The 55,399-nt window shown below is 67.3% G+C and carries 49 protein-coding genes and 1 pseudogene (1 of these 50 cut by a window edge); 31 read left to right on the forward strand and 19 right to left on the reverse strand.

From position 1 onward, the window contains the following. Nucleotides 1–2 precede the first annotated feature (2 nt). From ACSX1D_RS00005 to ACSX1D_RS00020, 4 genes and pseudogenes are all read right to left on the reverse strand, one after another. Nucleotides 3–710, reverse strand: a pseudogene (locus ACSX1D_RS00005) (type VI secretion system ImpA family N-terminal domain-containing protein); the annotation flags it as partial. A 471-nt stretch (nucleotides 711–1,181) separates the two neighbouring features. Beyond that, complete coding sequence (locus tag ACSX1D_RS00010; protein WP_439860445.1) at nucleotides 1,182–2,087, reverse strand: D-hexose-6-phosphate mutarotase; 906 nt, start codon at nucleotides 2,085–2,087, stop codon at nucleotides 1,182–1,184. Between the two features lie 119 nt (nucleotides 2,088–2,206). Next, nucleotides 2,207–3,583 (reverse strand): TRAP transporter large permease, encoded by a 1,377-nt coding sequence (locus ACSX1D_RS00015; protein ID WP_208707785.1) that lies wholly within the window; start codon nucleotides 3,581–3,583, stop codon nucleotides 2,207–2,209. Beyond that, complete coding sequence (locus ACSX1D_RS00020) at nucleotides 3,576–4,121, reverse strand: TRAP transporter small permease subunit (RefSeq protein WP_439860446.1); 546 nt, start codon at nucleotides 4,119–4,121, stop codon at nucleotides 3,576–3,578. The genes ACSX1D_RS00015 and ACSX1D_RS00020 overlap by 8 nt, the downstream gene beginning before the upstream one ends. A 194-nt stretch (nucleotides 4,122–4,315) precedes the next feature. Here ACSX1D_RS00020 and ACSX1D_RS00025 point away from each other — a divergent pair, with 194 nt between their 5' ends. Further along, nucleotides 4,316–5,416, forward strand: coding sequence for a TRAP transporter substrate-binding protein (locus tag ACSX1D_RS00025; RefSeq protein WP_439860447.1), 1,101 nt, complete (start codon nucleotides 4,316–4,318; stop codon nucleotides 5,414–5,416). Between the two features lie 72 nt (nucleotides 5,417–5,488). On the opposite strand, the gene ACSX1D_RS00030 is transcribed toward ACSX1D_RS00025, so the two are convergent. Beyond that, nucleotides 5,489–5,890: an acyl-CoA thioesterase gene (locus tag ACSX1D_RS00030; protein ID WP_208707788.1), complete on the reverse strand. Its 402-nt coding sequence runs from the start codon at nucleotides 5,888–5,890 to the stop codon at nucleotides 5,489–5,491. Between the two features lie 256 nt (nucleotides 5,891–6,146). On the opposite strand from ACSX1D_RS00030, the gene ACSX1D_RS00035 reads away from it, so the two are divergent. The 7 genes from ACSX1D_RS00035 to ACSX1D_RS00065 all read left to right on the forward strand — a co-directional run bounded on the left by ACSX1D_RS00035 (nucleotide 6,147) and on the right by ACSX1D_RS00065 (nucleotide 15,046). Then, nucleotides 6,147–7,115, forward strand: a complete 969-nt coding sequence (locus ACSX1D_RS00035) for a PstS family phosphate ABC transporter substrate-binding protein (protein ID WP_439860448.1) — start codon at nucleotides 6,147–6,149, stop codon at nucleotides 7,113–7,115. A gap of 181 nt (nucleotides 7,116–7,296) precedes the next feature. After that, nucleotides 7,297–9,582, forward strand: coding sequence for an ABC transporter permease subunit (locus tag ACSX1D_RS00040; RefSeq protein WP_439860449.1), 2,286 nt, complete (start codon nucleotides 7,297–7,299; stop codon nucleotides 9,580–9,582). Nucleotides 9,583–9,663: 81 nt separating this feature from the next. Next, the gene (pstA, locus tag ACSX1D_RS00045; RefSeq protein ID WP_439862379.1) at nucleotides 9,664–11,280 is read left to right on the forward strand and encodes a phosphate ABC transporter permease PstA; all 1,617 of its coding nucleotides are present in this window, start codon (nucleotides 9,664–9,666) and stop codon (nucleotides 11,278–11,280) included. Nucleotides 11,281–11,350: 70 nt separating this feature from the next. After that, on the forward strand, nucleotides 11,351–12,184 hold the full coding sequence (gene pstB, locus ACSX1D_RS00050; protein ID WP_439860450.1) for a phosphate ABC transporter ATP-binding protein PstB: 834 nt from the start codon (nucleotides 11,351–11,353) through the stop codon (nucleotides 12,182–12,184). A gap of 85 nt (nucleotides 12,185–12,269) precedes the next feature. Beyond that, nucleotides 12,270–13,001, forward strand: a complete 732-nt coding sequence (phoU, locus tag ACSX1D_RS00055) for a phosphate signaling complex protein PhoU (RefSeq protein ID WP_439860451.1) — start codon at nucleotides 12,270–12,272, stop codon at nucleotides 12,999–13,001. A 112-nt stretch (nucleotides 13,002–13,113) separates the two neighbouring features. After that, the gene (locus ACSX1D_RS00060; RefSeq protein WP_439860452.1) at nucleotides 13,114–14,013 is read left to right on the forward strand and encodes a response regulator; all 900 of its coding nucleotides are present in this window, start codon (nucleotides 13,114–13,116) and stop codon (nucleotides 14,011–14,013) included. A gap of 136 nt (nucleotides 14,014–14,149) precedes the next feature. Beyond that, nucleotides 14,150–15,046 (forward strand): peptidoglycan DD-metalloendopeptidase family protein, encoded by an 897-nt coding sequence (locus ACSX1D_RS00065; protein WP_439860453.1) that lies wholly within the window; start codon nucleotides 14,150–14,152, stop codon nucleotides 15,044–15,046. Nucleotides 15,047–15,116: 70 nt separating this feature from the next. On the opposite strand, the gene ACSX1D_RS00070 is transcribed toward ACSX1D_RS00065, so the two are convergent. The 3 genes from ACSX1D_RS00070 to ACSX1D_RS00080 all read right to left on the reverse strand — a co-directional run bounded on the left by ACSX1D_RS00070 (nucleotide 15,117) and on the right by ACSX1D_RS00080 (nucleotide 18,511). Beyond that, on the reverse strand, nucleotides 15,117–16,394 hold the full coding sequence (locus ACSX1D_RS00070) for a TRAP transporter large permease (RefSeq protein WP_208710072.1): 1,278 nt from the start codon (nucleotides 16,392–16,394) through the stop codon (nucleotides 15,117–15,119). Between the two features lie 17 nt (nucleotides 16,395–16,411). After that, a complete protein-coding gene (locus ACSX1D_RS00075; protein ID WP_439860454.1) occupies nucleotides 16,412–16,948 on the reverse strand; it encodes a TRAP transporter small permease in 537 nt (178 codons plus the stop codon). Nucleotides 16,949–17,110: 162 nt separating this feature from the next. Next, on the reverse strand, nucleotides 17,111–18,511 hold the full coding sequence (locus ACSX1D_RS00080; protein WP_208707797.1) for a PLP-dependent aminotransferase family protein: 1,401 nt from the start codon (nucleotides 18,509–18,511) through the stop codon (nucleotides 17,111–17,113). Between the two features lie 272 nt (nucleotides 18,512–18,783). On the opposite strand from ACSX1D_RS00080, the gene doeA reads away from it, so the two are divergent. The 4 genes from doeA (at nucleotide 18,784) to ACSX1D_RS00100 (ending at nucleotide 22,710) form a co-directional block, all read left to right on the forward strand. Then, nucleotides 18,784–19,971 carry an ectoine hydrolase DoeA gene (doeA, locus tag ACSX1D_RS00085; protein WP_208707798.1) on the forward strand — a complete coding sequence of 396 codons (1,188 nt, stop codon included), beginning with the start codon at nucleotides 18,784–18,786 and terminating at the stop codon, nucleotides 19,969–19,971. Between the two features lie 16 nt (nucleotides 19,972–19,987). Beyond that, nucleotides 19,988–21,046 (forward strand): N(2)-acetyl-L-2,4-diaminobutanoate deacetylase DoeB, encoded by a 1,059-nt coding sequence (doeB, locus tag ACSX1D_RS00090; protein ID WP_439860455.1) that lies wholly within the window; start codon nucleotides 19,988–19,990, stop codon nucleotides 21,044–21,046. A 53-nt stretch (nucleotides 21,047–21,099) separates the two neighbouring features. Then, nucleotides 21,100–22,140: a TRAP transporter substrate-binding protein gene (locus tag ACSX1D_RS00095; RefSeq protein ID WP_439860456.1), complete on the forward strand. Its 1,041-nt coding sequence runs from the start codon at nucleotides 21,100–21,102 to the stop codon at nucleotides 22,138–22,140. A 90-nt stretch (nucleotides 22,141–22,230) separates the two neighbouring features. Further along, nucleotides 22,231–22,710: an Lrp/AsnC family transcriptional regulator gene (locus ACSX1D_RS00100; protein WP_208707801.1), complete on the forward strand. Its 480-nt coding sequence runs from the start codon at nucleotides 22,231–22,233 to the stop codon at nucleotides 22,708–22,710. Nucleotides 22,711–22,746: 36 nt separating this feature from the next. Here the strand turns inward: ACSX1D_RS00100 and ACSX1D_RS00105 are convergent, their stop codons facing one another. Beyond that, the gene (locus tag ACSX1D_RS00105) at nucleotides 22,747–23,889 is read right to left on the reverse strand and encodes a BCCT family transporter (RefSeq protein ID WP_439860457.1); all 1,143 of its coding nucleotides are present in this window, start codon (nucleotides 23,887–23,889) and stop codon (nucleotides 22,747–22,749) included. Nucleotides 23,890–24,306: 417 nt separating this feature from the next. Between ACSX1D_RS00105 and ACSX1D_RS00110 the strand changes: the two genes are divergently transcribed. From ACSX1D_RS00110 to ACSX1D_RS00135, 6 genes are all read left to right on the forward strand, one after another. Beyond that, nucleotides 24,307–25,779, forward strand: a complete 1,473-nt coding sequence (locus tag ACSX1D_RS00110; RefSeq protein ID WP_439860458.1) for an NAD-dependent succinate-semialdehyde dehydrogenase — start codon at nucleotides 24,307–24,309, stop codon at nucleotides 25,777–25,779. Nucleotides 25,780–25,833: 54 nt separating this feature from the next. Next, entirely contained in the window at nucleotides 25,834–27,240 is a 1,407-nt protein-coding gene (locus tag ACSX1D_RS00115; protein WP_439860459.1) for an aspartate aminotransferase family protein, read from the forward strand. 69 nt (nucleotides 27,241–27,309) lie between these two features. Further along, nucleotides 27,310–28,305, forward strand: a complete 996-nt coding sequence (gene eutB, locus ACSX1D_RS00120) for a hydroxyectoine utilization dehydratase EutB (protein ID WP_208707805.1) — start codon at nucleotides 27,310–27,312, stop codon at nucleotides 28,303–28,305. Then, complete coding sequence (locus ACSX1D_RS00125; protein WP_439860460.1) at nucleotides 28,292–29,236, forward strand: cyclodeaminase; 945 nt, start codon at nucleotides 28,292–28,294, stop codon at nucleotides 29,234–29,236. Before eutB ends, ACSX1D_RS00125 begins: the two co-directional genes overlap by 14 nt. 1 nt (nucleotide 29,237) lies before the next feature. Next, on the forward strand, nucleotides 29,238–30,026 hold the full coding sequence (locus tag ACSX1D_RS00130; RefSeq protein WP_439860461.1) for a maleate cis-trans isomerase family protein: 789 nt from the start codon (nucleotides 29,238–29,240) through the stop codon (nucleotides 30,024–30,026). Nucleotides 30,027–30,074: 48 nt separating this feature from the next. Continuing rightward, nucleotides 30,075–30,944, forward strand: a complete 870-nt coding sequence (locus ACSX1D_RS00135; protein ID WP_439860462.1) for a DMT family transporter — start codon at nucleotides 30,075–30,077, stop codon at nucleotides 30,942–30,944. Nucleotides 30,945–30,949: 5 nt separating this feature from the next. On the opposite strand, the gene ACSX1D_RS00140 is transcribed toward ACSX1D_RS00135, so the two are convergent. The 6 genes from ACSX1D_RS00140 to glcC form a co-directional block, all read right to left on the reverse strand. After that, a complete protein-coding gene (locus ACSX1D_RS00140) occupies nucleotides 30,950–32,290 on the reverse strand; it encodes a hemolysin family protein (protein ID WP_208707808.1) in 1,341 nt (446 codons plus the stop codon). A gap of 67 nt (nucleotides 32,291–32,357) precedes the next feature. Further along, a complete protein-coding gene (gene phoR / locus ACSX1D_RS00145; RefSeq protein ID WP_439860463.1) occupies nucleotides 32,358–33,665 on the reverse strand; it encodes a phosphate regulon sensor histidine kinase PhoR in 1,308 nt (435 codons plus the stop codon). A 78-nt stretch (nucleotides 33,666–33,743) separates the two neighbouring features. After that, on the reverse strand, nucleotides 33,744–34,433 hold the full coding sequence (gene phoB / locus ACSX1D_RS00150) for a phosphate regulon transcriptional regulator PhoB (protein ID WP_208707810.1): 690 nt from the start codon (nucleotides 34,431–34,433) through the stop codon (nucleotides 33,744–33,746). A 133-nt stretch (nucleotides 34,434–34,566) separates the two neighbouring features. Continuing rightward, on the reverse strand, nucleotides 34,567–35,457 hold the full coding sequence (ubiA, locus tag ACSX1D_RS00155) for a 4-hydroxybenzoate octaprenyltransferase (RefSeq protein WP_439860464.1): 891 nt from the start codon (nucleotides 35,455–35,457) through the stop codon (nucleotides 34,567–34,569). Nucleotides 35,458–35,618: 161 nt separating this feature from the next. After that, on the reverse strand, nucleotides 35,619–36,170 hold the full coding sequence (locus ACSX1D_RS00160; protein WP_439860465.1) for a chorismate--pyruvate lyase family protein: 552 nt from the start codon (nucleotides 36,168–36,170) through the stop codon (nucleotides 35,619–35,621). Between the two features lie 101 nt (nucleotides 36,171–36,271). After that, nucleotides 36,272–37,045: a transcriptional regulator GlcC gene (glcC, locus tag ACSX1D_RS00165; protein WP_439860466.1), complete on the reverse strand. Its 774-nt coding sequence runs from the start codon at nucleotides 37,043–37,045 to the stop codon at nucleotides 36,272–36,274. A 253-nt stretch (nucleotides 37,046–37,298) separates the two neighbouring features. Here glcC and glcD point away from each other — a divergent pair, with 253 nt between their 5' ends. From glcD to ACSX1D_RS00225, 12 genes are all read left to right on the forward strand, one after another. Further along, nucleotides 37,299–38,798, forward strand: a complete 1,500-nt coding sequence (gene glcD, locus ACSX1D_RS00170; RefSeq protein WP_439860467.1) for a glycolate oxidase subunit GlcD — start codon at nucleotides 37,299–37,301, stop codon at nucleotides 38,796–38,798. Between the two features lie 5 nt (nucleotides 38,799–38,803). After that, nucleotides 38,804–39,862, forward strand: a complete 1,059-nt coding sequence (gene glcE / locus ACSX1D_RS00175; protein ID WP_439862380.1) for a glycolate oxidase subunit GlcE — start codon at nucleotides 38,804–38,806, stop codon at nucleotides 39,860–39,862. A 265-nt stretch (nucleotides 39,863–40,127) separates the two neighbouring features. Beyond that, on the forward strand, nucleotides 40,128–41,345 hold the full coding sequence (gene glcF / locus ACSX1D_RS00180) for a glycolate oxidase subunit GlcF (RefSeq protein ID WP_439860468.1): 1,218 nt from the start codon (nucleotides 40,128–40,130) through the stop codon (nucleotides 41,343–41,345). Nucleotides 41,346–41,461: 116 nt separating this feature from the next. After that, nucleotides 41,462–41,863 (forward strand): heme-binding protein, encoded by a 402-nt coding sequence (locus ACSX1D_RS00185; RefSeq protein WP_208707816.1) that lies wholly within the window; start codon nucleotides 41,462–41,464, stop codon nucleotides 41,861–41,863. 79 nt (nucleotides 41,864–41,942) lie between these two features. After that, on the forward strand, nucleotides 41,943–44,120 hold the full coding sequence (locus ACSX1D_RS00190) for a malate synthase G (protein WP_439860469.1): 2,178 nt from the start codon (nucleotides 41,943–41,945) through the stop codon (nucleotides 44,118–44,120). 188 nt (nucleotides 44,121–44,308) lie between these two features. Further along, nucleotides 44,309–46,009: an L-lactate permease gene (locus ACSX1D_RS00195; protein WP_208707818.1), complete on the forward strand. Its 1,701-nt coding sequence runs from the start codon at nucleotides 44,309–44,311 to the stop codon at nucleotides 46,007–46,009. Between the two features lie 151 nt (nucleotides 46,010–46,160). Further along, nucleotides 46,161–46,328 (forward strand): rubredoxin, encoded by a 168-nt coding sequence (locus ACSX1D_RS00200; protein ID WP_208707819.1) that lies wholly within the window; start codon nucleotides 46,161–46,163, stop codon nucleotides 46,326–46,328. A 114-nt stretch (nucleotides 46,329–46,442) separates the two neighbouring features. Further along, the gene (locus tag ACSX1D_RS00205) at nucleotides 46,443–46,610 is read left to right on the forward strand and encodes a rubredoxin (RefSeq protein ID WP_439860470.1); all 168 of its coding nucleotides are present in this window, start codon (nucleotides 46,443–46,445) and stop codon (nucleotides 46,608–46,610) included. 70 nt (nucleotides 46,611–46,680) lie between these two features. Next, nucleotides 46,681–47,829, forward strand: a complete 1,149-nt coding sequence (locus ACSX1D_RS00210) for an NAD(P)/FAD-dependent oxidoreductase (protein ID WP_439860471.1) — start codon at nucleotides 46,681–46,683, stop codon at nucleotides 47,827–47,829. Between the two features lie 186 nt (nucleotides 47,830–48,015). Beyond that, the gene (locus tag ACSX1D_RS00215; RefSeq protein WP_208707821.1) at nucleotides 48,016–48,288 is read left to right on the forward strand and encodes an HU family DNA-binding protein; all 273 of its coding nucleotides are present in this window, start codon (nucleotides 48,016–48,018) and stop codon (nucleotides 48,286–48,288) included. A gap of 145 nt (nucleotides 48,289–48,433) precedes the next feature. Beyond that, nucleotides 48,434–48,823, forward strand: coding sequence for a helicase (locus tag ACSX1D_RS00220; RefSeq protein WP_439860472.1), 390 nt, complete (start codon nucleotides 48,434–48,436; stop codon nucleotides 48,821–48,823). A 66-nt stretch (nucleotides 48,824–48,889) separates the two neighbouring features. Further along, nucleotides 48,890–49,624: a hypothetical protein gene (locus tag ACSX1D_RS00225; protein WP_439860473.1), complete on the forward strand. Its 735-nt coding sequence runs from the start codon at nucleotides 48,890–48,892 to the stop codon at nucleotides 49,622–49,624. A 31-nt stretch (nucleotides 49,625–49,655) separates the two neighbouring features. Here the strand turns inward: ACSX1D_RS00225 and ACSX1D_RS00230 are convergent, their stop codons facing one another. The 3 genes from ACSX1D_RS00230 to ACSX1D_RS00240 all read right to left on the reverse strand — a co-directional run bounded on the left by ACSX1D_RS00230 (nucleotide 49,656) and on the right by ACSX1D_RS00240 (nucleotide 54,167). Next, the gene (locus tag ACSX1D_RS00230) at nucleotides 49,656–51,062 is read right to left on the reverse strand and encodes an HDOD domain-containing protein (protein WP_439860474.1); all 1,407 of its coding nucleotides are present in this window, start codon (nucleotides 51,060–51,062) and stop codon (nucleotides 49,656–49,658) included. A gap of 93 nt (nucleotides 51,063–51,155) precedes the next feature. Further along, on the reverse strand, nucleotides 51,156–53,231 hold the full coding sequence (recG, locus tag ACSX1D_RS00235; protein WP_439860475.1) for an ATP-dependent DNA helicase RecG: 2,076 nt from the start codon (nucleotides 53,229–53,231) through the stop codon (nucleotides 51,156–51,158). A gap of 9 nt (nucleotides 53,232–53,240) precedes the next feature. Beyond that, a complete protein-coding gene (locus ACSX1D_RS00240; protein WP_439860476.1) occupies nucleotides 53,241–54,167 on the reverse strand; it encodes a hydrogen peroxide-inducible genes activator in 927 nt (308 codons plus the stop codon). 95 nt (nucleotides 54,168–54,262) lie between these two features. Between ACSX1D_RS00240 and ACSX1D_RS00245 the strand changes: the two genes are divergently transcribed. Beyond that, nucleotides 54,263–55,132: an NAD-dependent epimerase/dehydratase family protein gene (locus ACSX1D_RS00245; RefSeq protein ID WP_439860477.1), complete on the forward strand. Its 870-nt coding sequence runs from the start codon at nucleotides 54,263–54,265 to the stop codon at nucleotides 55,130–55,132. Between the two features lie 23 nt (nucleotides 55,133–55,155). On the opposite strand, the gene ACSX1D_RS00250 is transcribed toward ACSX1D_RS00245, so the two are convergent. Next, nucleotides 55,156–55,399, reverse strand: the final stretch of a protein-coding gene (locus ACSX1D_RS00250; protein WP_439860478.1) for a hypothetical protein. It continues 491 nt past the right edge of the window; 244 of the gene's 735 nt are visible here — the last part of the coding sequence; its start codon lies off the right edge, out of view — the gene reads right to left on this strand; the stop codon is at nucleotides 55,156–55,158.

Raw genomic sequence — 55,399 nt, forward strand, 5'->3', positions numbered from 1 at the left:
AGAGGGCGGGCCTGGTCCTGCAGGCTGCGCAGGCTCTTGTGCGCATCCTTCTCGCTGTCCACCGGTGCGCCGGGGGTGAGTATCTGGGAGGCGGCCTGCTTGACCTGGGCCAGTGCCGCGCCGACGCTGCCGGGCTCCGGTTGGCCCTGGCTGGCGCGGCTCACCAGCTCGTCCAGGCGCCGGCACAACGGCAGCAGCAGCGGGGCGTGCTCGCCGAGGTGCCCGGACAGGCAGACTTCGAGGGCGCGCAATTGTTCGGCGAGGCTGCGGAACAGCGCCAGTTGCTCGCCGATCGGCACATGTTCGGCCAGTGCCTGCTCCAGGCGCGGCAGCAGCCAGCCGATGGCGGCGGCACGGGTGCGTGGCTTGCGCGGGTGCAGGTCCGCCCAGTGGTTCAGGCACAGGTAATGCAGCAGGCTCAGGCCCGCCTGCAGCCCGGTGAAGGATTCGCGCTGGTACAGGCCCCAGATCAGCCAGGCGGCGACACGCAGGTCCTTGGAGTGGGCGCTGAGCAGCGTCTCGCTGCCTTCGCGGACTTTCTGCCAGTCGATGGCGCCGGCGTCATGCAGCGCACTGGCCTTGCCCAGTTCGTTTTCCAGGCTTTCGTATTCGCTGGAATAACGGACATCGCTGCCGGCGAAATCGCCCTGATCAATAGGGAGTTTTGCCAGCGCCAAATAGTGGGCGGTGAGCTTGCTTGAATAGGTCATTCCATGACTCGAGTATATGTCCGTGCAACTCAGGTGCGCGTCTCTTTAATAGCGAGGTGCGGATTAACCGACTTCCTGAGTTGTGCAACTTTTTGCGCACATCAATGTGCAACAAGTTGCGCAAAGTCCTTATGGGGTGGGCATCCTAGTCCGATGAGTAGGGATGGGCAACCGGCAAAAGTGTGAAGCCTGTACCAGCTGTAAACAAAGACCGAACCAATAAGCGGCAAATAGTTCCTGTGAATTCCGCGCAGCACTTGGCAATTAAGGATGCCAAGTAATGGCTGTAAGTCGTTTCGCTACCGGTGCTGTAAGTAAATACTTACTGGCGAACTAGTGGCGCATCACAAAGTGCGCAGAAGTTCGTCCGGCGCTGTGAGCGGGCGCCGGGATCGATTGTCGTGTTTGCTGTGGCCAGGCGCTTTCGGCCCATTCGGGGAAGGCCTGTCAGCCTCCCCCCCCCGGGTGCTCTCAACCCGCCAGTGGCTCGCTCCACAGGCTGACGCTGAGGCGATGCTCGGCGCCTGGCGCCAGCACCACGAGGTCTTCCATGACATTGGCGTGTTCGATGCACAGCATGCCTTGCCAGGCATCGCTGGCGAACTGCGAGAGCCGTTGCGCCTTGTCGGTCCAGGGATTCCACAGTACCGCCGAGCGCGAGCCGCTGCTGCGCAATTGGATGCGCCGCTGCCAGACGGGGTCGAGGATGCTCAGCTGGGTGGGGGTGTCGAGGTAGATGCGGTCGGTTTCGCCGGCAAAGCGCAGCGGGTCGAGTTGCTGACGTTCCGCCCAGTCGTCCAGGGTGTCGATGTAGCGACAGCCCTGCAGGCCTTCGACCTGGGACTGGCGCACGTCGCCGACGGCGAAGTAGCTGTGCAGGGCCTGGCTCAGTGCCAGGGGGGTGTCACCGAGGTTGCGGCTGAGCAGGTCCAGATGCAGGTGCTGGTCGAGGCGGATGCGCAGCTTCAGTTCGGCGGCCTGTGGCCAGTTCGGCAGCGGCTGCTCGGCGCTGTTGAAGGCGAAGTCCAGGTTGACCCCGTCGTCGCGCTTGTCGATGCCCAGCAGGTTCCACTCGAGGTCGCGTACTAGGCCGTGGGATGGCAGCAGGTTGCCACCCGTGTGCATCGCCTGCACTGCCTGCGGGTTGCGCCGCAGGTCACCGAACCAGGGCCAGCACACCGGCACGCCACCGCGCACGCTGCGCCCGCTTTCGTAGGCCGCCTGCTCGCTCAGCCAGATCAGCGGCCGTTCGCCGTCGCGCTGGTAGCTCAGCAGCTGGGCTCCTTGCTGAGCGACCAGCAGCTCGGCGTCGGCATGACGGATGCGCCAGCAGGTCAGGGCGCCCATTTCGATCCGTTCAACGTTGGAAGTGGCCATTGCTATGCCTTGTCGCCAGTGAAGATGACCCTATTGGAACGCAGCTTGCCCGGCAGTCCAAGGGGCAGATAGCAAAACGCCCGTCAGGGTGACGGGCGTTTTGCCGGTTGCGTTGCCTGTTACTTGCCGTAGACCTGCTCCGGCAGCCAGGTGATCAGTCCCGGGAACTGATAGGCGATGACCAGTAGCAGCATCTGGATCAGGATGAACGGAATGACGCCGCGGTAGATGGTGCTGGTCGGTATCGAAGCGGGGGTGACCCCGCGCAGGTAGAACAGCGCGAAACCGAATGGCGGGGTGAGGAAGGAGGTCTGCAGGTTCAGCGCGATCATCACCCCCAGCCAGACCGGGTCCAGACCCATGGCCAGTAGCACCGGGCCGACGATCGGCACCACCACAAAGGTGATCTCGATGAAATCGAGTATGAAGCCGAGCAGGAAGATCACCAGCATCACCACGAAGAAGGCGCCGAGCACGCCGCCGGGCAGCTGGGCGAACACCTCCTCGATCATCGTCTCGCCGCCGAAGCCGCGAAACACCAGGGAGAACAGCGAGGCGCCGATCAGGATCATGAACACCATGGCGCTGATCTCGGTGGTGCCGTAGGCCACTTCGCGCAGCTGGCCGAAGTTCAGCTTGCCCTTGGCGAAGGCCAGCAGCATGGCGCCGAGGGCACCGAGGGCCGCCGCTTCGGTGGGCGTGGCATAGCCGGCGAGGATCGAGCCCAGGACTGCGGCGATCAGCGCCAGCGGCGGTAGCAGGGCGGCGGTCAGCTTGCCCCACTCGATCGGGCCGAGCTCCTCCTGGGGCAGGGCCGGCAGTTTCTTCGGCTGGAAGATCGCCGTGCCGACGATGTAAAGGATGTACAGGCCCACCAGCAGCAGGCCGGGGATGAAGGCGCCGACGAACAGGTCGCCGACCGACACGGTCTTCGGCGAGAAGATGCCCATCTTCAGTTGCGCCTGCTGGTAGGCGCTGGACATCACGTCACCCAGCAGCACCAGGACGATCGATGGCGGGATGATCTGCCCCAGGGTGCCGGTCGCCGCCAGGGTGCCGGTGGAGATTGCCGGATCGTAGCCGCGGCGCAGCATGGTTGGCAGGGCCAGCAGGCCCATGGTCACCACGGTGGCGCCGACGATGCCGGTGCTGGCGGCGAGCAGCGCGCCGACCACGCAGACGGAAATCGCCAGGCCACCGCGCAGGGTGCCGAACAGCCGCGACATGGACTCCAGCAGGTCTTCGGCGACCCGCGACTTCTCCAGCATCACGCCCATGAACACGAACAGCGGCACCGCCAGCATGGTCTGGTTGTTCATGATGCCGAACAGACGATTGGGCAGGGCGCTCAGGTAACCGGCGTCGAAGGTGCCAGTCAGCGCGCCGATGCCGGCGAAGATCAGCGAAACACCGCCGAGGGTAAAGGCCACGGGGAAGCCGGCCATCAGGGCCAGGCAGATGCAGACGAACAGCAGAATCGCCATCAACTCAACCATTTTTCACCTCGGACTCGGGCAGGCGGCCGGCCAGACCGTAGGCCGCCTTGATCAGATCGGCAACGCCTTGCAGGGCGAGGCTGAAGACCAGCACCAGGATGATGCTCTTCTGCAGGTAGACGAATTTCAGGCCACCGGACTCGCTGGAGGCTTCCAGGGTCGACCAGGAATTGGCGACGTAGTCCCAGCTGGCCCAGCCGAGGTACAGGCACAGCGGCAGCAGCAGCAACAGGTTGCCGCAGACCTCCACCAGGGCTTGGCGGCGGCCGCTGAACTTCTGATAGAAGATGTCCACGCGTACGTGGGCGCCGCGAATCAGGGTCCAGGCGGCAGCCCCCATGAACACCAGGGCATGGGCATACAGCACGGATTCCTGCAGGGCGATGGCGCCGATGCCGAAACCGTAACGCAGCACCACCACGATGGCGGTACCGACCACCAGGAACAGGGTCAGCCAGGCGCATCCCTGGCCAAGGCGGGTGTTGAACGCGTCGATCAATCGAGCAATGCGCAACGGCATGGGAGGGGTGTCGGACATGTGGAGTCCTTGTCGTTGTGGGTGAGGAGTGCAGGCAGCCGCGGATTCTAGGCGGGCCCGGGCGAAGGCGGCAATGACCCTACAACTTTAGTCGTATCTACTAGGCTTGAGGGTCACGAGGCCTTATGTTACTTGAGCACGGTCTAACTTCAGTGATCCTGTGGTCAGACCAATACAACAAAAAGGAGCATTGCATGAAACGTCGTCAGATTCTCGCAGCAGCGGGCGTAGGCCTGGCCGCCACCGCACTGGCAGGCTGCAACAAGGAGGCCGAAACCGCTGCCAAGCCCCAAGAGGGCGCGGGCGCAGAGACCTTCAACTGGAAAATGGTCACCTCCTGGCCGAAGAACTTCCCCGGGGTTGGCGTCGGTGCCGAGCGCTTCGCCAAGCTGGTCGAGGAAATGAGCAATGGCCGCCTGAAGGTCAAGATCTATGCCGCCGGCGAATTGGTGCCGGCGCTCGAGGTGTTCGACGCAGTCTCCCGCGGCACCGCGGAAATGGGTCACGGTGCGCCTTACTACTGGAAAGGCAAAGTGCCGGCCGCGCAGTTCTTCTGCGCCCTGCCGTTCGGCCCGAACGCCCAGGAAATGAACGCCTGGCTGCACAAGGGTGGTGGCATCGAACTGTGGGAAGAGGTCTACAAGCCGTTCGGCGTGCTGCCGATGGCCTGCGGTGCGACCGGCGTGCAGACTGCCGGCTGGTTCAACAAGGAAATCAACTCGGTCGATGACTTCAAGGGCCTGAAGATGCGTACCCCGGGACTGGGCGGCGAAGTGCTGACCAAGATGGGCGGTACCGTAGTCAACATGCCGGCCGGCGAGATCTTCACCGCGCTGCAGACCGGTGCGATCGACGCCACCGAGTGGATCGGCCCGTACAACGATCAGGCCCTGGGTCTGCACAAGGCGGCCAAGTACTACTACACCCCGGGCTGGCAGGAGCCGAACGTCACCTTCGAACTGGACGTCAACCTCAAGGCCTGGGAAACCCTGCCGGCCGACCTGCAGGCCATCGTCCGCGCCGCTGCCCGCGATGTGAACGCCGACATGCTCGACGACTACAACGCGCGCAACATGGAGGCCATGGAACAGCTCAAGGCCGAGGGCGTGGAGGTGCGCAGCCTGCCGGACGAAGTGCTGGCCAAGCTCAAGGAAGTGGCTGCCGAAGTGGTCGAAGCCAGCGCCGCCGCCGACCCTGCGGCAAGCAAGGTGTGGGCTCAGCAGAAGGCCTACCTGCAGCGTTTGAGCGAGTACGCGGAGTCCAACGAGAAGCTCATCTACAACATCCGCGGCTGATCTTCGCGCCACAGCAAAACGCCGGCTCTCGAGCCGGCGTTTTCATTTGTTCGCTCGCAGGGGCGCAGCGGATCAGCGGCGCGGCGGAACCGGGCGGGTGCGACCGCTGCCGTCGATGGCGACGAACACGAACACCGCTTCGGTGACCTTGCGCCACTCGCTGGACAGCGGATCGTCGCTCCACACCTCGACCAGCATCTGGATCGAGCTGCGGCCGACTTCCAGGGTCTGGGTGTAGAAGGACAGCTGGGCGCCGACGGCCACCGGCACGAGGAACGCCATGCGGTCGATCGCCACCGTGGCCACGCGGCCGCCGGCGACCTTGCTGGCCATGGCGGTGCCGGCCAGGTCCATCTGCGCTACCAGCCAGCCGCCGAAGATATCGCCGAAGCCGTTGGTCTCGCGCGGCAGCGCGGTGATCTGCAGGGCCAGGTCGCCCTGGGGAATCGGATCATCCTGTTCGAATTCGTTCATGTCGATTACGGCTCGCGGCGCGGTTGTTGTTGTGGGCGCGGAGTCCACAGGGGGTGCAGGTTCGCCGAGTATACCGACTGAGTGGTCGGCGGGCGACCATGGCGCGCCGGCGCCGTGCGTTCGTCCGCATTTGCCGGAGTTGTGCGCGAAATCGGCTACGGTCATCTAACTGTCACATTGGTTTCATAGATTGGTCACACGGCCTGCTGATACTTGGCCTCGACCCAACCCCACCCTAATTTGTTAGGAGCAAGGCATGAAACTTACGCGTTTGATGGCGGCCATGACTTTTGTTGCCGCTGGTGCTGCCACCGCTACCGCGGTCGCCGCTGTCGATCCGGCTCTGCCGACCTATGAGAAGACTTCGGGCGTATCCGGCAACCTGTCCAGCGTAGGTTCCGACACCCTGGCCAACCTGATGACCCTGTGGGCCGAGGACTACAAGAAGCTCTACCCGAACGTGAACATCCAGATCCAGGCGGCCGGTTCGTCCACCGCGCCACCGGCGCTGACCGAGGGTACCGCCAACCTCGGCCCGATGAGCCGCAAGATGAAGGATGCCGAGTTGCAGGCCTTCGAAGAGAAGTATGGCTACAAGCCGACCGCCATCCCGGTGGCCATCGATGCCCTCGCGGTGTTCGTGCACAAGGACAACCCGATCAAGAGCCTGACCATGCCGCAGGTCGACGCCATCTTCTCCAGCACTCGTCTGTGCGGTGAGCCCAAGGACGTCAAGACCTGGGGCGACCTCGGTCTGACCGGCGAGTGGGCGGTCAAGCCGGTGCAATTGTTCGGCCGTAACTCGGTTTCCGGTACCTACGGTTACTTCAAGGAAGAAGGCCTGTGCAAAGGCGACTTCAAGGCCAACGTCAACGAGCAGCCAGGTTCGGCTTCCGTGGTGCAGTCGATCTCCAGCACCCTGAACGCCATCGGCTATTCGGGCATCGGCTACAAGACTTCCAGCGTTCGCGCGGTACCGCTGGTGGACAAGAACGGCGTGGCTGAAGAGGCGTCCGAAACCAATGCCCTGGCCGGCAAGTATCCGCTGTCGCGCTTCCTGTTCGTCTACGTGAACAAGGCGCCTAACAAGGCCCTGAACCCGCTGGAGGCCGAGTTCATCAAGCTGGTGCTGTCCAAGCAGGGCCAGGAAGTGGTGGTCAAGGATGGCTACATTCCGGTGCCGTCCAAGGTTGCCGAGAAGACCTTGAAGGAACTTGGTCTGTAACTAGACTGACAAGTTTGCCGCGGCTGGGTGTCGCGGCAAGCGGCAAACGCGCCCGCCCCTCCCTGTGGAGTGGCGGGCGTCGTCACGTCACCGCGCTGTAACCTTTTTGTCATATAAGACAGTTAGATTAAGGTCCCGCTTAACCAGCGGCGCGCGTGCGTAACCGCCCAGAGATCTTCGTATGACCGACTTGGCCACTGACCCCATGACCGCACCTCAGAACAGCAGCCAACGGCTGGATTTCAATACTCCTGCACTGCAGCGCAAGCGCCGCAGACGGGCCATCAAGGACCGCCTGGCGCACTGGTACGTGTCGATCGGTGGCCTGGCCGTGCTGGGGGCGATCACCCTGATCTTCTTCTACCTGGCCCACGTGGTGCTGCCGATCTTCTCCGGCGCCGAGCTGGAAGCGCAGCCGGCGCAGCAGCCGGCCTGGCTGGCCGAGCGGGGCGACGCCCTGCTGCTGGCGGTGGAGGAGCAGAACAAGGTGGCCATGCGCCTCGATCGCGCGGGGCAGGTGCAGTTCTTCGCGACCAAGGATGGCGCGGCGCTGAGCAGCGTCGAGCTGCCGCTGCCGGCGGGTGTCGACATCGTCTCGCTCGGCGAGGACCAGCCGGGTAGCCGTCGTGTGGCCCTGGGCCTGTCCAACGGCCAGGTGCTGGTGTTCAAGCAGAACTACCGGGTGACCTACCCGGACAACGTCAAGACCATCACCCCGACCCTGGAGTATCCCTTCGGCGAAGCGCCGATCAGCCTGGACCCCCAGGGCCGCGCCCTGGAGCATGTGGCGATCAGCCAGAACGGCGATACCCTGCTGCTGAGCGCGTCTACCGGCGCCGAACTGCATGTGTTGTCGATGAGTCGGGAAGAGAATGACTTCACCGGCGAAGTGACCCAGGAGGAGCGGCGCATCGAGCTGCCGCAGATCGCCGAGCCGATCAGCGAGCTGCTGATCGACCCGCGCCACCAGTGGCTCTATGTGTTCAACGGCCGGGCCACGGCCGATGTCTTCGACCTGCGCAGCAAGAGCCTCAACGGCCGTTACAAGCTGCTCGAAGGCGACGCCAGGGTCAGCGTCGTGAGCCCGCTGCTCGGCGGCATTTCGCTGCTGGTCGGCGACAGCAAGGGCGGCATCCGCCAGTGGTTCATGGTGCGTGACGAGGACGGCCAGTCGGCGCTGACCCGTATCCGCGATTTCAAGCTGGGCGACAGCGCGATCACCCAGTTCCTCCCGGAGGAGCGGCGCAAGGGCTTCATCGCCCTGGACGCGGACGGCAAGCTGGGCATCTTCCACAGCACCGCGCACCGCACCCTGCTGGTCGAACAGGTCGCCGAGGGGCCGGCCATCGCCACCCTGTCGCCGCGCGCCAGCCGCGTACTGGTGGAGTCCAACGGGCAGATCCAGCCCTTCGTGGTCGACAACCCGCACCCGGAGGTGTCCTGGAGTTCGCTGTGGGGCAAGGTCTGGTACGAGAGTTATGACGAGCCCAAGTACGTCTGGCAGTCGACCTCGGCCAACGGCGACTTCGAACCCAAGATGAGTCTCTCGCCGCTGACCTTCGGTACCCTGAAGGCGGCCTTCTACGCCATGCTCCTGGCCGCGCCCTTGGCCATCTGCGCGGCGATCTACACCGCCTACTTCATGGCCCCGGCCCTGCGCGGCAAGGTCAAGCCGGTGATCGAACTGATGGAGGCGCTGCCGACGGTGATCCTCGGCTTCTTCGCCGGCCTGTTCCTCGCGCCCTATGTGGAGGGCCACCTGCCGGGCATCTTCAGCCTGCTGCTGCTCACCCCGCTGGGTATCCTGCTCGCCGCCTATGCCTGGAGCCGCCTGCCCGAGCGCATCCGCCTGCTGGTGCCGGATGGCTGGGAAGCGGCCCTGCTGATCCCGGTGATCCTGCTGGTGGCGGCCTTCTCCCTGAGCATGAGCGGTCACCTGGAGAACTGGTTCTTCGGCGGCGACATGCGCCTGTGGCTGAGCAACGACCTGGGCATTCCCTTCGACCAGCGCAACGCCCTGGTGGTGGGCCTGGCCATGGGCTTCGCGGTGATCCCGAACATCTACTCGATCGCCGAGGACGCCGTGTTCAGCGTGCCCAAGAGCCTGACCTTCGGCTCCCTGGCCCTCGGTGCGACGCCCTGGCAGACCCTGACCCGGGTGGTGATCCTCACCGCCAGCCCGGGCATCTTCTCGGCGCTGATGATCGGCATGGGCCGCGCGGTCGGCGAAACCATGATCGTGCTGATGGCCACCGGCAACACGCCGATCATGGAAATGAACATCTTCGAAGGCCTGCGCACCTTGGCCGCCAACGTGGCGGTGGAGATGCCGGAGTCGGAAGTCGGCAGTACCCACTACCGAGTGCTGTTCCTCGCCGCGCTGGTGCTGCTGTCCTTCACCTTCGTGATGAATACCCTGGCCGAGGTCATCCGTACCCGCCTGCGCAAGAAATATGCGTCGCTCTGAGAATTGGGAAGGTAGATGTCCGTGAAAACCAAAGAGCAAAACCTCAAGTCCTGGTTCAAGAGCGGCGCGCCTTGGGTCTGGATGACCGCCGGCGGCGTGGCCATCGCGGTGATCATGACCCTCGGCCTGCTGTCGGTGATCGCTACCCGCGGCCTGGCGCATTTCTGGCCGGCCGACGTGATCGAGTCCAGCTACCAGGTGCCGGGCGAAGCCCCGCGACTGCTGGCGGGCGAGCTGGTGCAGTCGGAAGAGGTGCCGCGCGCCCGCCTGGCGGCGGCCGGCTTGCCGGTGGCGGCCGAAGGCGCCGAGTTCATGACTCGCCAGTTGCTCAAGGTGGGCAACCGCGAGACGTTCGGCGCCGACTTCAGCTGGGTGGTCGCCGAATGGCTGCACGATTCCGCCACCCCGGCCAACCTGCTGGTGATGGAGCGCCGCGAGTGGGGCAACTTCTACGGCTACCTGGTCAACGTCAAGCAGGGCGGCCAGCTGGTCGCCGAGGGTGATGGCGCCTGGAGCGAGCTGCAGCAGCGCATCGCGCGTATCGACGACCTGCACCAGCAGATCGCCCGGCTGGAAAAGAAGGACATCGGCCGCATCAACTACGGCCTCGAGCGCCTGCGCCTGAAGACCCGTCGCCTGGAGCTGGAAGGCACGCTGGACGCCGCCGCCCAGGCCGACCTGGACGCCGAGCGGGCCCAGTGGGACGCCGAGTACAAGGTCCTCGAAGCCCAGCTGATCGAACTCAACCAGCAGTTCAACCGCGACAGCGTCACGGTCCGCACGGTCGATGGCCGCGAGCAGGAGATCAGCCTGGGCAAGGTGGTACGCGCCTATCAGCCGAATGCCATGGGCGTCATGGACAAGCTCGGTTTCTACTTCGCCAAGGTGTGGGAGTTCGTCAGCGAGGACCCGCGTGAGGCCAACACCGAGGGCGGCATCTTCCCGGCCATCTTCGGTACGGTGATGATGACCCTGATCATGGCGGTGATCGTCACTCCGTTCGGCGTCGTGGCGGCGATCTACCTGCGCGAGTACGCCAAGCAGGGGGCGATGACCCGGATCATCCGCATCGCGGTGAACAACCTGGCCGGGGTGCCGTCGATCGTCTACGGCGTGTTCGGCCTGGGGTTCTTCGTCTATGTGCTAGGCGGCTCGATCGACAGCCTGTTCTTCCCCGAGAGCGCACCGGCACCGACCTTCGGCACGCCGGGCCTGATGTGGGCCTCGCTGACCCTGGCGATCCTCGCCGTGCCGGTGGTCATCGTCGCCACCGAGGAAGGCCTGGCGCGTATTCCGCGGGCGCTGCGCGAGGGCTCCCTGGCCCTGGGCGCGACCAAGGCCGAGACGCTGTGGAAGGTGGTGCTGCCGATGGCCAGCCCGGCGATGATGACCGGTCTGATCCTCGCCGTGGCCCGCGCCGCCGGCGAAGTGGCGCCGCTGATGCTGGTGGGCGTGGTCAAGCTGGCCCCGGCCCTGCCGGTGGACGGCAACTACCCCTACCTGCACCTGGACCAGAAGATCATGCACCTGGGCTTCCACATCTACGACGTAGGCTTCCAGAGCCCCAACGTCGAGGCCGCGCGACCGTTGGTATACGCCACCGCGTTGCTGCTGGTGCTGGTGATCGCCCTGCTCAACCTCAGTGCCGTGTATATCCGCAACCACCTGCGCGAGAAGTACAAGGCGCTGGATCACTAAGACTCATATTCTGCCGCCGCCCGCCACTGCGTGGGCGCGGCCAACGATTTGATAGCGTAGGGAGCATCCCATGCAGCATCAACCACAGGCTCACGGCATCGATATGTCTGCACTGGGCCGCGACAAGCAGAGCCTCGATATCAGCAAGGAAACCGTGGCCATCGAAGTGCCCGGCCTGAACCTGTTCTACGGCGACAAGCAGGCGCTGTTCGACGTCAAGCTGAACATCCCGCGCGAGCGCGTGACCGCCTTCATCGGCCCGTCCGGCTGCGGCAAGTCGACCCTGCTGCGCACCTTCAACCGGATGAACGACCTGGTCGATGGCTGCCGCGTGGAAGGCGAGATCAACCTCGACGGGCGCAACATCTACCGCAAGGGCGAGGACGTGGCCGAGCTGCGCCGCCGGGTCGGCATGGTGTTCCAGAAGCCCAACCCCTTCCCCAAGAGCATCTACGAGAACGTGGTCTACGGCCTGCGCATCCAGGGCGTGAACCAGAAGCGCGTGCTCGACGAGACCGTGGAGTGGGCGCTGAAGAGCGCGGCGCTGTGGGACGAGGTCAAGGATCGCCTGCACGACTCGGCCCTGGGCCTGTCCGGCGGCCAGCAGCAGCGCCTGGTGATCGCCCGTACCGTGGCGGTGCAGCCGGAAGTACTGCTGCTCGACGAACCCTGCTCGGCGCTCGACCCGATCTCCACCCTCAAGGTCGAAGAGCTGATCTACGAACTGAAATCCAAGTACACCATCGTCATCGTTACCCACAACATGCAGCAGGCCGCGCGGGTTTCCGACTACACGGCGTTCATGTACATGGGCAAGCTGATCGAGTACGGCGACACCGACACCCTGTTCACCAACCCGGCGAAGAAGCAGACCGAAGACTACATCACCGGTCGTTACGGTTAAGCGGATTCCGTAGGGTGCGCCATGCGCACCACAGGGCCGGTGCGCATGGCGCACCCTACACGCAGCATTCGCGGAGTGAATCGGAATGATCAACAAAGACAGCCTCACCCACCACATCTCCCAGCAGTTCAACGCCGAGCTGGAGGAGGTGCGCAGCCACTTCCTGGCCATGGGCGGCCTGGTCGAGAAGCAGGTCAACGACGCGGTCACCGCGCTGATCGAGGCCGATTCCGGCCTGGCCCAGCAGGTGCGCGAGGTCGACGACCAGATCAACCTGATGGAGCGCAACATCGACGAGGAATGCGTACGCATTCTCGCCCGCCGTCAGCCGGCGGCCTCCGACCTGCGCCTGATCATCAGCATCTCCAAGTCGGTTATCGACCTGGAGCGCATCGGCGACGAGTCGACCAAGATCGCCAAGCGCGCGATCCTCCTGTGCGAGGAGGGCGAGTCGCCGCGCGGCTACGTGGAGATCCGCCATATTGGCGACCAGGTGCGCAAGATGGTGCAGCAGGCGCTGGACGCCTTCGCCCGCTTCGACGCCGAACTGGCCCTGTCGGTGGCGCAGTTCGACAAGACCGTCGACCGCGAGTACAAGACCGCCCTGCGCGAGCTGGTCACCTACATGATGGAAGATCCGCGTTCGATCTCCCGGGTACTCAACGTGATCTGGGCGTTGCGTTCGCTGGAGCGCATCGGTGACCACGCGCGCAACATCGCCGAGCTGGTGATCTACTTGGTGCGCGGCACCGATGTGAAGCACATGGGCCTGACCCGCATGAAGGAAGAGGTCGAGGGCACCGGCAAGAACGCCTGAGGCCGGCGCAGGCGGCGCCGTAGGCGGACCTGCGTCGCCGTTCGCCGCTTTAGGGTTGGCCAGCGGCCAGCTGCCGCGACTATGCTAGGGGCCATTCGAAGGGGAGTGGCCGATGAGTAAAGTCAACGTACTGGTGGTGGACGATGCGACCTTCATTCGCGACCTGGTGAAGAAGGGACTGCGCGATCACTTCCCGGGCGTGCAGATCCACGAAGCCATCAACGGGCGCAAGGCCCAGCAGTTGCTCGGCCGGGTCGCCATCGACCTGATCCTCTGCGACTGGGAAATGCCCGAGATGTCCGGGCTCGAGCTGCTCAGCTGGTGCCGCGAGGAAGAGGCCCTGAAGGCCATCCCCTTCATCATGGTCACCAGTCGCGGCGACAAGGAAAACGTGGTGCAGGCGATCCAGGCCGGGGTCTCGGACTTCATCGGCAAGCCCTTCTCCAACGAACAGCTGGTGACCAAGGTGAAGAAGGCCCTGAGTCGTGCCGGCAAGCTGCAGGCCCTCCAGGCCCAGGCGCCGAAGGCCCTGGCCAGTGGCTTCGCCAACGACTCGCTGGCCGCCCTGACCGGTGGCAAGGCCGAGGTGATCAAGCCCGTCGCGGGCGATGAGGCGAAACCCGCCGCCAGCGCCCAGCCCGTGCCGCCGAAGCCCGCGGCGCGGGCGATCAGCGCCGGCCGCGGCCAGGGGCAGCTGCGCCTGCCGGGCGGCACCATGGCCTGCGTGATCAAGGCGCTGAGCCTCAAGGAGGCGCTGCTGCTGGTCAAGCGCGGCGGCGTGCTGCCCCAGGTGCTGGAGAGCGTGGTGCTCGATCTGGAACAGGGCGAGGGCGGCGAAGTGGCCCGGCTCAATGGCTACCTGCATGCGGTCGCCGCCTTCGAGCCGAAGCCCGACAGCGAGTGGCTGCAGCTGACCCTGCGCTTCGTCGACCAGGATCCGCAGAAGCTCGACTACCTGTCGCGGCTGATCGCCCGCGGCACCGCGCAGAAGCATTTCAGCCCCGGCGCCTGAGTGCGCCGCCGGTCGCCGCGCGGCGCGGTGGCGGGAGCTGGCTCACAACGCCGGGTCGCTCGCCTCGCGCCACAGATGGGGGACTGCTAGTCTCCAAACTCCGGATATCAAAAAAGCCATAAGATCCGAGTTCGTTATGCTAGGGCGTCTGATTCTACTCTGCAGTCTTTTGTCCGCAGCCGGCCAGGTTGCGGCCTTGACCATCTACAAGTACACCGATGCCAACGGCGTGGTCACCTATTCCGACCAGGCCGCGCCGGGGGCCCAGGTGTTCGTGTTCCGCGACCGCATGGTCGAGCGCCTGGACAACCAGGTGAAGCTGGAGACCCGCAAGCACGCCGCCGGCGAAACCCTGCTGGTGCGCAACGACCTCTATGCCCCGGTGCAGGTCGAGCTGAAGCTGGTGGATGTCGCCAATGCGGTCGGCGCGCCGGATGAGCCGATCAACTGGGTGCTGCCGCCGCGCAGCAAGATCCGCCTGGCCACCCTGGCCCCGCGCGATGCCAGCCAGCCGCTGCGTTACACCCCCAAGCTGCGCTATGCCCTCGGCGATCCGCGCCTGGTGCCGAGCGAGCAGCGCTATCCGCTGCCCTGGCGCGGCGGGCCGTTCCGCCTGACCCAGGGCGCCAACGGCAAGTACAGCCACTTCACGCCCAAGGGCCGCTACGCCCTGGACATCGCCATGCCAGAGGGCACGCCAATCGTCGCGGCGCGCAGCGGCGTGGTGGTGAAGACCGAGAACCAGCAGAGCGGGCGGGGCAACAACCCGTCCGGCAACTACGTGCGCATCCTCCATGACGACGGCACCATGGGCGTCTACCTGCACCTGATGAAGGGTTCGGTCAGGGTCCACGAAGGCGTCCGGGTGAACGCCGGCCAGCAGATCGCCCGCTCCGGCAACACCGGCAACAGCACCGGGCCGCACCTGCACTTCGTGGTGCAGCGCAATGTCGGCCTGGCCCTAGAGTCGATCCCCTTCCGCTTCGCCCAGCCGGTCGACAGCCTGCCCAACTTCGCCGTCGGCGGCGAATGAAAAACCCCGTTGCCGCCTCGATTGCGCTCGAGCCGGCAACGGGGTTTTCCTGTGTCTGTGGGTAATTGCCTTAACGGAACGCCAGGTCGCGCAGGAACAGGGTGATCGGCGGGAACATGATCAGCAGCACCGACATCAGCAGCAGGATGATGAAGAACGGCAGGCTGCCGCGCACCACGTCCACGTAGGGGCGGCGGAAGACCGCGATGGCGGTGAAGATGTCGCAGCCGAAGGGCGGCGTGGCCGAGCCGATCGCCGCCTGCAGGGTGATGATGGTGCCGACCAGCACCGGGTCGAGGCCGGACAGGCGCACCGCCGGGGCGAAGATCGGCACCAGGATCAGCATCACCACGATCGGGTCGACGAACATGCAGCCGAGGAAGAAGGCGATCGAGATGATGATCAGCAGTTCGGTCGGCGAGGCGCTCATGATGCCGATGCCGCTGAGGATCGCCTGGGGAATCTGGGCGAAGGAGATCACCCAGGAGAACGCCGAGCCGGCCGCCACCAGGATGAACACCACGGCGGTGATCAGCCCGGTGGACAGGGCGATGGACGACAGATCGCCGAACTTCACCCGACGGTAGATCAGCACCTCCAGAATCAGCGCGTAGAGCACCGATACCGCGGCCGCCTCCGTGGGGCTGAACACCCCGGAGTAGATGCCGCCGATGGTCAGCACCGGCAACAGCAGCGGGAGGATCGCGCGGCGGCAGGTGACCAGCCGCTCCATCCAGCTGAACTTCTCGCCGCTGGGGATGCCGGTGACGCGCGCGTAGATGTAGCAGTAGCCGGCCAGCAGGGTCATCAGCAGCAGGCCCGGGCCGATGCCGGCGATGAACAGCTCGGCCACCGAGGTGCCGGACACCACGCCGTAGATGATCATGCCGATGCTCGGCGGAATCAGCAGGGCGATGTCCGAGGCGTTGATGATCAGCGAGATGGCGAAGCTGTCCTTGTAGCCCTGTTGCAGCATCTTCGGCCGCATGATGCTGCCGACACCGACCACCGTGGCCTGGGTCGAGCCGGAGAGGGCGCCGAACAGCGCGCAGCTCAGCGCCGTGGTCACCGCCATGCCGCCACGCACGTGGCCGACGAAGGCCATGGCCACGTCCAGCAGGCGATTGGCGGTGGCGCCGCGGGTGATGATGTCGGCGGCGAGGATGAACATCGGCACCGCCACCAGGGCGGCCGGGCGGATGCCGGCGATCATCTGCTGGATGATGAACTCCGGGCCCATGGTGAAGAAGAACGTGAAGCCGGCGGCGGCGGCGGCCAGCAGCGTGGTCATCATGGGGAAGCCGGCCAGCAGCAGGACCAGCATGATGAGCAGCAGGGCGGTGGTCATATCCATGGCGACGGCACTCAGGGTTGCGGCGGAAGGGGGGTGTCGACGTGGCGTGGCGGCGCCTCGCGCCGGCCGAGCAGGACCAGCAACTGGGTGAAGGCGTGGCGCAGGAACTGCAGGCCGGTCATGCCCAGCCCCAGGGGGATCACCAGGTAGATGTAGTGCAGCGGCATCTGCAGCGCCGAGGAGGCGCGGCCGACGCGGGCGGCCGACTCCACGTAGCCGATCGCCGCCCAGGTCAGCCAGAGCATCAGCGCGGCGGTGAGCAGGTTGATCAGCAGCAGGCTGGCGGCGGCCGGCTTGCCGGTCAGCTGCTCGACGAAGGCGCTCATGCTGATGTGCCGGCTATGCCGGGCGGCATAGCTGCAGCCGACGAAGGTGACGAAGATGATGAGGAACTGGTTGAGTTCCTCGGAGAAGTAGATGCTCTGGTTGAACAGGTAGCGGCCGAACACGTTGCCGACCGAGTTCAGCGCCATCAGCAGGATGGCGCTGGCGAGGATGAAGGCCTCGAGCTTCTCCAGCAGCCAATCCAACTTGTGCAACCAAGACATAGCCACCTCCAGCCCGTCGTCGAGTCGTCGAGTCGTCGAATCGACGGACATTGTTCTTGTTGTGGAAGCCAGACCTTATCCCCGGTCAAAAATCATGTCAATTAATATTTGAATCAGTACATGTGTGCCATATTTGTGCGAATGTAATGATTCTGCCCTGTTTTAGAACACGAAATGCATGGGCGGCGGCGTCTCGCCGAACAGCCCGTTGAGCGTAGCCAGCCCGGCCTGCAGGCGCGAGCGGCTCTGCTCGGCGCCCAGGCTGATGCGCACGTGCTGGTTGCTGCGGTCGGCAGTGGCCAGGAAGGGTTCGGCGGGGAAGATCATCACCCCTTCCTGGCGTGCGCGGCGGGCGAACTTCTCCGGCTGCCAGTGGGAGGGCAGCTCGGCCCAGATGTGCATGCCGTTGGGATGGGCCCTGAAGCGGCAGCCGTCGAGCAGCTCGCGGGCGATCTGCTGGCGTGCCGCGAACTCCTGCTGCTGGAAGGCGACCATGCGCTCCAGGGTGCCGTCCTGCATCCACCAGCTGGCGATCTCGAAGGGCATCAAGGTGGCCATCCAGGTGGTGCTGCGCAGGCGGCCGATGGCCTGCTGCACCAGGTGCGGCGGGGTGATCAGGTAACCGGCGCGCATTCCCGGCAGGGTGATCTTGGTCAGGCTGGTGGCGTAGAAGCTGCGCTCCGGGATCAGCGCCGACAGCGGCGGGTGGCGGTCCGGTTGCAGGGCGCCGTAGACATCGTCCTCGACCACGGTCAGGTCATAGCGGCGGGCCAGTTCGGCGATCGCCTGGCGGCGCTCCAGGCCCATGGTGTCGGTGGTCGGGTTGTTCATGGTCGGGGTGCAGAACAGCACCCGCGCGCCGCCCTGCTTGCAGGCCGCCTCCAGGGCATCCGGGAGCAGGCCCTGGTCGTCGGTGGCGATGCCCTTGAGGTTGAAGTGCAGGGTCTGCGCCAGCGCCAGCAGCAGCATGCAGGTCTCCCGCTCGCACAGCACCGTGTCGCCGGGCTTGAGCACGGTGGCCATGGCGATCGTCAGGGCGTGGGCGGCGCCGTTGCAGAACAGCATGTGGTCGGGGTTGGCCGGCATCTTCTGCTGCGCCAGCCAGGTGCAGACCACCTCGCGGTGCTGGGTCAGGCCCTGGGTCGGGTGGAAGGAGGTGATGAAGTCGTCGCGCCCCTCCCGGGCCAGGCGCTCCAGGCCCTCGCGGTACAGCCTGACGTGGCGCTGGGTGCACACCGGATGGGCGGTGGACAGGTCGATGCCACGGTGCGGGTCCTCATGCTCGTCGGTGGACAGGTAGTCCGACTCGTGGCTGACGTGGCGGCTGCGCACGAAGGTGCCGCTGCCGACCTGGGCGTAGATGGCGCCCTGCTTCTCCGCATGGGCATAGGCGTTGCTCACCGTCTGCACGCTGACGCCCAGGGTCTCGGCCAGCTCGCGGTGGGTCGGCAGCTTGCTGCCGGGCAGCAGCGCGCCGCTGTTGATCGCCTCGGTCAGGGCGTTGCCGATGGCCAGGTATTTCGGTTGGCCGGAGCGGATAAAGGGCTTCAGATCAATTGTCATAGAACAATAAATTCCTTGACGATGATTGTAATGATAATAATATGGGTCTCGAGCGCTATTGACCTGTACTTGTAGCGGTAACTTTAGCAGGTTTCAGTACAATTTCTCCAGGCTGGTCGATCGACCGCGGTGCCGGAACGGCATGGCTCCTGGAGGGTGCGGGGAAGGGCTGTCATGGCCGCCGCGCATTGCAGCGATGTCGTCCGCCCGGTTGTTGCCCGGCGGGCTGATAGAGGCCTGAACGCCACGGCGTTCGTTATCGAGATGCTGTCATGAGTGAAATCGCGTTGAATTTCAGCCGTGAAGAGTACGCCCAGCGACTGGCCAAGGTGCGCGCCGCCATGGTCGAGCGGGGGATCGCCACGCTGATCGTCCACGACCCGTCGAACATGGCCTGGCTGACCGGCTATGACGGCTGGTCCTTCTATACACCGCAGTGCGTGGTGGTCGGCCAGAGCGGCAATCCGCTGTGGTACGGCCGCGGCATCGACGCCAACGGCGCCCGCCGCACCGTCTACCTGCCGGAGGAGGACATCGCCTCCTACAGCGACCGCTATGTGATGAACCCGCCGCACCATGCCCTCGACTACCTGTGCGAGCAGGTGCTGCCGGCCCGGGGCTGGACCGCCGGGGTGATCGGCGTGGAGATGGACAACTACTACTACAGCGCCACCTCGCACCAGGCGCTGCAGCGTGGCCTGCCGAAGGCCCAGCTGGTGGACGCCACCGGCCTGGTCAACTGGTGCCGGGCGATCAAGTCGACGCAGGAAGTCGAGTACATGCGGGTCGCCGCGCGTATCGTCGAGAACATGCACCGGGCGATCATCGAGATGATCGAGCCGGGCCTGCCGAAGAACGTGCTGGTCGGCGAGATCTACCGGGTCGCCTGCGTCGGGCACGACGGCAAGTTCGGCGACTACCCGGCCATCGTGCCCATGCTGCCCTCGGGCAAGGACGCCTCGGCGCCGCACCTGACCTGGGACGACCGGCCGTTCAAGAAGGGCGAAGGCACCTTCTTCGAGATCGCCGGCTGCCACAAGCGCTACCACTGCCCGCTGTCGCGCACTGTCTACCTGGGCGAGCCCTCGGCGGCGTTCCGCAAGGCCGAGGAGGCGATCAACGCCGGGCTCGAAGCCGGTCTGGCGGTGGCCAAGCCGGGCAACACCTGCGGCGACATCGCCCGCGAACTGAACAGCACCCTGCGCCGTTACGGCTACGACCGCGGCGACAACCGCTGCGGCTACCCGATCGGTCTGAGCTACCCGCCGGATTGGGGCGAGCGCACCATGAGCCTGCGCGAAAGCGACACCACGGTGTTGCAACCGGGCATGACCTTCCACTTCATGCCGGGCCTGTGGCTGGACGACTGGGGGCTGGAGACCACCGAAAGCATCCTGATCACCGAAAGCGGCGTGGAAACCCTTTGCGACTTCCCGCGCCAACTGTTCGTGAAGGCTTGAGATGAGTGCAGCACAGATGAATATTTCTCCCGAATCCGACCTGCAGGCGACCAGTCTCTCGACTATCGCCGAGGTCGGCGAAAGCACCATCAGCAGCACCGTCGACTTCGAGCGCGACGGTGTGCAGCACGGCTTCCTCAAGCTGCCGTACTCCCACGACCAGTCGGCCTGGGGCTGCATCATGATCCCCATCAGCGTGGTGAAGAACGGCGCGGGTCCCACCGCGCTGCTCACTGGCGGCAACCACGGCGACGAGTACGAGGGCATCACCGCGCTGCTCAAGCTGGCCGGCGAGCTGCGTGCCGAGGACGTCCAGGGCCGGGTGATCATCGTCCCGGCGATGAACTACCCGGCGGTGCAGAACGGCAGTCGCACCTCGCCGATCGACAAGGGCAACATGAACCGCTCGTTCCCCGGCAACCCCCACGGGGCCATGACCGAGCGCATCGCCGACTACTTCCAGCGCTACCTGATCCCGCTGTGTGACTACGCTTTGGATATCCACTCCGGTGGCAAGACCCTGGACATCCTGCCCTTCGCCGCGGCCCACCGGCTGCCCGACCCCGCGCAGGAAGCCAAGTGCATCGAGGGCGCCCGGCTGTTCGGCACCGCCGCCAGCATGATCCTCTTCGAGCTGGATGCGGCCTCGTTGTACGACACCGCCGTGGAAGCCCAGGGCAAGGTGTTCGTCACCACCGAGCTGCGCGGTGGCGGCACCAGTACGCCGCAGACCATGGCCCTGGCCGACCGCGGGGTGCGCAACTTCCTCAAGTTCGCCGGGATCATCGAAGGTGAACTGGAGCTGGCGGACGAGCCGCCGCTGCAACTGGATATGCCCGACGCCAGCTGCTACGTGCAGAGCCTGCACCGCGGCATTCTCGAGCTGACCCTGAGCCTGGGCGATCGGGTGCGACGCGGCGACCTGGTGGCGCGGGTGCATGCCTTCGAGCGTACCGGCACGCCGGCGGTGGAATACCGCGCCGAGCGTGACGGGATGCTGGTGGCGCGGCGTTTCCCGGCGCTGGTGGACATAGGCGACACCCTGGCGGTGATTGCCGACGTAATCGAAGGCTGAAGACAAGCGGGCTCAGTCGCGAATTCCTTAGAAAAACAAGCGGAGACCTCACCATGAGCAAGTTCAGCACACTGAAGAAGGCGGCCCTGGCCGCGGCAATGGGCCTGGCCCTGGCGGGTCAGGCGAGCCTGGCGACGGCGGCCGAGGAGTGGAAGTTCGCCCTGGAGGAGATCAGCGGCAGCGTGCAGGACGCCTACGCGCAGAAGTTCAAGCAGCTGGTGGAAGAGAAGAGCGGCGGCGACATCACCGTCACCGTCTATCCGTACGGCGCCCTGGGCGAGTCGGAAGACCTCACCGAGCTGGTGGCCAACGGCGTCCTGCAGTTCACCCACGGCTCCACCGGCATCCTCGGCTCCACCGCGCCGGGCATGCAGGTGTTCTCCGTGCCCTACCTGCTGTCGCAGAACAACAAGGTCAACCTCGAGCTGCTGACCGAGAGCCCGACCATCTACGGGCCCGTGGCCGACAAGCTGAAGACCCGCAACCTGCGCCTGCTGAGCATGTACCCGGAAGGCGAGATGGTCTGGACCACCAACAAGGTGGTGCGCAAGCCGGCCGACTTCGCCAACGTGAAGATGCGCGTGATGGCCTCGCCGATGCTGGTCGAAGCCTACAAGTCGTTCGGCGCGGTGCCCACTCCGTTGCCGTACTCCGAGGTCTACGGCGCCCTGCAGCTGAAGATGGTCGACGGCCAGGAGAACCCGATCTTCGCCATCGAGGAGATGAAGTTCTACGAGGTCACCGATGTGCTGACCTGGTCCGGCCACCAGCAGTTCACCGTCGCCGTGCTGTCCAACGAATCCTGGTACCAGGGCCTGCCGGCGGCGCAGCGCAAGATCATCGACGAGACCGTGGATGAGCTGGCGCCCTACATCTTCGAGACCCAGGCCAAGTACAACCAGGAGCGCCTGGAGAAGATCCAGCAGGCCAAGCCGGGCATCCAGCTGGTGCGCCTGAACGAGCAGGAGCAGGCCGCCTTCCGCGAGGCCAGCCAGACCATGCGTGACAAGCTGGTGGAGCTGGCCGGTCCGGAAGCCGGGGCCGCCCTCGAGGCGCTGGAGGCGGAGATCGCCGAGCTGGAAAAGAAGTACTAAGACGCGCGAGTCGAGCGTGAGCCGGCGGGGCTTGTCCCGCCGGCTTTGTCATACCTGGAGCGCAGGGCTGTTCTGCGCCGGAGCGGTTCTATGCGTTTGGACAGTTACGACCTGAAGATACTGCGCATCCTCCAGCACAACGGGCGCATCACCAAGTCCAGCCTCGCCGAGGCCATCAACCTGTCGGTCAGCCCGTGCTGGGAGCGGGTCAAGCGCCTGGAGGAAGCCGGCATCATCCGTGGCTACGGCGCCCAGTTGAACACCGAGATTCTCCTCAAGCGTGCCGCGGTGATGGTCGAGATCACCCTCAAGCAGCACAACCGCGAGGCCTTCGCGCGTTTCGAGAAGGCCATGCTGGACTGCCCGCAGGTGACCGAGTGCTACGCCACCGGCGGCGGCGTCGACTACATCGTCAAGGTCATGGCCGAGGACATCGACCAGTACCAGCGCCTGGTCGACCGTTGGCTGATGGCCGACCTGGGCATCGAACGCTACTTCACCTACATCGTCACCAAGACCATCAAATGCGCCGAGCCGCCGCTGGAGCTGGAGTCCGGCGACGGCGATTAGCCACGGCGAGCAGGGCCGGTTGCCGGCCCCGGGCGGTCAGCGGCTGGTGCCGATGCTCTGCAGGGCCGGGCGATGGCGGTAGACCAGCAGCCCCAGGGTCACGGCATAGAGCCCGATCACCACCAGGCCCACCCACTGGATCTCGAACGGGGTGAACTTGAACAGCAGCACCAGGGCGGTGAGCAGGCCGACGTTCAGGGCGATAAAGCGCCCATGGCCGAGCTTGGCCACGGTGATGCCGAGGTTGTCGGTGTACAGGCGCACCAGGGAGTCGACCGAGTTGATCACGAAGATCACCCCGACGCCGAGCATGGCCAGCTTCCAGAACTGGCTGACCTCGATGCCCAGGTCGAAGTAGCCGTAGAGCACGGAGAACCAGATCGCCAGGGGAATCGACGGAATCACCAGCAGCGCCAGCAGCAGCTGCCAGGTGCGCAGGCCGCCGACGAAGCGCGAGACGAACTGGCCGATCATCACGCTCCAGGCGAACCACCAGAACAGGTAGAAGGCGTGGTAGTCGCCCAGCGGCAGGATGAAGCCGTGCAGCTCGGCGAAGTAGCCGCTGCCGATCTTCGCCGCCGCGTCGGCGAAGTAGCCCACGCCGAGATCGCCCGCCCACCACATGCCGAGAATCAGGGCGAAGAACAGCCAGGTCGAGCCGACGCTGAGGATCTTCAGGTAGCGGATGTCGGTGCTGGAATAGACCGCCGCGAGGATGATCCCCACCACCACCAGGTAGGCCAGGGTGTCACCCAGCTCCGGCGCGTACCAGGCGATGTTGACCAGGAACAGGTAGGCGGTGAAGGCGCAGGTGGAGACGATCACCAGGTTGTTGACCAGCTTCAGCGGGCGCAGCTCGAACAGCTTGACCCGCGGTTCGACCACGCAGAAATAGAAGGTGGTGATGAAGTAGAAGGCCCAGATCAGGAAGCCCCAGAAACCGAACTCCACCGCCAGGGGATTGGAGAACTGGTACTGGGCCTCCTCGGCGTAGGTGGGGAACTCGGTCAGCGGGAAGATGATCAGGCCCATGTCCAGGCCGGAGGTGAAGAGGATGGCCAGGAAGGTGAACAGGCCCACCGGCTCCGGGCCGGTGCAACGCAGGTTGCCCCAACGCACCAGCACCAGCAGGGTGGCCGCAAGCAAGGCGATGATCGCCCCCGATAGAATCAGATTCATAGAGCCCTCATGTGCCGTGAGCGAGCGGTCCCTCGTTCGACTCGGCGGCAATTTCTTGTTGGAGTGACGTCTCGCACCCGACCACGCCTGGCGTGGTCGATGCCGGCACCATCCTGGCCAGTCAAAGCGACCGCTGCATGCCCGAGGGCGTCGCCAAGCGTCGTGATCCCGGCTCGTCGCCCGGGCCAAAGCCGCGTACTAGCCAATCTGCGCCCCGATCCGGCCAAAACCGCCGGGCCCTGGGCGGCGCCGAAAAAAACCGTCTGCAGGGCCCGGCAAAGAAAAAAAACCAAGTGCTCGGCCCCGGCTAAGAGAAAAAACCGCGCGCCCATCCCCCCTAAAGTGGAAGCCGTAAACACGCACCACGCCCTGCAGCACGCACTCGCTGCGCCAGGGCCCGCAGAGGGGACGCCGTCCATGCACACACTGAAAGATCCGCGCCTGGTTCGCCAGCTGGCCTACGTCAACGGCAAATGGGTCGCCGGCAACGAGGGCCGCGACGAGGCGGTCATCGATCCGGCCAGCGAAGAAATCATCGGCCGCTGCACCCTGCTCGACCAGGATCAGGTCGCCGCCGCCATCGACGCCGCCGAGGCCGCCTTCCCGGCCTGGCGCGCCCGCTCGGTGGACGACCGCGGCGCCATTCTCGGCAAGTGGCACGACCTGCTGCTGGAGAACAAGGAAGACCTGGCCCGGCTGATGACCCTGGAGCAGGGCAAGCCGCTGGACGAGGCCCGTGGCGAGATCGACTACGCCGCCTCCTTTATCCGCTGGTTCGCCGAGGAGGCGCGCCGCGCCTACGGCGAGACCATCCCCAGCCACATCCGCAACGCCCAGCTGGGCAGCGTACGCGAGCCGATCGGCGTCGCCGCGCTGATCACCCCGTGGAACTTCCCCTGCGCGATGATCACCCGCAAGGCCGCCGCGGCCCTGGCCGTGGGCTGCACCGTGCTGGTCAAGCCGGCTGGCGAGACGCCGTTCTCAGCCCTGGCCCTGGCCGAGCTGGCCGAGCGCGCCGGCTTCCCCGCCGGGGTGTTCAACGTCATCACCGGCGAGCCGGAAATGGTCTCCCAGGTGCTCTGCGCCAGCGACAAGGTCAAGGCGCTGTCCTTCACCGGCTCGACCCGGGTCGGCCGCCTGCTGCTGCAGCAGGCCGCGGCCACGGTGAAGAAGTGCTCGATGGAACTGGGCGGCAACGCACCCTTCATCGTGCTGCCGGACATGGACGTGGAGCAGGCCGCCCAGGCGGCCATCGACGCCAAGTTCCAGACCACTGGCCAGGACTGCCTGGCGGCCAACCGCATCTTCGTGCATCGCTCGCTGTATGAGCCCTTCCTCGCCGCCTTCGCCCGGCGCATGGGCGAGCTGACCGTTGGCAACGGCCTGATCCGCGGGGTCAACCAGGGCCCGCTGATCAACGCCAAGGCGGTGGCCAAGGCCCAGGAACTGGTGGACGACGCCGTGGCCAAGGGCGCCCGCCTGCTGGTCGGCGAACAGGACCAGGCGCCGGGGCGCAACTACTTCATGCCGACCCTGCTGGCCGATGTGACCGCGGACATGCGCGTCTACCGCGAGGAGAACTTCGCCCCGGTGGCCGGCGTGCTGGCCTGGGACGACCTGGAGCAGCTGATCGCCCAGGCCAACGACACCGAGTACGGCCTGGCCGCCTATGTCTATGGTTACGACATGCGCCAGGTGTGGCGCCTGCTGCGCGGCCTGGAGTTCGGCATGGTCAGCGTCAACTCGGTGAAGATGACCGGCCCGCCCGTACCCTTCGGCGGCGTCAAGCAGTCCGGACTCGGCCGCGAGGGCTCGCGCCACGGCCTCGATGAATACAGCCAGATCAAGTACTACTGCCTGGGCAACCTGCCCAGCGCCAGCGGAAGTTAATCGCGCTCAGCCGCCTGAACGCCACCCGAAACCGAATCGAACGAGGGCAATGCCATGACCATCGACACCCAGAAAATCATCGAGATCGACCGCCAGAACGTGTTCCACGCCTCCACCCACCTGAAGCAGCATGCCCACGGCGAGAGCCCGGCGCGCATCGTCACCGGCGCCAAGGGCATCCGCATCCAGGATTCCCTGGGCAACGAGTTCATCGACGGCTTCGCCGGCCTGTACTGCGTGAACATCGGCTACGGCCGCACCGAGATGGCCGAGGCGATCTACGAGCAGGCCAAGCAGCTGGCCTACTACCACACCTATGTCGGCCACACCACCGAGGGCATGGCGACCCTGTCCGAGCGCATCGTCAAGCTCGCCGGCCAGGGCATGAGCAAGGTCTACTACGGCATGTCCGGTTCGGACGCCAACGAGACCCAGCTCAAGCTGGTCTGGTACTACAACAACATCCTCGGCCGTAAGGAGAAGAAGAAGGTCATCTCCCGCGACCGCGGCTACCACGGCTCGAGCATCGCCTCCGGCTCCATGACCGGCCTGCCGGTGTTCCACGCCCACTTCGACCTGCCGCTCGAGCGCATCAAGCACACCGTCGCGCCGGTCTACTACCGCCGCCCCGACGACGCCATGAGCGAGCTGGAGTTCTCCCGCTACTGCGCGCAGAAGCTCGAGGAGATGATCCTCGCCGAAGGCCCGGACACCGTCGCGGCGATGATCGGCGAGCCGGTGCTCGGCACCGGCGGCATCGTGCCGCCGCCGCAGGGCTACTGGGCGGAGATCCGCAAGGTGCTGGACAAGTACGACATCCTGCTGATCGCCGACGAGGTGGTCTGCGGTTTCGGCCGCCTGGGCGTGGACTTCGGCTCGCAGTACTACGAGATGAAGCCGGACCTGATCACCGTGGCCAAGGGCCTGACCTCGGCCTACCAGCCGCTGTCCGGGGTGATCGTCGGCGAGCGCGTGTGGCAGGTGCTGGAGCAGGGCACCGACACCTACGGCGCCATCGGCCACGGCTACACCTACTCCGGCCACCCCATGGGCATCGCCTCGGCGATCGCCAACCTGGACATCATCGAGCGCGAGAACCTCACCGGCAACGCCCGTGACACCGGGGCCTACCTGCAGCAGCGCATGCAGGAGACCTTCGGCAACCACCCGCTGGTCGGCGAGGCGCGCGGCATCGGCCTGCTGGCGGCCCTGGAGTTCTCCAGCGACCGCAGCAAGCGTCAGCACTTCGACCCGAACCTCAAGGTCGGCCCGCAAATCTCCGCGGCCTGCCTGGAAGAGGGCCTGATCGCCCGCGCCATGCCGCACGGCGACATCCTCGGCTTCGCCCCGCCGCTGGTGGTCACCCGTGGCGAGGTCGATGACATCGTCGCCCGCGCCGAGCGGGCGGTGAACAAGGTCACCGACAAGCTGATCAGCAGCGGCGCCTGGCAGGCCAAGTAACCGGCCAGGTCAACGCGGGGGGCATCGAGACGGTGGCCCCCGTTTGCGTTCACAGGTTGGACTTTGAACATGAATGAGCAACTGACCCTGCAAGACATCTACCGGGCCCGCCAGCGCATCGCCGGTCTGGCCCTGCGCACCCCGCTGGTGCGTTCCGAATCGCTGTCGCGGCGCTGGAACTGCGAGGCCTGGCTCAAGCTCGACTGCCTGCAGCCCACCGGCGCCTTCAAGCTGCGCGGCGCGGTCAACGCCCTGCTCGGCCTGGATGCCGCGCAGCGCCAGCGCGGCGTGGTGACCATGTCCACCGGCAACTTCGGTCGCGCCCTGGCCTACGCCGGCCAGCACCTGGGCATTCCGGTCAAGGTGTGCATCTCGCGCCTGGTGCCGGAGAACAAGGTCGAGGCCCTGCGCCGCAGTGGCGCCGATCTGGTGATCCACGGCCAGATCCAGGACGAGGCCGACGTCGAGGCGCGCCGCCTGCGCGACGAGCAGGGCCTGGCCTATGTCTCGCCGTTCGACGATCCGCTGGTGATCGCCGGCCAGGGCACCTGCGGCCTGGAGATCATGGAGGAGCAACCGGACATCGACATGCTGTTCGCCGGCCTGTCCGGCGGCGGCCTGATCGCCGGCATCGGCCTGGCGGTGAAGAGCATCAACCCGCGGGCCGAGGTGATCGGCGTGAGCATGAACGAGGGCGCGGCGATGCTCGAGAGCCTGGCCGCCGGCCATCCGGTGCAGGTGCCCGAGGTGGCGTCGCTGGCCGACAGCCTGGGCGGCGGCGTCGGCCTGGACAACGCCTGGAGCTTCGCCATGACCCAGCGCTACATGGACCGCGGCTACCGGGTCGACGAGGCGCAGATCGCCCGCGCCATGGTGCATTTCCTGCGCGAAGAGAAACTCCTGGTCGAGGGCGCCGCCGCCGTCGGCGTGGCCGCCGTCGAGCAGCACCAATTGGACCTGAGCGGGCGCCGCGTGGCGTTCGTGGTCAGCGGCCAGAACCTGTCCACCGCCACCTTTGCCGAGGCCTGCCGCCTGGCCGGAGAGCGCCCCTATGAAAATCTATAACCGCCAGCAGATCGCCGAGCGGGTCAAGCTCGACCCGGCCGCCCTGGAAGCCGTGGAGGCCGGTTTCGCCGCCCTCGGCCGCGACGAGGTGGCGATGCCGCCGATCCTCAGCATGAACATCGCCGAGAGCAACGGCGAGGTCGACGTGAAGACCGCGCACATCCGCGGCTGGCCGCGTTTCGCGGTGAAGATCAGCCCCGGCTTCTTCGACAACCCCAAGCTCGGCCTGCCCAGCCTCAACGGCCTGATGCTGCTGTTCTCGGCCAAGACCGGGCTGGTCGATGCGGTGCTGTTCGACGAGGGCTACCTGACCGACATCCGCACCGCCCTGGCCGGCGCCATCGCCGCCAAGCACCTGGCCCGCGAGGACGCCCAGCGCGTCGCGGTGATCGGCGCCGGCCAGCAGGCCGAGTTGCAGGTCGCGGCCCTGCGCCTGGTGCGTGACATCCGCGAGGTGCATGTGCACGCCCGCGACCGCAGCAAGGCCGAGGCCTATGTCGCGCGCATGCGCGAGCAGTACGGCCTGGCGGTGGCGGTGCACGACAGCGCCGCCGCGGCCTGCGCCGAGGCCGACATCGTGGTCACCACCACCCCGGCCCGCGAGCCGGTGCTGCGCTGGAGCGACCTGCCCAAGGGCGTGCACGTCACCGCCATGGGCTCGGACAACCCGCACAAGAACGAGCTGGAGCCGACCATCCTGGCCAGCGCCGATGTCCTGGTGGTCGATCGCCTCAGCCAGTCCCGCGCCCTCGGCGAGCTGCACCACGCGCCGGCCCTGGAGCGCGAGGTGTTCGAGCTGGGCAGCCTGATCGCCGCGGGGCGCAAGGTCCGCAGCGGCGCCGAGCAGATCAGCGTATGCGACCTGACCGGCACCGGGGTGCAGGACACCGCCATTGCCAACTACGCCGCGCGCCTGCTCGAGGAGGCCTGAGATGATCCAGTCCTTCGCCGAGTTCCAGGCCCTGCAGCAGACCTTCGAGCACGTGCGCGCCAGCGATGACGGCCACGTGCGCATCGGCCTGGTGCAGCTGGCCAGCGATTTCACCCTGGAGAACGAGTGGCGCCAGCTGCTCGGCGAGCGGGTCGAGCTGTACAGCACCCGCACCCCCTGCAGCCCGACCGTGACCCCGGACGGGTTGCGCGGCCTGGCCCAGGGCCTGAGCCAGTCCAGCGCCCTGCTGGTGCCGGGCCTGCCCCTGGACGTGCTGGCCTTCGGCTGCACCTCGGGGAGCATGCTGATCGGTGAGCAGGAGGTGACCCGGCTGCTCAACCAGGCGCACCCCGGCGTACCGGTGACCAACCCCTGGAGCGCGGTCAAGGCGGCCCTGCGCGGCCTCGACGCGCGGCGCATCGCGGTGCTCACGCCCTATATCGGCGAGGTCAACTACCCGATCTACCAGGGCCTGCAGCAGGCCGGCCACGAGGTGGCGGCCTTCGGCACCTTCGGCGTGCTGGAGGATGCCGAGATCCCGCGGATTCCCGAGGCGGCCATCGAGCAGGCGGCGCGCGAGCTGCTGATCGGCCAGCGGGTCGACGCGCTGTTCCTCTCCTGCACCAACCTGCGCACCCTGGGCATGCTCGCTGAACTGGAGCGCAGCCTGGGCCTGCCGGTGATCTCCAGCAACCAGGCGATGTTCTGGCATGCCCTGCAACTGGCCGGCTGCGTGCACCGGCCCCAGGGTTTCGGTACCTTGCTGACCGACAGCTACGCATTGGCTTGAAGGGCGCACGCACGCGCCCGGTCTGCGTGCTGCAGCGGGGAGTCTGAGGTGCAGGACAGACAGAAGGGCTTGCTGTTGACCGCGTTCGGGGTGCTGGTGCTGTCCCCGGACGCCCTGGTGTTGCGCTGGCTGGCCGCCGATGCCATGCAGATCCTGGCCTGGCGCGGCCTGCTCATGGCCATCGGCCTGGGCCTGCTGCTGGCCTGGCGCTACCGAGGCGGGCTGCCGGCCGCCGTCCGCCGTTGCGGCTGGGTCGGCCTGGGCTGCGGGCTGTGCTACTGCGGCAGCACCATCGGCTTCGTCCAGGCCATCACCCTGGCCGGGGCGGCCAATACCCTGCTGATCCTCAGCATCGCCCCGCTGATCGCCGCGGCCCTGGCCTGGCTGTTCCTCGGCGAACGCCTGGCGCCGCGCACCCTGCTGGCGATCCTGATCTGCGTTGGCGGGGTGCTGCTGATCGTCGCCGACGAGGCGCCGGGCAACAGCCTGGTCGGCAACGCCTGGGCCCTGGCGGCCGCCACCCTGCTGGCCGGCAACTTCACCCTGGCGCGCAGCCGCCCGGCGGTGGACATGAGCCCGGCGCTGCTTCCCGGCGCCCTGCTGGTGTCGCTGCTGGGTTTCCTGATCGGCGGCAGCCCGGAGCTGAGCGTGCCGCAGTGGGCCGGCCTGGCCTTCATGGCGGGGGTGCTGCTGCCGTTGGCCTTCATGCTGATCCAGCTCGGACCGCGTTGGATCAGCGGCACCGAGGTGGGCCTGCTGCTGTTGCTGGAGGTGGTGCTGGGGCCACTGTGGGTCTGGTGGCTGCTGGGCGAGGCGCCGAGCAGCCAGGTGCTGCTCGGTGGCGGCCTGATCTTCCTCACCCTGTGCGGCCACAGCCTGCTGGGCTGGCGCCGCGTGCCCGCGGCCAAGGCCGGCTGAGCGGGTCAGTCCAGGCGCAGCACCTTGGCCAGGAGGATCTTCGGTCCCTTCATCTTCTTGACGATGATGCGCAGGCCCTCGACCTCCAGCACCTCTTCTTCCTCCGGTACCCGCTTGAGGGTCTCGTAGACCAGCCCGGCCAGGGTTTCCGCCTCGACATGGTCGAGGTTGACCCCGAGCAGGCGCTCGACCTTGAACAGCGGCGTGTCGCCGCGCACCAGTAGCTTGCCCGGCTGGTAGGCGAGGATGCCGCGCTCGGCCTTGCGGTGTTCGTCCTGGATGTCGCCGACCAGGGCCTCGAGCACGTCCTCCATGGTCAGGTAGCCGATCACCTTGCCGTCGGCCTCCTCGACCAGGGCGAAGTGCGCGCCGCCCTGGCGGAACTGCTCGAGCAGACTGGACAGCGGCAGGTGCCGGGTGACCCGCTCGATCGGGTGCATCAGCTCGGAGATCTTTAGCGCCGAGGGCAGCATTTCCAGCAGCGACAGGTGCAGCAGCAGGTCCTTGATGTGCAGCACGCCGACGAAGTCCTCGGCCTCGGTGTCATACACCGGGTAGCGGCTGTACTTGTGCCGGCGGAACACGCTGAACACCTCCTCCAGGGGCGCGTTCAGCTCGAGGGAGATCAGGTCCTCGCGGGAGTTGGCCCAGTCCACCACCTCCAGTTCGCCCAGTTCCACCGCCGAGGCCAGCACGCGCATGCCCTGGTCGCCGGGGTCGCGGGCGCGGCTCGAATGCAGGATCAGCTTGAGTTCGTCGCGGCTGTAGTGGTGCTCGTGGTGCGGCCCCGGCTCGCCCTGGCCGGCGATGCGCAGGATGGCGTTGGCGCTGGCGTTGAGCAGGAAGATCGCCGGGTACATCAGCCAGTAGAACAGGTACAGCGGTCCGGCGGTCCACAGCGACAGCAGTTCGGGCTTGCGGATCGCCCAGGACTTGGGCGCCAGCTCGCCGACCACGATGTGCAGGTAGGAAATGATCGCGAAGGCGCTGAAGAAGGCGATGCCGCTGACCAGCTTCGGCGACTCGATGCCGATGGCGCCGAGCAGCGGTTCGAGCAGGTGGGCGAAGGCCGGCTCGCCGACCCAGCCCAGGCCCAGGGACGCCAGGGTGATGCCCAGCTGGCAGGCCGACAGGTAGGCGTCCATTTGCTCGTGCACGGTGCGCAGGATGTGCCCGCGCCAGCCGTGCTGCTCGGCCAGGGATTCGACCTTGGTGGCGCGCAGGCGAACGATGGCGAACTCCGCGGCGACGAAGAAGCCGTTGAGCAGGACGAGGAAGAGGGCGAATAGAACAAGGCCGAAATCGGCGAAATAGGCAGCGGCGGAGTAACTAGAGGAGGGGTCCATAAAGGGTTCGGTTGACCAGAGACCGCTAAAGGGTGGGGGTTGTCGCCGGGCTTTGCAAGCGCCGGCGCTAGTTGCTCCGCTGGACCACCTGGGCGCTGGCGAAATGGCAGGTGAAGGCGCTGCCCTTGCCCAGGGTGCTGCTGATGTCCAGGCGTCCGCGATGGCGCAGCAGCACGTGCTTGACGATGGCCAGGCCGAGGCCGGTGCCGCCGGTGTTGCTGGCGCGGCTGGCGTCGACCCGGTAGAAGCGTTCGGTCAGGCGCGGCAGGTGCTTGGCCTCGATGCCCGGGCCGTTGTCGCGCACCGTCAGGTGCGCGCCCTGTTCGTCGGCCCACCAGCGGATGCGGATGTCGCCGGCGTCCGGGGTGTACTTCACCGCGTTGAACACCAGGTTGGAGAAGGCGCTGCGCAGTTCCGCCTCGCTGCCCTTGAGCTTGAGGTTCTGGTCGGCCTCCAGGCTGATGCGGTGGCCGCGCTCGCCGGACAGCGCCAGGGCGTCGTTCTTGATCGACAGCAGCAGCAGGTCGACCGCCACCGGCTGGTTGTCCGTGGGGTAGTCGGTGGCTTCCAGCTTGGCCAGCAACAGCAGGTCGTTGAGCAGAGCCTGCATGCGCGCGCCCTGCTGCTGCATCTGTTGCAGCGCACGCAGCCAGCGCGGGCCGAGCGCCTCGACGTTGTCCAGCAGGGTCTCCAGGTAGCCGCTGATCACCGTCAGCGGGGTGCGCAGCTCGTGGGAGACGTTGGCGACGAAGTCCTTGCGCATCTGTTCCAGCTGGTGCAGGCGGGTGACGTCGCGCACCAGCATCAGGTGTTCGTTGTTGCCGTACTGGGTGATCTGGATCTGCAGGCGCAGGCGGCTGTTGACCGGCGAGGGCAGGTCCAGCGGCTCCTGGTAGTGCTCGCGCTCGAAGTACTCCTTGAAGCGCGGGTCGCGCACCAGGTTGCTGATCGGCTGGCCGCTGTCCTGCGGGGCCTTGAGGCCGAGCAGGGTCTCCGCGGCGCGGTTCCACCACTCCAGGTTGCCGTCGCGGTCGAGCATGATCACCGCGTCGCGCAGGGCGGCGGTGGACTCCTGCACCCGGTCGATGACCGCCTGCAGGCGGCCACGGGCCTTCTCGTTGCGGCGCTCCAGGTGGTAGATGCTGTCGAATACCTCGCCCCACAGCCCGGAGGCGTCCGGCGGCGGCTCGTCCGGCTTGTGCTCGCGCAGCCACCTGTGCAGGCGCAGCAGCTGGCTGAGGTTCCAGATCAGGTAGCCGGCCAGGCCGATTACCAGCGCCCAGGCGGTCTGCCCGGTGACCAGGCCCAGCAGCAGGCAGGCGCCGACCAGCAGCAGCAGGCGGCGCGCCAGGGCGCCATGCCAGTTTTGGTTCACGTGAAAATCATCCGCCAATCGATCCTTACAGCCAGCCCCTTGTGTGGGCCGGGTATCCTAACCCAAAAGGCCTGGCCGCTAGCTCTTGGTGGAAAAACGATAGCCGGTGCCACGCACGGTCTGTACCAGACTTTCGTAGGCTTCGCCGAGGGCCTTGCGCAGCCGGCGGATATGCACGTCGACGGTGCGCTCCTCGACGTAGACATTGCCGCCCCAGACCTGGTCGAGCAGCTGGCCGCGGGTATAGGCGCGCTCCTGGTGGGTCATGAAGAACTGCAGCAGGCGGTATTCGGTGGGGCCCATCTCGGCCGGCTTGCCGTCGATGGTCACGCGGTGGCTGACCGGATCGAGCAGCAGGCCGCCGACCTCGATCGGCCCCTCGCTGTCGCTGGGGCCGGCGCGGCGCAGTACGGCCTTGAGACGGGCGACCAGCTCGCGCGGCGAGAACGGCTTGGTGATGTAGTCGTCGGCGCCGACTTCCAGGCCCTGAATCTTGTTGTCCTCTTCGCCCTTGGCGGTGAGCATGATGATCGGGATGTCGCCGGTCAGCTCGTCGCGCTTGAGGCGCCGGGCCAGCTCGATGCCGCTGGTGCCGGGGAGCATCCAGTCGAGGAGGATCAGGTCGGGCTTGCGGTCGACGATCATGGCGTGGGCCTGCTGGGTATTCTCCGCTTCCAGGCACTCGTATCCGGCCATCTCCAGGGCCACCGCGATCATCTCGCGGATCGGTGCTTCGTCATCGACGATCAGGATGTTTTTGCCAACCATGGGTCCCGCCTCGGCTCGTTGAACTGTCTAGCGCCGCATTAGATAACGGAATTATTGCAGCTATGTGACAGCCGCATGGTGCCAGTCTACACCGCGCCGCCGGCGCCCCGGCCGTCGCGCCGCGGGCGGGGGCTCAGCGCAGGGCGTAGTCGGCGACCAGGCCGAGGAAGATCGCCAGGCCGGCCCAGTGGTTGTGCAGAAAGGCGTTGAAGCAGGCCATCGGCTTGCGGTTGCGGGTCTTGTGGTACTCCCAGGCGAAGCAGCCGGCGGCGACCAGCAGGCCGAGGTGGAAGTACAGGCCCAGCTCGAAGCGTGCCGCCGCCAGCAGCAGGCAGAGCAGCGCCAGGCCCTGCAGGCTGACGATGATCAGGCGGTCGGCGTCGCCGAACAGGATGGCGGTGGATTTCACCCCGATCTTCAGGTCGTCGTCGCGGTCGGCCATGGCGTAGTAGGTGTCGTAGGCCACCGTCCACAGCAGGTTGGCGATATACAGCAGCCAGGCCTCCGGCGGCACGCCACCGGTCTCGGCGGTGAAGGCCATCGGCATGCCCCAGGAGAAGGCCGCGCCGAGCACCACCTGGGGGTAGAAGGTGTAGCGCTTCATGAAGGGGTAGCAGGCGGCCAGGGCCAGGCCGCCGAAGGACAGCCAGATGGTCGCGGCGTTGGTCAGCAGCACCAGCACGAAGGCCGCCGCCACCAGCACGGCGAACAGCAGCAGGGCTTCGCGCGGCTGAATCCGCCCGCTGGCCAGCGGGCGCGCGCGGGTGCGGGCGACGTGCCCGTCGAAGTCGCGGTCGGCGTAGTCGTTGATCACGCAGCCGGCGGCGCGCATCAGGATCACCCCGGTGACGAAGATGAACAGGTTCTTCGCGCTCGGCACGCCCTCGGCCGCCACCCACAGCGCCCACAGCGTCGGCCACAGCAGCAGGTAGATGCCGATCGGCTTGTCCAGGCGCATCAGCTGGATGAAGTCCCAGGCGCGGGGGTGCAGGCGATCGAAGGATTTCAGCAGGCGGGTATACATCGGGCGCGTCTCCGTGCGGGCTGCCGCGGATTATACGGATGATCGAAGCGTAGGGTGGATGAGGCTCTGCTCATCCACCGCTACAGGCTCGCCGGTGAGATGCCGGGTGAGAGGACTCGGTGGAACACGCTGCGCGGTTTTCCACGGGGTGGCCACCCAGCCTAGGCATCGATTCCCGCCGCCGGCCAGAACGCCGGCAGGAACACCTCGGCCACCAGCACGCCGAGGGCGCCGCGGCTGAAGCAGGAGCGCCGCGCCCACAGGCGCTCGGCGCGCACCTCGCTGGGCAGCCAGGGGGCCGGGTAGTGGCAGGCCTGCAGCGCGCCGCGATCGAAGGCGCGGTCGCTGAACAGCAGTTCGCCGAGCGAGCGGCTGCCGAGCTGGTCGAGGGCCAGGCCGGAGCCTTCCAGGGCGCTGCGCGCGGCCACGCTGCGGGCGAACACCCAGGGCTGGCCGTGGCCGCGCAGGAAGACTTCACGCACCCAGCCGAGGCTGGCGTCGGCCACGCCGAGGGCGGCGCATTCGTCGTTGCGCAGGCGCTGCCAGCCTTCCACCAGCGGGGTGACGCTGAACTGGCCGTCGGCCAGGGCGGTCAGGCGGCGGGTCAGCGAGTCCTGGTTGAACAGCCAGTCGCGCACCCCGGCGACGGGCGCCGGATGCAACTGGCCGGCGCTGTACCAGCACGGCGGGTGGGCAAGGGAGGCGTGGGACACGGACGGGCTCGGGGCAAATCACCAGCGCGCGAGTCTAGCACGGCCTCCGCCGCCGGTTGACGCCGAACCATCCTCGGTGCAGGGCGGCGCGGCCGCTTGCCCTAGTTCCAGCCCTCCAGGCGCATGGTCGCGCGCACCAGGCGTTGCTCCTCCTGCTCGATGTCGCGCAGGTTGTCGCGGATGCCGTGGATGTGCTCGCGGGCGGCGCGCTGGGCCTGCTCCGGCAGGCGTTCGATTACCGCGTGGTACAGGCGCGCGTGCTGGCGGTCGATCTGACGCTTCTGCATGGGCCGGTGGTAGAGGTTGTTCACCGAGGCGAACACCGTGCTGAGCATCAGGTCGGTGAGCGATTGCAGGGTGTGCAGCAGCACCGGGTTGTGCGAGGCCTCGCAGATGGCCAGGTGGAAGGCGTGGTCGAGGCGCGCGTGCTCCCGCGGCTCGACGCCATCGGCGTGATCGTGGGCGGCGAGCATCTCCTCGTAGCGCCGGGTCAGCAGGACGAAGTCGGCATCGGTGCCGCGCAGGGCCGCCAGGCGCGCCGATTCGGCCTCGAGCAGCGCGCGCACTTCCAGCAGGTCGTAGAGGGTGCGCGGCTGCGAACTGAACAGGCTCATCAACGGGCTGGCGTCGCGCGGCCCGCTCAGCGAGGCGACCCGTGAATCGCGGCCCTGGGCGGTCTCGATGATGCCGCGGCCGCGCAGCACCTTGAGGCCCTCGCGCAGGGCCGAACGGGAGATGCCCAGCTTCTCGCACAGGCGGCGTTCCGAGGGCAGCGGCTGGCCGACCTTGAGCACGCCGTCGACGATCAGGCGCTCGATGCGCTCGGCCACCACGTCGCTGACCTGGCGGCGGGTGGAGGCGGTGGGGTCGCTCATGGGCAACCTCGCTGTACTGGTAGGACCAGTTGGAAAGAGATATCCACAGGCCGATCACTATAAACCTGAAAGCCAGTATCCATAAGGTCTGTCGCTGCTCAGTCAGTTCAAGTCTACGAAAAAAACTGGTCGTACCAGTGTTTGTCGCGATGGACGCCGGCGCACGCCGGGCCTAAAGATTGGCGCCACATCGCGGTCCGGGTGCTGGCGCCCGGGCCGCCTAGAACAATGACGCTGCCTGATTGAGACTGCCATGAGCATTTTGTACGACGAGCGCGTCGACGGCGCGCTGCCCAAAGTCGACAAGTCCGCGCTGCTGGGCGAGCTGCAGGCGCGCCTGCCGGACCTCGAGATCCTGCATACCCAGGAAGACCTCAAGCCCTACGAGTGCGACGGCCTGTCGGCCTACCGCACCACCCCCATGCTGGTGGTGCTGCCCGAGCGCGTCGAGCAGGTGGAAAGCCTGCTCAAGCTCTGCCACCAGCGCCAGGTGCCGGTGGTGGCGCGCGGCGCCGGCACCGGCCTGTCCGGCGGCGCGCTGCCGCTGGAGCAGGGCATCCTGCTGGTGATGGCGCGCTTCAAGCAGATCCTCGAGGTCAATCCCGCGGGCCGCTTCGCCCGGGTCCAGCCCGGCGTGCGCAACCTGGCCATTTCCCAGGCTGCCGCGCCCTATGACCTGTACTACGCCCCCGACCCGTCCTCGCAGATCGCCTGCTCGATCGGCGGCAACGTCGCCGAGAACGCCGGCGGCGTGCACTGCCTGAAATACGGCCTGACCGTGCACAACCTGCTCAAGGTGGAGATCCTCACGGTCGAGGGCGAGCGCATGACCCTGGGCAGCGATGCCCTGGATTCGCCCGGCTTCGACCTGCTGGCGCTGTTCACCGGCTCCGAGGGCATGCTCGGCATCGTCACCGAGGTCACGGTCAAGCTGCTGCCCAAGCCGCAGGTGGCCAAGGTGCTGCTGGCGGCCTTCGACTCGGTGGAAAAGGCCGGCCGCGCCGTGGGCGACATCATCGCCGCCGGCATCATCCCCGGCGGCCTGGAGATGATGGACAACCTGGCGATTCGCGCCGCCGAAGACTTTATCCGCGCCGGCTACCCGGTGGAGGCCGAAGCCATCCTGCTGTGCGAGCTGGACGGCGTCGAAGCCGACGTGGAGGACGACTGCGCGCGGGTCGCGGCGGTGCTCAAGCAGGCCGGCGCCACCGAGGTGCGCCTGGCCCGCGACGAAGCCGAGCGGGTCAAGTTCTGGGCCGGGCGCAAGAACGCCTTCCCGGCGGTCGGGCGCATCTCGCCGGACTACTACTGCATGGACGGCACCATCCCGCGCCGCGAACTGCCCGGCGTGCTCAAGGGTATCGGCGAGCTGTCCGAGGAGTTCGGCCTGCGCGTGGCCAACGTGTTCCACGCCGGCGACGGCAACATGCATCCGCTGATCCTCTTCGATGCCAACCAGCCCGGCGAGCTGGAGCGCGCCGAGGCCCTGGGCGGCAAGATCCTCGAACTCTGCGTCAAGGTCGGCGGCAGCATCACCGGCGAACACGGCGTGGGCCGCGAGAAGATCAACCAGATGTGCGCCCAGTTCAACAGCGACGAGCTGACCCTGTTCCACGCGGTGAAGGCGGCCTTCGACCCGAGCGGCCTGCTCAACCCCGGCAAGAACATCCCGACCCTGCACCGCTGCGCCGAGTTCGGCGCCATGCATGTGCATCACGGTCAGCTGCCTTTCCCCGAACTGGAGCGTTTCTAATGGTCATGCGTCACGACGCAGACGCCAGTGCGGCGCTGCTGGAACAAGTCAACCAGGCCCTCAATAGCGGCACCGCGCTGCGCATCCAGGGGGGCAACAGCAAGGCCTTTCTCGGCCGCCAGGTGGACGCCGAGGTGCTCGACACCCGTGCCCACCGCGGCATCGTCAGCTACGACCCAACCGAGCTGGTGATCACCGCCCGCGCCGGCACACCGCTGGCCGAACTGGAAGCGGCGCTGGACGAGGCCGGGCAGATGCTTACCTGTGAGGCCCCGCATTTCACTGAGGGCGCCACGGTCGGCGGCATGGTCGCCGCCGGCCTGTCCGGCCCGCGCCGGCCCTGGTCCGGGGCGGTGCGTGACCTGGTCCTGGGCACCCGGGTGATCACCGGCCTGGGCAAGCACCTGCGCTTCGGCGGCGAGGTGATGAAGAACGTCGCCGGCTACGACCTGTCGCGCCTGATGGCCGGCAGCTTCGGCTGCCTCGGGGTGATCACCGAGGTGTCGCTCAAGGTGCTGCCCAAGCCGCGCCAGACCCTCAGCCTGCGCCTGCAGATGGACGCCGCCCAGGCCCTGCAGAAGCTCGCCGAATGGGGCCAGCAGCCGATCCCGCTGAGTGCCGCCAGCCATGACGGCCAGGCCCTGCACCTGCGCCTGGAAGGCGGCGAGGGCTCGGTGGCCGCGGCCCGCGAGCGCCTTGGCGGCGAGCTGCTGGAAAGCGACTACTGGGCCGACCTGCGCGAGCAGCGCCTGGCTTTCTTCGCCGATCCACGGCCGCTGTGGCGCCTGTCCGTGCCGAGCAACAGCGGCGTGCTGGCCCTGCCCGGCGAGCAGCTGATCGACTGGGGCGGTGCCCAGCGCTGGCTGAAGTCCGACGCCGATGCCGCGGCGATCCGGCAGATCGTCGGCGAGGTCGGTGGCCACGCCAGCTGCTTCAGCGCCGGTCACTGCGACACCCCGTTCCAGCCGCTGGCCGCGCCGTTGCTGCGCTACCACCGCCAGCTGAAAGCCCAGCTCGATCCCCAGGGGCTGTTCAACCCTGGCCGCATGTATTCCGAGGTGTAGGTCGTGCTCACAGTAAATGGCAGCCGCGCCGCCGCTCCGAAAGGCGCAAGGCTAGGCGTGAGGAGAGAAATTTGGTTACTCCAAATGAACGACGAACAACGACGAATTGCGTTTTTCGGAGCGCGGCCCGAAGGGTTGGCCCTGTGCTCGCGCCATGCGGTGTTGCAGAGCTTGCCGAGGGTTCACCATCGCCTGCGTTCCGCGCCTTGCCTGGCGCGAGCACAGAGCCAACGCGAAATGCCATTTACTGCGAGCATGACCTAAGATGCAGACCAACCTGAGTGAACACGCCAAAAGTCTGCCGCGTGGCGAGGAGGCCGAGAGCATCCTGCGCAGCTGCGTGCACTGCGGCTTCTGCAACGCCACCTGCCCGACCTATCAGTTGCTCGGCGACGAGCTGGACGGGCCGCGCGGGCGTATCTACCTGATCAAGCAGGTGCTCGAGGGCAACGAGGTCACCGCCAAGACCCAGCTGCACCTGGACCGCTGCCTGACCTGCCGCAACTGCGAGACCACCTGCCCCTCCGGCGTGCAGTACCACAACCTGCTGGACATCGGCCGCGCCGTGGTCGATGCCGCCGTGCCGCGGCCGCTGGCCCAGCGTGCGCTGCGCGAGAGCCTGCGCGCGGTGGTGCCCAACGCCAGCCTGTTCAAGGGCCTGACCCAGGTCGGCCAGGTGTTCCGCCCGTTGCTACCGGCAGCGCTCAAGGCCAAGTTGCCGCGCGCCGCGCGCCCGGCCAAGCCGCGTCCCGAGCCGCGTCACGCCCGTCGTGTGCTGATGCTCGAAGGCTGCGTGCAGCCGGGCCTGTCGCCCAACACCAACGCCGCCACGGCGCGGGTCCTCGACCGACTCGGCATCAGCGTCACGCCGATCTTCGAGGCCGGCTGCTGCGGTGCGGTGGACTACCACCTCAACGCCCAGGACGCCGGCCTGCAGCGCGCCCGGCGCAACATCGACGCCTGGTGGCCGGCCATCGAGGCCGGCGCCGAGGCCATCGTGCAGACCGCCAGCGGCTGCGGCGCCTTCGTCAAGGAATACGGCCACCTGCTGGCCCAGGACCCGGCCTATGCCGACAAGGCCAAACGCGTCGGCGCCCTGGCCAAGGACCTGGTCGAGGTGCTCGGCGCCGAGCCCCTGGAGCAACTGGGCGTGCGCGCCGACAAGCGCCTGGCCTTCCATTGCCCCTGCACCCTGCAGCATGCGCAGAAGCTCGGCGGTGCGGTCGAAGGCGTGCTCGGCCGCCTCGGCTTCAGCCTCACCGCGGTGGCGGACAGCCACCTGTGCTGCGGCTCGGCCGGAACCTACTCGCTGACCCAGCCGGAGCTGTCCAGGCAGCTGCGCGACAACAAACTCGATGCCCTGGAGAGCGGCAAGCCGGAGGTGATCGTCACCGCCAACATCGGCTGCCAGACCCACCTCGATGGCGCCGGCCGTACCCCCGTGCGGCACTGGATCGAACTGGTCGAAGAGGCCATGAGCTAACAGCCACGGCCGCCTTGCCGTAGCCCGGATGCAGTCCGGGGCGGCCACAAGCTCCCGGATTGCATCCGGGCCACGAATTCACGCACTACGCGACAAACAATCACGAGGAACTACAGATGCAAAGCAAAGCCGTACTGGGTCAAGCCGAAGTCGCCCGCATTCTTGCTGCCGCCCGCGCCGAAGCGCAGCAGAACAGTTGGGCCGTGGCCATTGCCGTGGTCGACGACGGCGGTCATCCGCTGGCCCTCGAGCGCCTCGACGGCTGCGCGCCGATCGGCGCCTACATCGCCACCGAGAAGGCCCGCAGCGCGGCCATCGGCCGGCGCGAGACCAAGGGCTACGAGGACATGGTCAACGGCGGTCGTAGCGCCTTCCTCTCCGCCCCGCTGGTGACCTCCCTGGAAGGCGGCGTGCCGGTGCTGGTCGACGGCCAGGTGGTCGGCGCGGTGGGCGTGTCCGGGGTCAAGGCCGAGCAGGACGCGCAAGTGGCCAAGGCCGGCATCGCCGCCCTGGGCTGATTCCAATAGCGCGGCGGCCCCGAGGGGGCCGCTGCCGGCGCCGGGCGCCGCACAAGCAACGATTTCTGGAGAGTGGAAAATGACCGATCGCGTGAACTGTCAGCGCCTGCAAGTGGCCGCCAACCTGCAACGTTTCGTCGACGAGGAAGTGCTGCCGGGCAGTGGCATCGAGCGCGAGGCGTTCTGGGCCGGCTTCGATGCCCTGGTGCATGACCTGGCGCCGCAGAACCGCGCACTGCTGGCCGAGCGCGCCGCGCTGCAGGCCCGGCTGGATGCCTGGCACCGCGAGAACCCGGGTCCGGTCAGCGACATGCCGGCCTACCGCGCCTTCCTCGAGTCCATCGGCTACCTGCTGGCCCAGCCGGACAGCGTGCAGGCCACGACCGCCAACGTCGACAGCGAGATCGCCAGCCAGGCCGGCCCGCAGCTGGTGGTGCCGGTGATGAACGCGCGCTACGCGCTGAATGCCGCCAACGCCCGCTGGGGCTCGCTGTACGACGCCCTGTACGGCACCGACGCCATCGCCGAAGAGGGTGGCGCCGAGAAAGGCCCGGGCTACAACCAGGCCCGCGGCGCCAAGGTCATCGCCTTCGCCCGCGCCTTCCTCGACCAGGCCGCGCCGCTGGCCAGCGGCTCCCACGCCGACTCGGTCAGCTACCGGGTGGTCGACGGCCTGCTCCAGGTGACCCTGGAAGACGGCACCCAGACCGGCCTGGCCCAGGCCGACAAGTTCATCGGCTACCAGGGCGAGGCCAGCGCACCGACGGCCGTGCTGCTGAAGAACCACGGCCTGCACGTGGAAATCCAGATCGACCCGAACAGCCAGATCGGCGCCACCGATGCCGCCGGGGTCAAGGAACTGCTGATCGAAGCCGCGCTGTCGACCATCCTCGACTGCGAGGACTCGGTGGCCGCGGTCGACGCCGATGACAAGCTGCTGGTCTACCGCAACTGGCTCGGCCTGATGAAGGGCGACCTGACTGAAGAACTGGAGAAGGGCGGCCAGCGCATCGTCCGCCGCCTCAATCCGGATCGCCAGTACACCGCCGCCGCCGGTGGCGAGCTGACGCTGCATGGCCGCTCGCTGCTGTTCGTGCGCAACGTCGGCCACCTGATGAGCAACCCGGCGATCCTCGATGGCGAGGGCCACGAGATCCCCGAGGGCATCCTCGACGGCGTGATGACCAGCCTGATCGCCCTGCATGACTTGCAGCGGCGCGGCAACTCGCGCACCGGCAGCGTCTACATCGTCAAGCCGAAGATGCACGGTCCGGCCGAAGTGGCCTTCGCCGACCAGCTCTTCGGGCGCATCGAGGACCTGCTCAAGCTGCCGCGCCACACCCTGAAGATGGGCATCATGGACGAAGAACGGCGCACCAGCGTCAACCTCAAGGCCTGCATCGCCGCCGCCGGCGCGCGGGTGGCCTTCATCAACACCGGCTTCCTCGACCGCACCGGCGACGAGATGCACAGCGCCATGCAAGCCGGCGCCATGCTGCGCAAGGGCGACATGAAGAGCAGCGCCTGGATCCAGGCCTACGAGCGCAACAACGTGCTGGTCGGCCTGAGCTGCGGCCTGCGCGGCCGGGCGCAGATCGGCAAGGGCATGTGGGCCATGCCGGACCTGATGGCCGCCATGCTCGAGCAGAAGATCGGCCATCCGCTGTCCGGTGCCAACACCGCCTGGGTGCCGTCGCCGACCGCCGCCACCCTGCATGCCCTGCACTACCACCAGGTGGACGTGCAGGCGGTTCAGCGCGAGCTGGAGGCCATCGACCTCAACAGCCAGCGCGACGCGCTGCTCAACGGCCTGCTCAGCGTGCCGGTGGTCGCCGAGCGCAACTGGAGCGCCGGCGAAATCCAGGGAGAACTGGACAACAACTGTCAGGGCATCCTCGGCTACGTGGTGCGCTGGGTCGAACAGGGCGTCGGCTGCTCCAAGGTGCCGGACATCCACAACGTCGGCCTGATGGAAGACCGCGCCACCCTGCGCATCTCCAGCCAGCACATCGCCAACTGGCTGCACCACGGCGTGGTCAGCGCGGAGCAGGTACGCGAGAGCCTGGAGCGCATGGCCAAGGTGGTCGACCAGCAGAACGCCGGCGATGCCAACTACCGGCCGATGGCGGCGGACTTCGCCCGGTCGGCGGCCTTCCAGGCGGCCAGCGACCTGGTGTTCAAGGGCCGTGAGCAGCCCAGCGGCTACACCGAACCGCTGCTGCACGCCTGGCGTCTGCGCTTCAAGCAGCAGGGCTGATTCAGGTCAAACGATAGACAGCCGCGGGCGTCGCCGACGCTCGGGCTGGCGAGCATGGACGCCCGCCCGGGGGGACCCGGAGCGGGCGGCCGAAGGTCGGCCCGGGCCAACTGCCCGGGCCGCCCAGATGCGTGGCACCGGGTCACCCCGGTAACTGTGGTTCACAAAAACAACTAGGAACCAAACCCATGAGTCAAACACTGCTGTCGATCCTGGCCTTCGTGCCGCTGGTACTGGCGGGTGTGCTGCTGATCGGCTTCCGCTGGCCAGCCAAGTACGCCATGCCGGTGGTCTTCCTGCTCACCGCGCTCATCGGCCTGACGGCCTGGGACATGTCCTTCAACCGGGTTCTGGCCTCCAGCCTGCAGGGCCTGATCCTCACCGCGTCGATCCTCTGGATCATCTTCGGCGCGATCCTGCTGCTCAACACCCTCAAGCATTCCGGCGGCATCGCCGCCATCCGCCGCGGCTTCGCCACCATCACCCCCGACCGTCGGGTCCAGGCGCTGATCATCGCCTGGCTGTTCGGCTGCTTCATCGAGGGCGCCTCGGGCTTCGGTACGCCGGCCGCAGTGGCCGCGCCGCTGCTGGTGGCCCTGGGCTTCCCGGCGCTGGCCGCGGTGGTGCTGGGCATGATGGTGCAGTCCACGCCGGTGTCCTTCGGCGCAGTCGGCACGCCGATCCTGGTCGGTGTCGCCGGTGGCCTGGACCAGGCCGGCATGAGCGCCCAGCTGACCGCCCTGAACAGCAGCTGGGAGGTGTTCTTCCACCTGATCTTCTCCCGCGTGGCGATCACCCACGGCCTGATCGGCATCCTCATGCCGCTGATCATGCTGTCGATCATGACCCGCTTCTTCGGCAAGAATCAGTCCTGGAAGGAAGGCCTGGAAATGGCCCCGTTCGCCATCTTCACCGGCCTGTGCTTCGTCCTGCCCTACATGGCCGCCGGCGTGTTCCTAGGCCCTGAGTTCCCCTCGATGATCGGCGCCATGGTCGGCCTGGCCATCGTCATTCCGGCGGCCAAGGCCGGTTTCCTGCTGCCCAAGCAGGCCTGGGACTTCGCCGACGCCAAAGACTGGCCGGCCGAGTGGATGGGCAAGATCGAGATGAAGCTGGAAGACATCGTCGGCAAGGCGCCGATTTCCGTGCGCATGGCCTGGGCCCCTTACGTGCTGCTGGCGCTGTTCCTGGTGGCCTCGCGGGTGTTCCCGGAGCTGAAGGCGGCGCTGATGAGCGTCAGCTTCGGTTGGACCGATATCCTAGGTGAGACCGGCGTTTCCGGTGCCATCCAGCCGTTGTACCTGCCGGGCGGCATCCTCTGCGCCGTGGTGCTGGTCACCTGCCTGCTGCATCGCATGCGCCTGTCCGAACTGGGCGCGGCGGTCCACGAGTCGAGCCGCACCCTGCTGGGCGCCGGCTTCGTGCTGATCTTCACCATCCCGATGGTGCGTATCCTGATCAACTCCGGGGTCAACGCCTCCGACCTGATGTCCATGCCGGTGGCCATGGCCCAGCTGGTGGCCGACAGCGTGGGCGGCATCTACCCGTTCTTCGCGCCGGCGGTCGGCGCCCTGGGGGCCTTCATCGCCGGCTCCAACACCGTGTCGAACCTGATGCTGTCGCAGTTCCAGTTCAACGCGGCGGGCCTACTCGGGGTTTCCGGCGCGATGATGGTGGCGGCGCAGTCGGTGGGCGCGGCGGCGGGCAACATGATCGCCATCCACAACGTGGTGGCGGCCTCGGCCACCGTCGGCCTGCTCGGTCGCGAGGGCATCACCCTGCGCAAGACCATGCTGCCGACCCTCTACTACCTCGTGGCCGCCGGTGGCCTGACCATGATCGCCATGTACGGCATGGGCATCAGCGACCCGCTGCTGCAGGCGCGCTAAGCGCCGGCGTGGCTGCCCGCCGTCTGGCGCGCAGCCACCGACCTGGTCTGCCCAGGCTGCCGGATGACATTCGTCGCCCGGCGACTTGGCGCATCTGCGCAATTGCGGTAGCGTGCCCCGCGCAACACTGTGAGACTCGCCAGAGGTAGCAATGAAGAAGTGGCAATGTGTGGTCTGTGGGTTGATCTACGACGAGAGCCAGGGCTGGCCCGATGAAGGCATCGCCGCCGGGACGCCCTGGCAGGACGTGCCGGAGGACTGGCTGTGCCCGGACTGCGGCGTCGGCAAGATGGATTTCGAGATGATCGAGATCGCCTGAGCCCGAGAATTTCCCACGGCGGCCTTGGCCGCCGTTTTTATGCGCGGCCCGCGCTTGGCCGGGGATCGGCAATTGCAGTAGGGTCTATTGAAATGACCCCGCAAGGAGGCCCCCATGAGCAAGTGGCAATGCATCGTTTGCGGCTTCATCTACGACGAAGCCGAAGGCCTGCCGGACGAGGACATCCCGCCCGGTACCCGCTGGGAGGATGTTCCCGCCGACTGGCTCTGCCCGGATTGCGGGGCGAGCAAGGCCGATTTCGAGATGATCGAGGTTGGCTGAGCGGCCCGCTCGCCCACCGCGCGCCGACGGACTGGCCTCGCCGCGCACCAGCAGAATAGAGGAAGGGATGATGAGTGCACCCGTGGTGATCGTCGGCACCGGACTGGCCGGCTACAACCTCGCCCGCGAGTTCCGCAGGCTCGACGGCAGCACCCCGCTGCTACTGATCAGCGCCGACGATGGCCGTTCCTACTCCAAGCCGATGCTCTCCACCGGGTTCGGCAAGCACAAGGACGCCGACGGCCTGAGCATGGCCGAACCCGGCGCCATGGCCGAACAGCTGAATGCCGAGATCCGCACCCATACCCGCATCACCGGCATCGATCCGGGACACCAGCGCCTGTGGATCGGCGAGGAGGCCGTGGCCTATCGCGACCTGGTGCTGGCCTGGGGCGCCGAGGTGATCCGCGTGCCGGTGGCCGGCGACGCCGAGGATGCGATCTTCTCGATCAACGACCTGGAGGACTACGCACGCTTTCGCGCCGCGGCGGCCGGCAAGCGTCGGGTGCTGCTGCTCGGCGCCGGGTTGATCGGCTGCGAGTTCGCCAACGACCTGAGTGTCGGGGGCTACCAGGTCGAGCTGGTCGCGCCCTGCGAACAGGTGATGCCCGGGCTGCTGCATCCGGCCGCCGCCGCCGCGGTGCAGGCCGGCCTGGAAAGCCTGGGAGCGCGCTTCCACCTCGGCCCGGTGCTGAGCAGCGTCCAGCACCAGGGCGATGGCTTGCTGGCGCAACTGTCCGACGGCAGCGAGATCGCCTGCGACCTGGTGGTCTCCGCCGTCGGCCTGCGCCCGCGCATCGAACTGGCCGCCGCCGCCGGCCTGGAGGTCAATCGCGGGGTGGTGGTCGATCGCCAGCTACGTACCTCCCACGCCAATATCTACGCCCTGGGCGATTGCGCCGAGGTCGACGGCCTCAACCTGCTCTACGTGATGCCCCTGATGAGCTGCGCCCGCGCCCTGGCCCAGACCCTGGCCGGCAAGCCGACCCGGGTGAGCTACGGCCCCATGCCGGTCACGGTGAAGACCCCGGTGTGCCCGCTGGTGGTTTCGCCGCCGCCGCGCGGCCGGCAGGGCGAGTGGACGGTGGAAGGCGCTGGCAGTGACATCAAGGCCCTGTGCCGCGATGCCGAGGGCAACCTGCTCGGCTACGCGCTGACCGGCGCGGCGGTGCAGGAGAAGCTGGCGCTGAACAAGCAGCTGCCGCCGCTGCTGGCCTGAGCGCCGCCCGATCTGGCGGATTTGCCCTGACCTGGCTCGCTTTAACCGTCGAGTGACACTGGCGCGGGGCCAGATCACATGCCATCCTCCCTGGGTCTGCCGCAGCGTAGAGCCGTTGCGGCGCCTTGGCCGCTGTTCTGGAAGAACAGCACGGACACAACAACAATAACCGTCTAAGAGGCAACTATGCGTAAACCGGAACTCGCCGCCGCCATCGCCGAAAAGGCCGATCTCACCAAGGATCAGGCCAGTCGTGTACTCAACGCCGTGCTCGAAGAAATTACCGGTGCACTGAACCGCAAGGACAGTGTGACCCTGGTCGGCTTCGGTACCTTCGTCCAGCGTCATCGAGGTGCCCGCACCGGCAAAAACCCGCAGACCGGCCAGCCGGTCACGATCAAGGCCAGCAACACCGTCGCCTTCAAACCGGGCAAGTCCCTGAAAGACGCGGTCAACTGAGCCTGGCCCGCCCGGAGCCACCCGGCTCCGGGCTCGCCCGACAAATACCCGCCGCGCGCCACGACCATGCTTTGGTTTGGCTGTCAGCCCCGTCACACACCGCTACAATGCGCCGCCATTTACGACACCCGCCGAGGCCGTGCGCATGAAATTCCGTTTTCTCCTGTGGATGCTGGGCCGCCTGATGGCCAAGGCCAGCCGCGTAAATCCCGCCTTCCAGCAACAACTGGCCGACCGTGACATGGTGTTCCAGCTGCACACCCTGGACGGCAAGATCGCCCGCCACTTCATCGTCAAGGGCCAGCGCGTCAGCAGCAAGCGCGGCGCGGCCAACCAGCCGGCCTTCGCCCTGGGCTTTCGCGATGGAGCCTACGGCTTCGCCACCTTCAACGCGAAGAACAAGCAGCTGGCGTTCATGCAGGGCATCCAGAACAAGGATATCCAGATCCAGGGCGACCCGGCGCTGGTGCTGTGGTTCCAGGGCCTGACCAAGTACCTGGCGCCGAAGAAGCGCGTCGAGAAGAAAGCCGCCTGAACACGCCACTGGCTGGCGCCCGGCACATTCGCTAGGCTGGGCGCTGCCACAGTGGAAGCCCCCCTCATGCGTTTGATCATTGCTGCCTTGCTGCTGTCCGTCGGCATGGCCCACGCCGCGCCGCCTAAGGCCGACGATTTCGCCCCCGTGCTCGAACTGGCCGGACTGCGCCTGTTATGCGAGCAGAGCGCGCCGCTGGTGCAGCGCGGCATGAATCCGGCGCAGCAGGCCCAATTGGGCCGGGCTTTCGCCGCCGATGGCTTGTGCCGCGATCTGGCCGAGCAGCTCGCCGGTAAGTTCGATCGGGACCAGCTCGAGCAGGCCCGGCAATTGCTCGACAGCCCCCTGGCCCGGCGTTTCACCGCGGCCGAGCGTGCGGTGGGCGAGGGGGACGGCACGGCGCTGGCCGATTATCGCGAGCAACTGGCCGCGCGCCCGCCGCGCCAGGACAGGTTGGCCCTGGTACGACGTCTCTACGCGGCCGCACGCACCACCGCACTGGCCACCGTGCTGCGCTACGAGGCCGGCAAGACCCAGGCCTTGCTGGCGCTCAAGGCGCGCGGCCAGACCCTCGACGAGCAGGCCCTGAGCAGCCAGACCCAGGTCCAGGTCGCGGCGTTGAAAACCTCCAGCGCCGCCGCGGTGGAATCCTTCATGCTCTATGCCTACCGGCAGATTCCCAGCGAGCAGCTGGCCGACTATGCCGCGCTGTACGAGCAACCGGCGGTCAGCCATCTGCTGGAAAGCAGCGTGCAGGTGCTGCCGCAGCTGTTCGCCGCGCGTCGCGCCGCGTTCAGGTAAGCACTCGAACGAAACGACAAAGGGTCCTGCGCTAGTGCAGCGGGTGGAACTGCGCCGCCAGCTCGCGCAGCGCCACCTCGGCGGCCAGCACCTTGTCCACCGCCTCCTCGGCCCTGTCCCGGCTCAGGCCGAGGGCGTCGAGCAGCTGCTGCGGAATCTCGCCCTGGGGGCCGGCGCCGATGCCGCGGTTGCGCAGCAGGCGCACCGCCAGGCACACCAGGTTCGAGTAGGCGGCGTGGGGGCCGGTGTAATCCGGATCGTGCTGGAAGCGCAGGGCACTGGCCAGCTCCTCCGGCATGTCCCAGTAGCGCATCAGCCAGGCGCCGATCTGCTCGCGACTGATGCCCAGCAGGTGCTGCTCGATATAGCCGGGCGACAGGTGCGGATTGACCTCCAGGTGGCGGCAGATCAGCGAGAAATGCGGCGGGAAGACGTGGGCCAGCACCAGGTAGCCGAAGTTGTGCAGCAGCCCGGCGAGGTAGGTCAGCCCGGCCTCCGGGCGCTGCGCCCGGGGCATGGCGCGGGTCAGCCCCTCGATTACCGCGGCGCTGTAGATCGCCTGCTGCCAGTAGGGCGTGGCCTGCTGCGGCTGGTCCTTGGGCAGGCTCAGGGTCTTGCCCAGGGCCAGGCCCAGGGCCAGGTTGATCACCAGGTCGAAGCCCAGCACGCGGACGATGGCGTCCTCCACCGAGCGGATCTTGCCGGGGGCGGCGTAGTAGGGCGAGGCCGCCCAGCTGACCACCTGGGCGGCCAGCGCCGGGTCGGTTTCCACTACCCCGGTGATGTCGTCCACCGTGGCGTCCGGGTCGACCCGCAGCTTGATGATGCGCTGCGCGGTCTGCGGCAGCGGCGGGATCTCGATGGTCTCCTCCAGGCGCTGCTGGATGCGCCGGGCGGTGAAGGCCTGGACCGCCTGGCTGATCTCCTCGCGGTCGTCGTCCGGGCGGTCTAGGTTCGGCCGGATATTGCTCAGCGGCTCGCCGAAGCGCGCCGCGCTGGCCTTGCTCAGCAGGCCCTTGAAGGCCTCGCTGGCGATCTCCAGCAGCACCCCGGGCTGGCCCGACGCCACGTACAGCTTGGGCTCCTGCAGCAGGCGCTCGTCATACAGGCAGGGCGAGCTGGTCAGTGGCGGCAGGCCCGGCAGCTCGCACAGCTCATGCTTGGCGAGCATGCGCTCGAGGCGCTCGGGTTTGACCGCGGCGAGCTTGCGCCCGGTCAGCTCGGCCAGGCGATTGAGGTCGAGCAGCTGGCTCTGCGGGTAGAGCACCAGCAGGGCGCCGACCGCATCGTCGAGCAGCACCGCCTGCACGCGTTGGGCGGCGGGCAGCTGCGGGGGCTCGCTGCATGCCCGGTAGGCGAGCGCGAGCTTGTCGAGCAGCTGCGCGATCACCTGGGGCGCACGCACTGCGGAGTCGGGGGCGAGGGCGGCTTCAGTCATGAGGGCATCCGGCGTGGAGGGAGCGGGTGCTCCGAAGTATAACCAGCGGGCCGGCGGACGCACGGCGAGACGACGGTGGCCCCGCGCCTGGCATCACACCTGCCCATATTGTTGACCATGGCGCAGCCAGCGCTGCAGCAGCGGGCTGACATGCTGCGGCCAGTGCGCCAGCAGGGCTTGGGCGGCATCGCGCACCGCCGGCAGCAGGTCGGCGTCGCGCATCAGGTCGGCGACCTTGAACTGCAGCAGGCCGGTCTGGCGGGTGCCAAGCATCTCGCCGGGGCCGCGCAGCTCCAGGTCCTTCTCGGCGATGACGAAGCCGTCGCAGGTCTCGCGCATGATGCCCAGGCGTTCGCGGCCCAGCTGCGACAGCGGCGGGTGATAGAGCAGCACGCAGTGGCTCGCCGCGCTGCCGCGGCCGACCCGCCCGCGCAGCTGGTGCAGCTGGGCCAGGCCGAGGCGCTCGGGGTTCTCGATGATCATCAGGCTGGCGTTGGGCACGTCGACGCCGACCTCGATCACCGTGGTGGCGACCAGCAGCTGCAGCTGGCCCTGCTTGAACTGCTCCATCACCGCGGCCTTCTCCGCCGGCTTCATGCGCCCATGGATCAGGCCGACGTGCAGGCCGCCGAGGGCGGCGGCGAGGTCGGCGAAGGTGGTTTCGGCGGCCTGGCAGGTCAGCTCCTCGGATTCCTCGATCAAGGTGCACACCCAGTAGGCCTGGCGCCCCTCGTTGCAGGCCGAGCGCACTCGTTCGATCACTTCCAGGCGGCGACTGTCGGCGATCACCAGGGTGTTGACCGGGGTGCGGCCCGGCGGCAGCTCGTCGAGGATCGAGGTGTCCAGGTCGGCGTAGGCGCTCATCGCCAGGGTGCGCGGAATCGGTGTGGCGGTCATGATCAGCTGGTGCGGACAGAGGCGGCCGCCGACCCCCTTCTGGCGCAGGGCCAGGCGCTGCTGCACGCCGAAGCGGTGCTGCTCGTCGATGATCACCAGGGCCAGGTTGCGAAACTGCACCTCGTCCTGGAACAGCGCATGGGTGCCGACCACCATCGGCACGCCATCGGCGATCTGCGCAAGCGCGCTGGCGCGGGCCTTGCCCTTGAGCTTGCCGGCCAGCCAGGCGACCTCGAGGCCGAGCGGCTGCAGCCAGCGGCTGAAGTTGAGGAAGTGCTGCTCGGCGAGGATCTCGGTCGGCGCCATCAGGGCCACCTGATAGCCGGCCTCCAGGGCCTGCAGGGCGGCGAGGGCGGCGACCACGGTCTTGCCGGCGCCGACATCGCCCTGCACCAGGCGCAGCATCGGCTCGTCCTGGCTCAGGTCGTAGGCGATCTCGGCGCCGACTCGGCGTTGCGCGCCGGTGGGCGGGAAGCCGAGATTGTCGAGGAACTGCGGCGGCAGGCGCGTGGCCGGCGGCAGCGGCGGCGCCTGCTGGGCGCGCACCTGTTCGCGCAGGCGTTGCAGCGACAGCTGGTGGGTCAGCAGCTCCTCGAAGGCCAGGCGGTGCTGGGCCCAGTGGCGGCCTTCGGCGAGCTCCTCGAGGTCGGCGTCCGGCGGCGGCCGATGCAGGTAGCGGATCGCCGCATCCAGCGGGCCGAGGTGGTAGTCGCGGGCCAGCTCCTCGGGCAGCCAGTCGGGCAGGCTGCGCGGGCCGAGGCGCGCCAGGGCCTGCTCGCTCAAGGCTCGCAGGCGCTGCTGGGTCAGGCCTTCGGTGCTGGGGTAGATCGGCGTCAGGCATTGCTCCACCGGCGGCGCGGCGGCGTTACTGAGCGCGCGGTATTCCGGGTGGTAGATCTCCAGGCCCGAGGAGCCGGGGCGTACTTCGCCATAACAGCGCAGCTGGGTGCCGCGTCTGAGGCCGTCCTTCTGCGCCTGGCTGAAGTGGTAGAAGCGCAGGCTGAGGGTGCCGCTGCCGTCCTGCAGGCGCACCAGCAGGCTGCGCCGGCGCCCCATGACCACCTCGGCGCCGACCACCTGGCCTTCGACCACGGCGTCCTGGCCGGGCCGCAGCGCGCCGATCGGCACGATGCGGGTGCGGTCCTGGTAGCGCAGCGGCAGGTGGAACAGCAGGTCCTGCAGGTTCTCCAGGCCGACCTTGGCGAGCTTCTCGGCCAGGGCGGCGCCGACGCCTTTCAGCGCGGTGACGGAGATGGCGGCCAGTTCGCTCATGGGCCGGTCTCAGGCGGTTTGTGCCTGGGGCTTGGCCACCGAGCACAGGCGAATCGAGTCGCCCAGCACCTCGATGGCGTTGGGTCGCGGGAAACTGGCGCGCCAGGCGATGGCCACGGTGCGGAACGGTGCCGGCGCGCTCAGCGGGCGCACCTCGATCACCCCGGGGGCGTAGTGGTGGCTGTCCACCGCGGAGAACGGCAGGATCGACACGCCGAGGCCGGAGGCGACCATGTGGCGGATGGTTTCCAGCGAGCTGGATTCCACTGTGGTGTGCTTGGCGTGCTCCTCGCCGCCCTTGCGCAGGGTCGGGCAGGCTTCCAGTACCTGGTCGCGGAAGCAATGGCCCTCGCCCAGCAGCAGCAGGCTCTTGTCGTTGAGCAGCTTGCTATCGATGCTCTTCATGGCGGCCCAGGGGTGGCCGGCCGGCATCAAGGCATAGAAGGGTTCGTCGTACAGCGGCTTGGTCAGGACGTCGGCTTCCTGGAACGGCAGGGCGATGATGATGGCGTCCAGCTCCCCGGTGCGCAGCTTGTCGCGCAGCACATGGGTGAAGTTTTCCTCGATATACAGCGGCATCTGCGGGGCGACCCGGTGCAGCTGGGGGATCAGGTGGGGAAACAGGTAGGGGCCGACCGTGTAGATGGCGCCGATCTTCAGCGGTGCGGTCAGCTGGTTCTTGCCGGCCTGGGCCAGTTCACGGATGCCCTGGGCCTGCTCCAGCACCTTCTGCGCCTGGGTGACGATGCCTTCGCCGACCGGGGTCAGGCGCACCGCGCTCTTGCTGCGCTCGAAGATCAGCACGCCGAGCTCGTCCTCGAGCTTCTTGACCCCCACCGACAGGGTCGGCTGGCTGACGTGGCAACGCTCGGCGGCGCGCCCGAAGTGCTGTTCCTGGGCGAGGGTGACGATGTAGCGCAGTTCGGTGAGGGTCATAGCGTATATCCATTGAATTGCGCGTAAGCATAGCCTTTGCATTGCGACGAACCAACCACGCTACACTGGCTCACGGCGAAATTGTGGAGGTGCGGATGGCGAGTTCTACCAGGGTGTTGATAGCCGGCTGCGGGGATGTCGGCACCCGTCTGGGCTTGCGCCTGGCCGAGGGCGGTTGGGCGGTCCACGGCCTGCGCCGCTCGGTGGCGTGCCTGCCCGCCGCGATCAGGCCGGTTACCGCTGACCTGCAGGCAGACGGCTGTCCTTCGGGCTGGCCCAAGGGCGGGCTGGACTACCTGGTGTATTGTGCGGCGGCCAACCAGCGCGACGAGGCCGGTTACCGGGCGATCTATGTCGAGGGGCTGCGCCGGGTGCTGGACTGGTTGGCGCGGCACGGGCAGAAGCCCAGGCGCCTGCTGTTCGTCTCCAGCAGTGGGGTCTATGGCCAGCAGCAGGGAGAATGGGTCGATGAAGAGTCCCCGGCGCAGGCCGCCGGGTTTTCCGCTCAGGTGATGCGCGAGGCTGAGCAGCTGGCCCTGCACAGCGGCATCGACGCCACCCGAGTGCGCCTGGCCGGGCTCTACGGACCGGGCCGGCAGTGGTTGCTCAGCCAGGTGCGCCAGGGTTACCGGGTGGCCAGCGAGCCGCCGCTGTATGCCAACCGCATCCACGTCGAGGATGCCGCCGGCCTGCTGGCGTTCCTGCTGCAGGCCGATGCCCGTGGCGTGGCGTTGGCGGATTGCTACCTCGGCGTCGACGACGCGCCGGCGCCGCTGCATGAGGTGGTGGCTTGGCTGCGCGAACAGTTGGGCGTCAGCCACTGGGCGCCGGAGGCGACGGTGCGCCGCGCCGGTAGTAAGCGCTGCAGCAACGCTCGCGCCCGTGCCCTGGGCTGGGCGCCGAGCTACCCGAGCTACCGGGAAGGCTATGGGGCGATCCTGGCGGATGCCTCGTTCAGCACCTAGGGCGGAGCGTCACACGGCGTGGCCTATTGGCGTTCCAGCTGCCAGCGTTGCGGCCCCTTGCGGTATTCCGGCATTTCGTCGAGCTGCGCCTGGTTGACGGCATCGAAGATGCTCAAACGCTCGCCGTCGCGCTCGAACAGCCAGGCCTGGCCCTGCTCGCCGAGCTGCAGCCACAGGCTGTCGAATTCGCCGCTCATGGCCGCGCAGTCGCCGGCCAGGCACAGGGCGTAGCGCTCGGCGCCGGGCAGGCCCTCGACCCGGCCGTCG

It is taken from the genome of Pseudomonas sp. MBLB4136, from assembly GCF_051904765.1.
Taxonomy (GTDB): Bacteria; Pseudomonadota; Gammaproteobacteria; order Pseudomonadales; family Pseudomonadaceae; genus Aquipseudomonas.

What these genes read in the sequence shown, in the direction of transcription:
- ACSX1D_RS00140 (WP_208707808.1), bottom strand. Translation starts at nt 32,290, where the DNA reads ATGGACCCCTCCTCTAGTTACTCCGCCGCTGCCTATTTCGCCGATTTC.
- ACSX1D_RS00060 (WP_439860452.1), top strand. Translation starts at nt 13,114, where the DNA reads ATGAGTAAAGTCAACGTACTGGTGGTGGACGATGCGACCTTCATTCGC.
- pstB (WP_439860450.1), top strand. Translation starts at nt 11,351, where the DNA reads ATGCAGCATCAACCACAGGCTCACGGCATCGATATGTCTGCACTGGGC.
- ACSX1D_RS00065 (WP_439860453.1), top strand. Translation starts at nt 14,150, where the DNA reads ATGCTAGGGCGTCTGATTCTACTCTGCAGTCTTTTGTCCGCAGCCGGC.
- ACSX1D_RS00230 (WP_439860474.1), bottom strand. Translation starts at nt 51,062, where the DNA reads ATGACTGAAGCCGCCCTCGCCCCCGACTCCGCAGTGCGTGCGCCCCAG.
- ACSX1D_RS00020 (WP_439860446.1), bottom strand. Translation starts at nt 4,121, where the DNA reads ATGTCCGACACCCCTCCCATGCCGTTGCGCATTGCTCGATTGATCGAC.
- ACSX1D_RS00100 (WP_208707801.1), top strand. Translation starts at nt 22,231, where the DNA reads ATGCGTTTGGACAGTTACGACCTGAAGATACTGCGCATCCTCCAGCAC.
- phoU (WP_439860451.1), top strand. Translation starts at nt 12,270, where the DNA reads ATGATCAACAAAGACAGCCTCACCCACCACATCTCCCAGCAGTTCAAC.
- ACSX1D_RS00200 (WP_208707819.1), top strand. Translation starts at nt 46,161, where the DNA reads ATGAAGAAGTGGCAATGTGTGGTCTGTGGGTTGATCTACGACGAGAGC.
- recG (WP_439860475.1), bottom strand. Translation starts at nt 53,231, where the DNA reads ATGAGCGAACTGGCCGCCATCTCCGTCACCGCGCTGAAAGGCGTCGGC.
- ACSX1D_RS00075 (WP_439860454.1), bottom strand. Translation starts at nt 16,948, where the DNA reads ATGTCTTGGTTGCACAAGTTGGATTGGCTGCTGGAGAAGCTCGAGGCC.
- glcE (WP_439862380.1), top strand. Translation starts at nt 38,804, where the DNA reads ATGCGTCACGACGCAGACGCCAGTGCGGCGCTGCTGGAACAAGTCAAC.
- ACSX1D_RS00025 (WP_439860447.1), top strand. Translation starts at nt 4,316, where the DNA reads ATGAAACGTCGTCAGATTCTCGCAGCAGCGGGCGTAGGCCTGGCCGCC.
- glcD (WP_439860467.1), top strand. Translation starts at nt 37,299, where the DNA reads ATGAGCATTTTGTACGACGAGCGCGTCGACGGCGCGCTGCCCAAAGTC.
- ACSX1D_RS00210 (WP_439860471.1), top strand. Translation starts at nt 46,681, where the DNA reads ATGAGTGCACCCGTGGTGATCGTCGGCACCGGACTGGCCGGCTACAAC.
- ACSX1D_RS00225 (WP_439860473.1), top strand. Translation starts at nt 48,890, where the DNA reads ATGCGTTTGATCATTGCTGCCTTGCTGCTGTCCGTCGGCATGGCCCAC.
- ACSX1D_RS00095 (WP_439860456.1), top strand. Translation starts at nt 21,100, where the DNA reads ATGAGCAAGTTCAGCACACTGAAGAAGGCGGCCCTGGCCGCGGCAATG.
- ubiA (WP_439860464.1), bottom strand. Translation starts at nt 35,457, where the DNA reads ATGTATACCCGCCTGCTGAAATCCTTCGATCGCCTGCACCCCCGCGCC.
- glcF (WP_439860468.1), top strand. Translation starts at nt 40,128, where the DNA reads ATGCAGACCAACCTGAGTGAACACGCCAAAAGTCTGCCGCGTGGCGAG.
- ACSX1D_RS00080 (WP_208707797.1), bottom strand. Translation starts at nt 18,511, where the DNA reads ATGACAATTGATCTGAAGCCCTTTATCCGCTCCGGCCAACCGAAATAC.
- ACSX1D_RS00070 (WP_208710072.1), bottom strand. Translation starts at nt 16,394, where the DNA reads ATGACCACCGCCCTGCTGCTCATCATGCTGGTCCTGCTGCTGGCCGGC.
- phoB (WP_208707810.1), bottom strand. Translation starts at nt 34,433, where the DNA reads ATGGTTGGCAAAAACATCCTGATCGTCGATGACGAAGCACCGATCCGC.
- ACSX1D_RS00010 (WP_439860445.1), bottom strand. Translation starts at nt 2,087, where the DNA reads ATGGCCACTTCCAACGTTGAACGGATCGAAATGGGCGCCCTGACCTGC.
- ACSX1D_RS00015 (WP_208707785.1), bottom strand. Translation starts at nt 3,583, where the DNA reads ATGGTTGAGTTGATGGCGATTCTGCTGTTCGTCTGCATCTGCCTGGCC.
- ACSX1D_RS00205 (WP_439860470.1), top strand. Translation starts at nt 46,443, where the DNA reads ATGAGCAAGTGGCAATGCATCGTTTGCGGCTTCATCTACGACGAAGCC.
- eutB (WP_208707805.1), top strand. Translation starts at nt 27,310, where the DNA reads ATGAATGAGCAACTGACCCTGCAAGACATCTACCGGGCCCGCCAGCGC.
- ACSX1D_RS00215 (WP_208707821.1), top strand. Translation starts at nt 48,016, where the DNA reads ATGCGTAAACCGGAACTCGCCGCCGCCATCGCCGAAAAGGCCGATCTC.
- ACSX1D_RS00035 (WP_439860448.1), top strand. Translation starts at nt 6,147, where the DNA reads ATGAAACTTACGCGTTTGATGGCGGCCATGACTTTTGTTGCCGCTGGT.
- ACSX1D_RS00130 (WP_439860461.1), top strand. Translation starts at nt 29,238, where the DNA reads ATGATCCAGTCCTTCGCCGAGTTCCAGGCCCTGCAGCAGACCTTCGAG.
- ACSX1D_RS00105 (WP_439860457.1), bottom strand. Translation starts at nt 23,889, where the DNA reads ATGAATCTGATTCTATCGGGGGCGATCATCGCCTTGCTTGCGGCCACC.
- ACSX1D_RS00125 (WP_439860460.1), top strand. Translation starts at nt 28,292, where the DNA reads ATGAAAATCTATAACCGCCAGCAGATCGCCGAGCGGGTCAAGCTCGAC.
- ACSX1D_RS00110 (WP_439860458.1), top strand. Translation starts at nt 24,307, where the DNA reads ATGCACACACTGAAAGATCCGCGCCTGGTTCGCCAGCTGGCCTACGTC.
- ACSX1D_RS00220 (WP_439860472.1), top strand. Translation starts at nt 48,434, where the DNA reads ATGAAATTCCGTTTTCTCCTGTGGATGCTGGGCCGCCTGATGGCCAAG.
- ACSX1D_RS00030 (WP_208707788.1), bottom strand. Translation starts at nt 5,890, where the DNA reads ATGAACGAATTCGAACAGGATGATCCGATTCCCCAGGGCGACCTGGCC.
- ACSX1D_RS00240 (WP_439860476.1), bottom strand. Translation starts at nt 54,167, where the DNA reads ATGACCCTCACCGAACTGCGCTACATCGTCACCCTCGCCCAGGAACAG.
- pstA (WP_439862379.1), top strand. Translation starts at nt 9,664, where the DNA reads ATGACCGCCGGCGGCGTGGCCATCGCGGTGATCATGACCCTCGGCCTG.
- ACSX1D_RS00190 (WP_439860469.1), top strand. Translation starts at nt 41,943, where the DNA reads ATGACCGATCGCGTGAACTGTCAGCGCCTGCAAGTGGCCGCCAACCTG.
- ACSX1D_RS00195 (WP_208707818.1), top strand. Translation starts at nt 44,309, where the DNA reads ATGAGTCAAACACTGCTGTCGATCCTGGCCTTCGTGCCGCTGGTACTG.
- doeB (WP_439860455.1), top strand. Translation starts at nt 19,988, where the DNA reads ATGAATATTTCTCCCGAATCCGACCTGCAGGCGACCAGTCTCTCGACT.
- ACSX1D_RS00115 (WP_439860459.1), top strand. Translation starts at nt 25,834, where the DNA reads ATGACCATCGACACCCAGAAAATCATCGAGATCGACCGCCAGAACGTG.
- ACSX1D_RS00185 (WP_208707816.1), top strand. Translation starts at nt 41,462, where the DNA reads ATGCAAAGCAAAGCCGTACTGGGTCAAGCCGAAGTCGCCCGCATTCTT.
- ACSX1D_RS00040 (WP_439860449.1), top strand. Translation starts at nt 7,297, where the DNA reads ATGACCGACTTGGCCACTGACCCCATGACCGCACCTCAGAACAGCAGC.
- doeA (WP_208707798.1), top strand. Translation starts at nt 18,784, where the DNA reads ATGAGTGAAATCGCGTTGAATTTCAGCCGTGAAGAGTACGCCCAGCGA.
- ACSX1D_RS00245 (WP_439860477.1), top strand. Translation starts at nt 54,263, where the DNA reads ATGGCGAGTTCTACCAGGGTGTTGATAGCCGGCTGCGGGGATGTCGGC.
- glcC (WP_439860466.1), bottom strand. Translation starts at nt 37,045, where the DNA reads ATGAGCGACCCCACCGCCTCCACCCGCCGCCAGGTCAGCGACGTGGTG.